This window comes from Tenacibaculum sp. DPLXC6, assembly GCF_056815515.1.
The window spans coordinates 3,148,775-3,206,445 of record NZ_CP141806.1 but is presented as its reverse complement, the minus strand read 5'-3'; the positions used below and the strand labels follow the sequence as shown (position 1 = coordinate 3,206,445).

At 31.2% G+C, this 57,671-nt stretch carries 61 protein-coding genes and 1 riboswitch (1 of these 62 cut by a window edge); of the genes, 28 read left to right on the top strand and 33 right to left on the bottom strand.

Annotated elements, in window-relative coordinates; all coding sequences use genetic code 11:
- From mutL to VCM48_RS14725, 7 genes are all read left to right on the top strand, one after another.
- A protein-coding gene (gene mutL / locus VCM48_RS14755) for a DNA mismatch repair endonuclease MutL (RefSeq protein WP_482271003.1) crosses the window boundary here: on the top strand, nucleotides 1-470 show its 3' end. 1,384 nt of this gene lie to the left of the window's left edge; only the last 470 of its 1,854 coding nucleotides appear in the window; its start codon lies beyond the left edge, outside the window; its stop codon occupies nucleotides 468-470.
- 8 nt (nucleotides 471-478) lie between these two features.
- Nucleotides 479-1,204 carry a rhomboid family intramembrane serine protease gene (locus VCM48_RS14750; RefSeq protein ID WP_124591219.1) on the top strand — a complete coding sequence of 242 codons (726 nt, stop codon included), beginning with the start codon at nucleotides 479-481 and terminating at the stop codon, nucleotides 1,202-1,204.
- A gap of 41 nt (nucleotides 1,205-1,245) precedes the next feature.
- Nucleotides 1,246-2,106, top strand: coding sequence for a rhomboid family intramembrane serine protease (locus tag VCM48_RS14745; RefSeq protein ID WP_482271002.1), 861 nt, complete (start codon nucleotides 1,246-1,248; stop codon nucleotides 2,104-2,106).
- On the top strand, nucleotides 2,107-3,120 hold the full coding sequence (locus tag VCM48_RS14740) for an endonuclease/exonuclease/phosphatase family protein (RefSeq protein WP_482271001.1): 1,014 nt from the start codon (nucleotides 2,107-2,109) through the stop codon (nucleotides 3,118-3,120). It abuts the gene before it with no gap.
- Nucleotides 3,121-3,175: 55 nt separating this feature from the next.
- Nucleotides 3,176-4,318, top strand: coding sequence for a geranylgeranyl reductase family protein (locus VCM48_RS14735; protein WP_482271000.1), 1,143 nt, complete (start codon nucleotides 3,176-3,178; stop codon nucleotides 4,316-4,318).
- A gap of 155 nt (nucleotides 4,319-4,473) precedes the next feature.
- Nucleotides 4,474-5,199 (top strand): aspartyl/asparaginyl beta-hydroxylase domain-containing protein, encoded by a 726-nt coding sequence (locus tag VCM48_RS14730; protein WP_482270999.1) that lies wholly within the window; start codon nucleotides 4,474-4,476, stop codon nucleotides 5,197-5,199.
- Nucleotides 5,200-5,205: 6 nt separating this feature from the next.
- Entirely contained in the window at nucleotides 5,206-6,204 is a 999-nt protein-coding gene (locus VCM48_RS14725; RefSeq protein WP_482270998.1) for an SAM-dependent methyltransferase, read from the top strand.
- Here the strand turns inward: VCM48_RS14725 and VCM48_RS14720 are convergent.
- From VCM48_RS14720 to VCM48_RS14700, 5 genes are all read right to left on the bottom strand, one after another.
- A complete protein-coding gene (locus VCM48_RS14720) occupies nucleotides 6,201-6,743 on the bottom strand; it encodes a hypothetical protein (RefSeq protein ID WP_482270997.1) in 543 nt (180 codons plus the stop codon). The two genes, VCM48_RS14725 and VCM48_RS14720, sit on opposite strands and share 4 nt — an antisense overlap.
- Nucleotides 6,744-6,908: 165 nt before the next feature.
- Entirely contained in the window at nucleotides 6,909-7,328 is a 420-nt protein-coding gene (locus VCM48_RS14715) for a hypothetical protein (RefSeq protein WP_482270996.1), read from the bottom strand.
- 36 nt (nucleotides 7,329-7,364) lie between these two features.
- Complete coding sequence (locus VCM48_RS14710) at nucleotides 7,365-7,706, bottom strand: zinc ribbon domain-containing protein (RefSeq protein WP_440121080.1); 342 nt, start codon at nucleotides 7,704-7,706, stop codon at nucleotides 7,365-7,367.
- A 109-nt stretch (nucleotides 7,707-7,815) separates the two neighbouring features.
- Nucleotides 7,816-8,457, bottom strand: a complete 642-nt coding sequence (locus tag VCM48_RS14705) for a response regulator (protein WP_482270995.1) — start codon at nucleotides 8,455-8,457, stop codon at nucleotides 7,816-7,818.
- Nucleotides 8,458-8,463: 6 nt separating this feature from the next.
- Nucleotides 8,464-10,254, bottom strand: coding sequence for an ATP-binding protein (locus VCM48_RS14700; protein ID WP_482270994.1), 1,791 nt, complete (start codon nucleotides 10,252-10,254; stop codon nucleotides 8,464-8,466).
- A 307-nt stretch (nucleotides 10,255-10,561) separates the two neighbouring features.
- On the opposite strand from VCM48_RS14700, the gene VCM48_RS14695 reads away from it, so the two are divergent.
- From VCM48_RS14695 to VCM48_RS14675, 5 genes are all read left to right on the top strand, one after another.
- Nucleotides 10,562-10,795: a thioredoxin domain-containing protein gene (locus VCM48_RS14695; protein WP_274641363.1), complete on the top strand. Its 234-nt coding sequence runs from the start codon at nucleotides 10,562-10,564 to the stop codon at nucleotides 10,793-10,795.
- A gap of 67 nt (nucleotides 10,796-10,862) precedes the next feature.
- Nucleotides 10,863-11,126 carry a DUF2024 family protein gene (locus VCM48_RS14690; RefSeq protein ID WP_482270993.1) on the top strand — a complete coding sequence of 88 codons (264 nt, stop codon included), beginning with the start codon at nucleotides 10,863-10,865 and terminating at the stop codon, nucleotides 11,124-11,126.
- Nucleotides 11,126-11,728 (top strand): MarR family winged helix-turn-helix transcriptional regulator, encoded by a 603-nt coding sequence (locus VCM48_RS14685; RefSeq protein WP_482270992.1) that lies wholly within the window; start codon nucleotides 11,126-11,128, stop codon nucleotides 11,726-11,728. Before VCM48_RS14690 ends, VCM48_RS14685 begins: the two co-directional genes overlap by 1 nt.
- A gap of 91 nt (nucleotides 11,729-11,819) precedes the next feature.
- A complete protein-coding gene (locus VCM48_RS14680; RefSeq protein ID WP_482270991.1) occupies nucleotides 11,820-12,545 on the top strand; it encodes an AAA family ATPase in 726 nt (241 codons plus the stop codon).
- Nucleotides 12,538-13,272: a YggS family pyridoxal phosphate-dependent enzyme gene (locus VCM48_RS14675; protein WP_482270990.1), complete on the top strand. Its 735-nt coding sequence runs from the start codon at nucleotides 12,538-12,540 to the stop codon at nucleotides 13,270-13,272. The genes VCM48_RS14680 and VCM48_RS14675 overlap by 8 nt, the downstream gene beginning before the upstream one ends.
- Here VCM48_RS14675 and VCM48_RS14670 read toward each other — a convergent pair.
- Genes VCM48_RS14670 through VCM48_RS14655 form a run of 4 tightly spaced genes read right to left on the bottom strand, consistent with a single transcriptional unit; the run spans nucleotide 13,269 to nucleotide 16,209 of the window.
- Nucleotides 13,269-14,903, bottom strand: coding sequence for an ABC transporter substrate-binding protein (locus VCM48_RS14670; RefSeq protein ID WP_482270989.1), 1,635 nt, complete (start codon nucleotides 14,901-14,903; stop codon nucleotides 13,269-13,271). The genes VCM48_RS14675 and VCM48_RS14670 overlap by 4 nt on opposite strands.
- Nucleotides 14,860-15,372, bottom strand: a complete 513-nt coding sequence (locus VCM48_RS14665; protein ID WP_099215368.1) for a DUF4442 domain-containing protein — start codon at nucleotides 15,370-15,372, stop codon at nucleotides 14,860-14,862. Before VCM48_RS14665 ends, VCM48_RS14670 begins: the two co-directional genes overlap by 44 nt.
- A 19-nt stretch (nucleotides 15,373-15,391) precedes the next feature.
- Nucleotides 15,392-15,712 (bottom strand): antibiotic biosynthesis monooxygenase family protein, encoded by a 321-nt coding sequence (locus tag VCM48_RS14660; RefSeq protein WP_482270988.1) that lies wholly within the window; start codon nucleotides 15,710-15,712, stop codon nucleotides 15,392-15,394.
- Complete coding sequence (locus tag VCM48_RS14655; protein ID WP_051435931.1) at nucleotides 15,709-16,209, bottom strand: GNAT family N-acetyltransferase; 501 nt, start codon at nucleotides 16,207-16,209, stop codon at nucleotides 15,709-15,711. Before VCM48_RS14655 ends, VCM48_RS14660 begins: the two co-directional genes overlap by 4 nt.
- A 127-nt stretch (nucleotides 16,210-16,336) precedes the next feature.
- Here VCM48_RS14655 and mtaB point away from each other — a divergent pair, with 127 nt between their 5' ends.
- The 4 genes from mtaB to VCM48_RS14635 are packed head-to-tail and all read left to right on the top strand — an operon-like array spanning nucleotide 16,337 to nucleotide 20,057.
- A complete protein-coding gene (gene mtaB, locus VCM48_RS14650; RefSeq protein WP_482270987.1) occupies nucleotides 16,337-17,671 on the top strand; it encodes a tRNA (N(6)-L-threonylcarbamoyladenosine(37)-C(2))-methylthiotransferase MtaB in 1,335 nt (444 codons plus the stop codon).
- 36 nt (nucleotides 17,672-17,707) lie between these two features.
- Nucleotides 17,708-18,454 (top strand): DUF6438 domain-containing protein, encoded by a 747-nt coding sequence (locus VCM48_RS14645; protein ID WP_482270986.1) that lies wholly within the window; start codon nucleotides 17,708-17,710, stop codon nucleotides 18,452-18,454.
- On the top strand, nucleotides 18,454-19,119 hold the full coding sequence (locus VCM48_RS14640) for a lipase family protein (RefSeq protein WP_482270985.1): 666 nt from the start codon (nucleotides 18,454-18,456) through the stop codon (nucleotides 19,117-19,119). Before VCM48_RS14645 ends, VCM48_RS14640 begins: the two co-directional genes overlap by 1 nt.
- A 35-nt stretch (nucleotides 19,120-19,154) precedes the next feature.
- On the top strand, nucleotides 19,155-20,057 hold the full coding sequence (locus tag VCM48_RS14635; protein ID WP_274641374.1) for a lytic transglycosylase domain-containing protein: 903 nt from the start codon (nucleotides 19,155-19,157) through the stop codon (nucleotides 20,055-20,057).
- A gap of 269 nt (nucleotides 20,058-20,326) precedes the next feature.
- Here the strand turns inward: VCM48_RS14635 and folE are convergent, their stop codons facing one another.
- The 7 genes from folE to nadC form a co-directional block, all read right to left on the bottom strand.
- On the bottom strand, nucleotides 20,327-20,995 hold the full coding sequence (folE, locus tag VCM48_RS14630; protein WP_394342531.1) for a GTP cyclohydrolase I FolE: 669 nt from the start codon (nucleotides 20,993-20,995) through the stop codon (nucleotides 20,327-20,329).
- Between the two features lie 71 nt (nucleotides 20,996-21,066).
- Entirely contained in the window at nucleotides 21,067-22,809 is a 1,743-nt protein-coding gene (gene hisS, locus VCM48_RS14625; protein ID WP_482270984.1) for a histidine--tRNA ligase, read from the bottom strand.
- Nucleotides 22,810-22,933: 124 nt separating this feature from the next.
- Nucleotides 22,934-23,869: a YihY/virulence factor BrkB family protein gene (locus VCM48_RS14620; RefSeq protein ID WP_440121061.1), complete on the bottom strand. Its 936-nt coding sequence runs from the start codon at nucleotides 23,867-23,869 to the stop codon at nucleotides 22,934-22,936.
- A 122-nt stretch (nucleotides 23,870-23,991) separates the two neighbouring features.
- A complete protein-coding gene (locus VCM48_RS14615; protein ID WP_482270983.1) occupies nucleotides 23,992-24,168 on the bottom strand; it encodes a four helix bundle protein in 177 nt (58 codons plus the stop codon).
- Nucleotides 24,149-24,718: a pentapeptide repeat-containing protein gene (locus VCM48_RS14610; protein WP_482270982.1), complete on the bottom strand. Its 570-nt coding sequence runs from the start codon at nucleotides 24,716-24,718 to the stop codon at nucleotides 24,149-24,151. Before VCM48_RS14610 ends, VCM48_RS14615 begins: the two co-directional genes overlap by 20 nt.
- Nucleotides 24,719-26,821: a M3 family metallopeptidase gene (locus VCM48_RS14605; protein ID WP_482270981.1), complete on the bottom strand. Its 2,103-nt coding sequence runs from the start codon at nucleotides 26,819-26,821 to the stop codon at nucleotides 24,719-24,721.
- Nucleotides 26,822-26,837: 16 nt separating this feature from the next.
- Nucleotides 26,838-27,698: a carboxylating nicotinate-nucleotide diphosphorylase gene (gene nadC / locus VCM48_RS14600; protein WP_121145756.1), complete on the bottom strand. Its 861-nt coding sequence runs from the start codon at nucleotides 27,696-27,698 to the stop codon at nucleotides 26,838-26,840.
- Nucleotides 27,699-28,061: 363 nt separating this feature from the next.
- Between nadC and VCM48_RS14595 the strand changes: the two genes are divergently transcribed.
- The 9 genes from VCM48_RS14595 to VCM48_RS14555 all read left to right on the top strand — a co-directional run bounded on the left by VCM48_RS14595 (nucleotide 28,062) and on the right by VCM48_RS14555 (nucleotide 37,990).
- The gene (locus VCM48_RS14595; protein ID WP_482270980.1) at nucleotides 28,062-28,649 is read left to right on the top strand and encodes a 2OG-Fe(II) oxygenase; all 588 of its coding nucleotides are present in this window, start codon (nucleotides 28,062-28,064) and stop codon (nucleotides 28,647-28,649) included.
- 655 nt (nucleotides 28,650-29,304) lie between these two features.
- Nucleotides 29,305-31,902, top strand: a complete 2,598-nt coding sequence (locus VCM48_RS14590; RefSeq protein ID WP_482270979.1) for an NACHT domain-containing protein — start codon at nucleotides 29,305-29,307, stop codon at nucleotides 31,900-31,902.
- Between the two features lie 738 nt (nucleotides 31,903-32,640).
- Entirely contained in the window at nucleotides 32,641-33,108 is a 468-nt protein-coding gene (locus VCM48_RS14585; RefSeq protein WP_482270978.1) for a DUF6985 domain-containing protein, read from the top strand.
- Nucleotides 33,109-33,154: 46 nt separating this feature from the next.
- Nucleotides 33,155-33,544 carry a hypothetical protein gene (locus tag VCM48_RS14580; protein WP_482270977.1) on the top strand — a complete coding sequence of 130 codons (390 nt, stop codon included), beginning with the start codon at nucleotides 33,155-33,157 and terminating at the stop codon, nucleotides 33,542-33,544.
- Nucleotides 33,545-33,787: 243 nt separating this feature from the next.
- A complete protein-coding gene (locus tag VCM48_RS14575) occupies nucleotides 33,788-34,192 on the top strand; it encodes a hypothetical protein (protein WP_482270976.1) in 405 nt (134 codons plus the stop codon).
- 164 nt (nucleotides 34,193-34,356) lie between these two features.
- Entirely contained in the window at nucleotides 34,357-34,896 is a 540-nt protein-coding gene (locus VCM48_RS14570; protein WP_482270975.1) for a DinB family protein, read from the top strand.
- A gap of 138 nt (nucleotides 34,897-35,034) precedes the next feature.
- Entirely contained in the window at nucleotides 35,035-35,508 is a 474-nt protein-coding gene (gene rlmH / locus VCM48_RS14565; RefSeq protein WP_482270974.1) for a 23S rRNA (pseudouridine(1915)-N(3))-methyltransferase RlmH, read from the top strand.
- Nucleotides 35,509-35,673: 165 nt separating this feature from the next.
- Nucleotides 35,674-36,534, top strand: coding sequence for a coiled-coil domain-containing protein (locus tag VCM48_RS14560; protein WP_440121049.1), 861 nt, complete (start codon nucleotides 35,674-35,676; stop codon nucleotides 36,532-36,534).
- A gap of 172 nt (nucleotides 36,535-36,706) precedes the next feature.
- Nucleotides 36,707-37,990 (top strand): glycosyl hydrolase family 18 protein, encoded by a 1,284-nt coding sequence (locus VCM48_RS14555; RefSeq protein ID WP_482270973.1) that lies wholly within the window; start codon nucleotides 36,707-36,709, stop codon nucleotides 37,988-37,990.
- A 59-nt stretch (nucleotides 37,991-38,049) separates the two neighbouring features.
- Here the strand turns inward: VCM48_RS14555 and lgt are convergent, their stop codons facing one another.
- The 6 genes from lgt to VCM48_RS14525 form a co-directional block, all read right to left on the bottom strand.
- A complete protein-coding gene (gene lgt / locus VCM48_RS14550) occupies nucleotides 38,050-38,910 on the bottom strand; it encodes a prolipoprotein diacylglyceryl transferase (protein WP_099215335.1) in 861 nt (286 codons plus the stop codon).
- 111 nt (nucleotides 38,911-39,021) lie between these two features.
- Complete coding sequence (gene yidD, locus VCM48_RS14545) at nucleotides 39,022-39,258, bottom strand: membrane protein insertion efficiency factor YidD (protein WP_073181389.1); 237 nt, start codon at nucleotides 39,256-39,258, stop codon at nucleotides 39,022-39,024.
- Nucleotides 39,259-40,740: a cysteine--tRNA ligase gene (gene cysS / locus VCM48_RS14540; RefSeq protein WP_274639416.1), complete on the bottom strand. Its 1,482-nt coding sequence runs from the start codon at nucleotides 40,738-40,740 to the stop codon at nucleotides 39,259-39,261. It lies immediately after the preceding gene.
- A 108-nt stretch (nucleotides 40,741-40,848) separates the two neighbouring features.
- Nucleotides 40,849-42,315 carry an MAP7 domain-containing protein gene (locus VCM48_RS14535; RefSeq protein WP_482270972.1) on the bottom strand — a complete coding sequence of 489 codons (1,467 nt, stop codon included), beginning with the start codon at nucleotides 42,313-42,315 and terminating at the stop codon, nucleotides 40,849-40,851.
- Nucleotides 42,296-42,862 carry a hypothetical protein gene (locus tag VCM48_RS14530; protein WP_482270971.1) on the bottom strand — a complete coding sequence of 189 codons (567 nt, stop codon included), beginning with the start codon at nucleotides 42,860-42,862 and terminating at the stop codon, nucleotides 42,296-42,298. The genes VCM48_RS14535 and VCM48_RS14530 overlap by 20 nt, the downstream gene beginning before the upstream one ends.
- Entirely contained in the window at nucleotides 42,855-43,403 is a 549-nt protein-coding gene (locus tag VCM48_RS14525) for an RNA polymerase sigma factor (protein WP_124591199.1), read from the bottom strand. Before VCM48_RS14525 ends, VCM48_RS14530 begins: the two co-directional genes overlap by 8 nt.
- A gap of 100 nt (nucleotides 43,404-43,503) precedes the next feature.
- On the opposite strand from VCM48_RS14525, the gene meaB reads away from it, so the two are divergent.
- Both meaB and VCM48_RS14515 read left to right on the top strand, forming a co-directional pair.
- Nucleotides 43,504-44,589, top strand: a complete 1,086-nt coding sequence (gene meaB, locus VCM48_RS14520) for a methylmalonyl Co-A mutase-associated GTPase MeaB (protein ID WP_482270970.1) — start codon at nucleotides 43,504-43,506, stop codon at nucleotides 44,587-44,589.
- On the top strand, nucleotides 44,576-44,920 hold the full coding sequence (locus VCM48_RS14515; protein ID WP_482270969.1) for a tRNA-binding protein: 345 nt from the start codon (nucleotides 44,576-44,578) through the stop codon (nucleotides 44,918-44,920). Before meaB ends, VCM48_RS14515 begins: the two co-directional genes overlap by 14 nt.
- 88 nt (nucleotides 44,921-45,008) lie before the next feature.
- Here VCM48_RS14515 and moeB read toward each other — a convergent pair whose 3' ends face one another.
- From moeB to VCM48_RS14465, 10 genes are all read right to left on the bottom strand, one after another.
- On the bottom strand, nucleotides 45,009-46,064 hold the full coding sequence (moeB, locus tag VCM48_RS14510; protein WP_482270968.1) for a molybdopterin-synthase adenylyltransferase MoeB: 1,056 nt from the start codon (nucleotides 46,062-46,064) through the stop codon (nucleotides 45,009-45,011).
- 72 nt (nucleotides 46,065-46,136) lie between these two features.
- Nucleotides 46,137-47,252 carry a 2-iminoacetate synthase ThiH gene (gene thiH, locus VCM48_RS14505; protein ID WP_482270967.1) on the bottom strand — a complete coding sequence of 372 codons (1,116 nt, stop codon included), beginning with the start codon at nucleotides 47,250-47,252 and terminating at the stop codon, nucleotides 46,137-46,139.
- Entirely contained in the window at nucleotides 47,252-48,022 is a 771-nt protein-coding gene (locus VCM48_RS14500; protein WP_482270966.1) for a thiazole synthase, read from the bottom strand. The genes thiH and VCM48_RS14500 overlap by 1 nt, the downstream gene beginning before the upstream one ends.
- 10 nt (nucleotides 48,023-48,032) lie before the next feature.
- Entirely contained in the window at nucleotides 48,033-48,680 is a 648-nt protein-coding gene (gene thiE, locus VCM48_RS14495; protein ID WP_482270965.1) for a thiamine phosphate synthase, read from the bottom strand.
- A complete protein-coding gene (locus VCM48_RS14490; RefSeq protein WP_482270964.1) occupies nucleotides 48,677-49,432 on the bottom strand; it encodes a hydroxymethylpyrimidine/phosphomethylpyrimidine kinase in 756 nt (251 codons plus the stop codon). Before VCM48_RS14490 ends, thiE begins: the two co-directional genes overlap by 4 nt.
- A gap of 19 nt (nucleotides 49,433-49,451) precedes the next feature.
- A complete protein-coding gene (locus VCM48_RS14485; protein ID WP_482270963.1) occupies nucleotides 49,452-50,066 on the bottom strand; it encodes a thiamine phosphate synthase in 615 nt (204 codons plus the stop codon).
- Between the two features lie 73 nt (nucleotides 50,067-50,139).
- Nucleotides 50,140-51,999: a phosphomethylpyrimidine synthase ThiC gene (gene thiC, locus VCM48_RS14480; protein WP_482270962.1), complete on the bottom strand. Its 1,860-nt coding sequence runs from the start codon at nucleotides 51,997-51,999 to the stop codon at nucleotides 50,140-50,142.
- Between the two features lie 46 nt (nucleotides 52,000-52,045).
- A complete protein-coding gene (thiS, locus tag VCM48_RS14475; RefSeq protein ID WP_440121025.1) occupies nucleotides 52,046-52,249 on the bottom strand; it encodes a sulfur carrier protein ThiS in 204 nt (67 codons plus the stop codon).
- A 71-nt stretch (nucleotides 52,250-52,320) separates the two neighbouring features.
- A riboswitch (TPP riboswitch) is annotated at nucleotides 52,321-52,415 on the bottom strand.
- A 96-nt stretch (nucleotides 52,416-52,511) separates the two neighbouring features.
- Complete coding sequence (locus VCM48_RS14470) at nucleotides 52,512-53,465, bottom strand: arginase (protein ID WP_274639402.1); 954 nt, start codon at nucleotides 53,463-53,465, stop codon at nucleotides 52,512-52,514.
- A gap of 63 nt (nucleotides 53,466-53,528) precedes the next feature.
- The gene (locus VCM48_RS14465) at nucleotides 53,529-54,815 is read right to left on the bottom strand and encodes a citrate synthase (RefSeq protein WP_121145828.1); all 1,287 of its coding nucleotides are present in this window, start codon (nucleotides 54,813-54,815) and stop codon (nucleotides 53,529-53,531) included.
- A 428-nt stretch (nucleotides 54,816-55,243) separates the two neighbouring features.
- Here VCM48_RS14465 and VCM48_RS14460 point away from each other — a divergent pair, with 428 nt between their 5' ends.
- On the top strand, nucleotides 55,244-56,098 hold the full coding sequence (locus tag VCM48_RS14460; RefSeq protein WP_482270961.1) for a hypothetical protein: 855 nt from the start codon (nucleotides 55,244-55,246) through the stop codon (nucleotides 56,096-56,098).
- Nucleotides 56,099-56,286: 188 nt separating this feature from the next.
- Here the strand turns inward: VCM48_RS14460 and eno are convergent, their stop codons facing one another.
- Complete coding sequence (eno, locus tag VCM48_RS14455) at nucleotides 56,287-57,576, bottom strand: phosphopyruvate hydratase (protein ID WP_482270960.1); 1,290 nt, start codon at nucleotides 57,574-57,576, stop codon at nucleotides 56,287-56,289.
- Between the last annotated feature and the right edge of the window lie 95 nt (nucleotides 57,577-57,671).

Below are 57,671 nucleotides of genomic sequence, written 5' to 3'. Positions count from 1 at the left end.
TATTGTATGAAGAATTTTTGGAAAATATTACTGTTAAAGAAGCAAGCAGTCAACAACTGTTGTTTCCTGTAAATATTTCTTTTTCTTCGTCTGATATAGAAATGATATATAGCATAAAATCTGATTTAGAGAGTGCTGGCTTTATGTTTGATGAGTTCACCAAAGAAAGTGTAGTAATTGCCGGAATTCCAACCTCAATAAGTGAAAGTCAAATCACACTTATTTTAGAGCAGTTATTAGATGATATTAAACTTGAAGTACCTGATACTAGCTTTAGTCACTTTGATGTAATGGCAAAATCATTTGCAAAATCACTCGCTATAAAAACAGGAACTTCTTTAAATCCAAAAGAGCAAGAAAACTTAGTAAACAACTTGTTCTCTTGTAAAGAACCTAATATTTCACCATTTGGCAAACCTACGTTTAAAACATTAGCTTTAAATGAAATAGATGCCATTTTTAATAAATAAAAAGTAATATGCCTAGATTAACACAAGCCATAAAGCATTTAATAATCATTAACGTGATTATGTATTTTGCTCCGCAGCTATTAAACATGGATTTAACTAATCTATTTGCTTTGCATTATCCTAAAAATGAACATTTTGGGGTTTGGCAATATATTACACACATGTTTATGCATGGTGGGCCTGCTCATTTACTTTTTAATATGTATGGTTTGTGGGCTTTTGGTACTCCACTTGAGCAAATGTGGGGACGAAATAAATTTTTATTCTTTTATTTTTCTGCGGGGATTGGTGCGGGTTTAATTTACACTTTCGCAAATTATTATCAATTTAATGGAATTTATGAACAACTAATTGGCATGGGAGTTTCTCCTGCTGAAATTCAAAATATTTTAAGTTCAGGACAGTATAACGATAGTTTAATTACTTTATCTAATAAAACTATGAGTGAGTTTTATAGTTTATACCACACTCCTGCCGTTGGTGCTTCTGGTGCTATTTATGGAATTTTAGTTGCCTTTGGATTAACTTATCCTGATGCTAAACTAGCATTGATTTTCTTCCCTGTTCCTATTGCTGCCAAATACTTTATTCCTTTAATTATTTTAAGTGATTTATTCTTTGGTATGACTAGTTATTCAATTGGTAATATTGCACATTTTGCACATATTGGTGGTGCTATAATTGGTTTTATTATTGCTTGGTACTGGAAAAAAAATCAATTTAAATTTCGTTAATTTAGTAACTAAAATTTTTATTCTTACTGAAGTCATACATCATGAATGTACTCGATAACTTAAAATATAGATTTAAACATGCAGGAATTGTTGAACAGTTAATTTATGTAAACTTAGCTGTTTTCTTACTTGTTTTTGTTACCAATACTTTTGGGTTTCTTTTTCAATCTAAAACTAACTTTTTAGTAGAATGGCTAGCTTTACCTGCCAACTTTGATGATTTTATACTAAAACCGTGGACTATTATTACGTATGGTTTTTTACACACTAGCTTCTTACATATTTTACTTAACTTAATTGCTTTATTTTATATCGGGCATTTATTTCAACAATATTTTACTCCTAAACAGTTACTTAGTTTTTATTTATTAGGAACTCTCTTTGGAGGTATTATTTTTATAGCTAGTTATAATTTTTTCCCTGCATTACAAGATGTTGCACATAATAGTGTTTTATTGGGTGCTTCGGCAGGTATCTCTGCCATCTTTATTGGTATTGCTACCTACATGCCTAATTACGAATTAAAGTTTCCTCTAATAGGTTTTGTAAAATTGTGGGTATTAGCTTGTATTTGGGTTGCTATTGATATTATTCAAATTCCTGCTGGTAATGCTGGCGGGCATTTAGCACATTTAGGTGGTGCTTTATTAGGTTTTTTCTATGTTCGTAGCGCTAGTAACAAGGATTTGGATATTTTTAAATCAATAAACAAACTTTTTTCTAAAAGAGAGAAAAAGCTAAAAACAGTTTATAAGTCTGGTAATAAAACCCAAAAATCAAACGTTGATAAAACAAGAAATCAAGAAGAAGTAGATGCTATTTTAGATAAAATTAGTAAATCTGGATACGATACTTTAAGTAAAAGTGAAAAAGAGTTTTTATTTAAACAAGGAAAAAATTAAATGAGAAAGTTTTCGATAGCTAATAAATTTTTATTCTTTATCAATTCAGTTTTTGCAGCTGTTTTATTGCTATCGTACGCACTTCCGTACGTATCTCCGCAAACAATTCCTTTCCTTTCTGTTTTTGGCTTGTTTGTCCCGTTTTTAGTTATCGTAAACATTGGTTTCTTTGTGTATTGGCTTATTAAAATGCATAAAAATGCATTTTTATCATTACTCGTTTTAGCTATAGGATGGTTTATCTCTACTCCCTTAGTTAAATTTTCAAACAAGGAAGTAATCTTAAATGATGATTTAAAAATAATGAGTTATAATGTTCATTTATTTAATCATTATAAACATGAAGAAGATATAACTACTGAGCAGAAAATTTACGAATTCATCAACAATAAAAATCCAGATGTTATTGCCATACAGGAGTTTTATAACTCAAAAATGTTAGACATTAAACTTCCTTACAAATACATAAAAACGAAAACGAAAACGAATAAATTTGGGCTGGCTATTTACTCTAAGCACCCAATTATAAATTCTGGTTCTCTTGATTTTAAACAAAGTGCTAACAATACCATTTTTGCTGATATTCTTGTTAAAAATGACACTGTTCGTGTATACAATGTACATTTAGAATCGTTAAAACTAAATCCGAAGAAAGAAAATTTTGGAGAAAAAAGTTCAGAACGTTTATTTAAGCGTTTAGAAAATGGTTTTGTTAAACAAGTAAGTCAGGTTGAATTAATCCAACAACATGAGTATTCTTGGAAAGGCAAAAAAATTGTTTGTGGCGACTTTAATAACACAGCTTATTCTTGGGCGTATAAACAATTGGCTACTGATAAAAAAGATGCTTTTATTGAATGTGGAATTGGTTTAGGTAAATCTTTCCGATACATCTACCCTATGCGTATCGACTTTGTTTTAACAGATAAAAAAGCTACCATTAACCAGTTTAAAACCTACGGAGACATAAAACTTTCTGATCACTACCCTGTTATGGCTCGCTTACATTGGTAATTTTATTTTTATTTCGGTATAAAAGTGTATTTTTAACCGATTTAAAAACTAACCTATGAAACAACATTACGATGTTGCTGTTATTGGCAGCGGACCATCAGGAGCTTCAACAGCTTTTTATTTAGCACAAAAAGGTATTTCAACTGTTATTATTGAAAAAGAAACTTTACCTCGCTATAAAACATGCGGAGGTGGTTTTGTTTTTAGAGGACGTAAAAACTTACCTTTTGATATTAAGGAGGTAGTTGAAAAAGAGTTCCATACTGTTGATATTTATTTGGGAGAAAAACTTCATTTTAAAACGCATAGAGAAAAACCAACTATTTCTATGATTATGCGTGATTCTTTTGACAATCTAATTACCCAAAAAGCAAAAGAATTTGGAGCTACGTTATTAGAAAATCATAAATTAAAAGGATTATCTTTTTCTGATGATATTATTACTCTAGAAACTTCTCAGGGGAATTTTACTGCTAATTTTGTAATTGCTGCAGACGGAGCTTTGAGTCCAACCGCAAAAATGGCTGGATGGAAAGAAGATACTCGTAAATTAATTCCTGCTTTAGAATATGAAGTAGAGGTTTCTGATGAAGACTTTGAACGTTTATCTAAAGAAGTTCGTTTTGATATTGATGCAATTCCTTATGGTTATGCATGGAATTTTCCTAAGAAGAAGCATTTATCTATTGGAGTTGCTTCCGCTAGAAGAACTAAAATTAACTTAAAAGAACACTATCAACAATATTTAAAAACTTTAAATATTACTAATATTGTTAGCGAATCTCAGCATGGATTTCAAATTCCTGTTTCTCCTCGTACAGACGGATTTGTTAAAAACAATGTGTTTTTAATTGGTGATGCTGCTGGCTTTGCTGATCCTATTACTGCAGAAGGAATTTCTAATGCTATTTACAGTGGTAAATTAGCTGCTGAAGCTATAATTGAGAGTAAAAAAGAGCCTGAATTAGCTACTAAATTATACCTAGAAAAAATATCAGAAAGCTTACTTCCTGAAATAAAAACTGGTTTATGGCTTTCTAAGTGGTTTTACGAACAAAAAAATATTCGAAATATTGTATTGAAAAAATACGGTCAACAGTTTAGCGAAGCTATGGCCGATGTTTTTCACGGGGATAGAAGTTATCCTAAAGACATTAAAAAAACAATTACAAATCGAATAAAAGATTTAGTTTCTTAAAAATAAAGAGCAGCCCCAAAAAGGTTGCTTTTTTTATTTTTAATATTCTTTCATTTATACTTAAAAAGTTAGCACTTATTCTCAAAAGATATTTTGTCTGCTTTTTTTCTTTTAACTTGCTGTAAAACTATTGCATCTTTAAATTTTACATTCTAGTGAAAGAAATTAAAACTACCACATCTTTAAAACTTCCTTTTCAGTTTGATACAGATAAGCTTTTACATGATTATTCTTTAGTTGTAAATCAACATTGGATTCCTCATTTTAACAAGTCTGGATATGAAGGTGAGTGGAAAGCAATTCCTTTATATACTAGCAATGGTGACACTTCTAACATTTTTGCTTTTCAAAATGATAATGGTACTATTCAGGAAACTCCCATAATGAATAATTGTAATTATTTTAGAGAGGTCATTAACTCTTTTCAATGCCCTATTTTATCTGCTCGCTTGCTTCGTTTGAATGTTGGCGCAGAAATAAAACCTCATCGTGATTACAAACTGGGTTATGAAGATGGCAACTTTCGCTTACATATTCCGATTATTACAAATAACAAGGTTGAATTTATTTTAAATGATAAACAACTGAATATGTTGCCTGGAGAATGTTGGTATACGAATGTAAATTATGTACATTCTGTTGCCAACAAAGGAAATAAGGATCGCATACACTTAGTTATTGATGCAGAAAGAAACGAATGGTCAGATTCTTTATTCTTTTCACTTGCTCCAAAAGATAGCTTTCAACCTATACAAGAAGAAACTGATTCTCCTGAAACTATTCGTCTTATCTTAAACGAGCTAAAACGTAACAATGAGCCTGCCTCTAAAAAACTTATTCATGAAATGGAACAAAAGTTATTAAAACTTACATCTAAATAATAACTTATGATAAATTTTAAAAAAGAGTTACTGCATATTACTTCTCAATTCTTTGAAAAAACATCTGATTATTCTTCAGCTTTAAAAGAGTATAAACAATTACTTTTTAGAATTTCAAATGAAACTATAAATAATGAAGAGCATCGAAATAATGTTCAACTTGAAAATGGTGTAGCAATAGGTACTTTATGGGCCGCTAATTGTCTTGATGATTTGGTAAGAACCTATAAGTTTATTAGAGGGATTGAGGTTGCTATTCAAGAGAAAATCCATCAAAAAGACTCACTACATATTCTATATGCTGGTACTGGTCCTTTTGCTTCGCTTATACTTCCTTTTATATTGAAGTATGCTGATTTGAATATAACATACACACTTTTAGAGGTTAATCCTCTAAGTTTTGAAACTTTAAAAAGTACAATTAAAAAGTTAGGTTTAGAAACCAATAATATCAACTTTATAAATCAAGACGCTACAAAATATCAATTCCCAAAAAACTTTTCTCCAGATATTATTGTTAGTGAAACTATGCAACGTGCATTGGATAGTGAGCAACAAGTTTCTGTTTTTTATAACTTAATGAAACAATCTAATTCAGATACTGTCTTTATTCCTGAGAAAATTACGTTAACTATTGGTACAGGCTCTTCTGAAAATATTAAACCCGATATTCAACAAAAATATTATCGCGAACATGACGAGGTTTTTGAAGTTAGTAAAGAAGCCATGAAATCGAATGATTGGTTGTTTGAAAAGACTTCAAACAAATTAGGTTTTACTGAAAAGCATACAGTTTTAAAAGAGAAAGAACTTTCTACAGCTAGTGAAATTGTGGTGATGACAGAAATTACAATTTATAAAAATGAGAAACTTATTATAAATGAAAGCGGCTTAACTGTTCCTAAATACATTAAAGATGTTTCCAACGACAAAAAAAAATCCTTAACTATTAAGTCTAAATATGTAATTGGTGTTGAACCTAAGCTTGATTTAAAAGTTGTTTAAACAAACTTTAAATTTACTCCTTTTTTCTCAGCATATTTCTTTGCTGCCTCATCTAGTTCTAAGTTTTTTTCTTTAAACTCTTCTAGGCTTTTAGCTTTAAACTCTTTGATTAACTGATTAATTTCTTGTTGAGTTTTTCCCTCATCATACATATATGCTATTTCTGCATAGTCCTTTTTATAAAAGTCGATACAAAACTCAAATAATTCAACAGAAGCATTTATTAACTCTTTTGAATCTTCATTTACTTCTAATTTCTGAATATCTTTTAAACTTCTTTCAAGATTTGGTATGGTGACTCTATGAAGGTATTGAGAATATGTTGCAGCATATTCTTCTCCGTCATTATCATAGTACTTTAGATATTCATTTTTTTGTAATTCTTTAAGTTGCTCAAAATACCCTATACCATAATTAGCCATCAATAAATTGGCTTTAAGTACTGTTTTTTCAACAACTTTTTGCGGAGTTTCTTTCTGACAACTTGCAAACATTATAAATACTACAATTACCCCTAAAATATTATTTACCCTTTTCATTTCTAATATCTTTTATCAGGTTATAAAATAAATTCTTAACGTTTATGTAAAAAACATTGCAAACAAGGCTTTTTTTTGATTTTTTGATAGAAACCCCACACCCCTACCTTATTTAAGCCTTAGTTTACAATGTTATATTTTTTTCTCTTTCTTTATTTAGTTAGCTTATATAAAGATGAATGAAGCTACAATCATCCACACTCCTACAACTATTCCTAATAATCCTAACTTTCCTTGTTTCGGCGCAATCTTCCCTCTCAATATTTCTGCTTTTTCTCTAGCTTCAGGATTTTTTGATAATAATAACTTGTTTATCATTCCGTATCCTAACATAAAACCTAACCCTGCTTCAACAATACTACCTGCTAAGAAAGTTCCCCACCATATTGGTGCCGTAGTTAACCAACCTATATTTAAAACAGCTGAAATGATTCCCCAAATTCCCCAAATACAGAAGATAAGACCAATCCATCCTTGATAAGGCTCTATTTTTTCTAATAATTCTTTGGCGTTTGGTTTTTTTGATAAGATTAAAGATGGCACTGCCACAATACTTAAAAATACTAATGAGATTCCGTAAATCATGTTTAATTAAAATTTAAATGGTTTATATTGATTTTATTATTTATGAATTAAAAGTGCTGAAGAAAACATAAACAGCATTAAAAAAGTTGCGATGATAAGTCCTGAAAACATCCACCAAGGAGTTTTACTTGTTTGCTTATGCTCTTTTGCTTTTCGTTGTAAATCTGGTGGCATTTGACTTTTGCTCATTTCTAATTTACAATGCCCGCAAATACTGTATGTTTTTTTGAATAATGGAAAAACAGGAATCCAAAATATATGTGCATACAATCTATTTACTTGTATAAACAATCGCTCTGGCGTATTACAATAATTGCAACTATGATTGTTTACTGGTTGTATGTTTATTTTGGCTTCTCGCCATCCAAAAATTACCATAACTTTATTACTTATTAATTACGGTACAAAGATGCGAGAGTATCTATTGTTTAAATAGACTGAAACTAGTGAAAGTTATTACCCTGTTTTCAGGGGCTACGCTAAATTATTACTCTACAAGCCCTAGTTTTATTGCGTATTTTGTTAATCCAGCTAGGTTTTTTACGTTGAGTTTTGATATTAAATTCTTCCTGTAACTTTCAATAGTATGCTTACTTAAAAAAAGTTTATCTGCTATTTCTTGTGTAGTATATTCTTCAGCAATTAATTTAAGTACGTCTTTTTCTCTTGCCGTTAACATTACAGACATTTCTTTTCTTTTATTAAAAACATTTTCCATGTATGCTTCCCGTACAGATTGTGAAAAGTATTTTTCACCATTAAGAATAGTTTGCACAGCTTGTAATAATTCTGATTGTGTTGCATTTTTAGACAGGTATCCATCAACATTATTCTTTATTAATGCATCTATCATCCCTGTATCTGTATGCATACTAACAATTAATGTTTTGATGTCTGAACGTTCTTTTTTTATATAATCGTTCAATGTAATACCATCTATATCTGGCATAGAAATATCACTTATAACAATATCTATATGTTGATCTGGATTTGTTTTTATGTACTTTATTACATTTTCACCACTATTTGCCGTTAATAAGATATTATAAACATCTTCATTCTTAAAAATGTTTAACAATCCGTCTAAGAACATTTTATGGTCATCAACTAAAATAATATTATAAGTCATCATGTATTAATTTAAAGGTACATCAATATCTATCACTGTTCCTCTGCTAGGAAAAGAGTTTATTAAAACATTTCCCTTAATTGTTTTTAATCTATCTTTTAAATTTTGAAACCCAAGTCCGTACCTTACTTTTTCTTGATCAAATCCAACACCATCATCTTCAAAAAGTAGTTGTATTGTATTATTGAATACGGAAAGTTGAATGTCTATTTGTGTTGCCTTGGCATGTTTTAATGCATTGGTCAATAATTCTTGAATTATTTTATAGAGTTCTACTTTCAAGTTCTCATCTATTTGATCCACCTCATCTGCCGGATGAATTTGTAGCGTTATTTGTTCTTTAGATAGCGCTTTAACATTGTTTATATACTCTGTTATAATTGTTGTAAAAGCAGAATCTTTAAACTTTTTAGGCATTAAATTATGAGACAATTCTCTTACCTGATTATACGTTTCATCTACTTGTTTAATGAGACTTTCTTCTTCTAATTTACTCTTATTAGATAATTGCAATTTTATAGTTGCTAAGTTTCCTCCAATACTATCATGTAACTCTCTAGCAATACGTTTTCTTTCATTATTCTGTCCTTCGAGTGAAGCTTTTACCAATTTTAACTCTTGGTCTTTAAGTAAAGTAGTTATTTTTTGTTGATTTACTTCTTCTAAAGTCTTATTAAGTTTACTTTGTGTTTGAAGCTTTTGATAGTAAACATATAATAGAGCAAGTACAGGTATTAATACAATAAGAAAGACTATTAAAATATACGCTTTCATTGTTTTTTGTCGTTCTATTTCTTGTTTTTGCTCCAGTGTTTTATACTGTACTTCTAGCTCATTGACTTGCTGTTTATTTTGACTTACTAAAATTTCATTGTTTACACGATTTAATTGTGTCATTAAAGCATGCGCATTTTTATAATCTCCTGTTTCTGCATAAGCATTTTGAAGACCTAAAATAGCTCTTCTTTCTATTTCTAAATTCCTCCACTGAATAGAGTTTATATATACTGTAGATAATATAGTTTTGGCATTTTCATAGTCTTTCTCTTTTAAATAAAAATTACCTACTACATTCCCTGCTTTAGCATATAAGGTATAGAAGCCTCTGGATAACGATTCGTTAAAAACATTATAACAAAGATCTAATGCCTCATCTATTTTACCTTCTTTTTGTAATATTCTACCAAGCCATAAATCAGTTTTCAATGCTTCTTTTACAAAACCTTCTGCTACATAAAATAATCTTGCTTTCTCATAGTTTTCCTTTGCTTTTTCAAACTCTTTTCTTGTGTAATAAATAAAACCTAGCTCAAAAATAGCATCGTGCTTTAGCTTTTCGTTTGGAGCATTTTCAATACATTCTTCTAAAATTGCTTTTCCTTCCTCTTCTTTTCCTCTAACATATTTTACTATTCCTAGTCCTATTCTATTTTTGATAAACAACTCATCATTCGACTCACTATTTGAATGTTCTATTCCTTTAAAAAACCACTTCAAAGCCTCGTCAAAAAGTCCTTTTTCTAACTTTCCTTCAGCAACTATACTTGAAACCTTTGATAAATGATTTTCTTTGTCTATTAATTTATTCTTAGTGGTTTCTGTATACAGTCTATTTCCATAGTATATTATAGAGTCTAAGTTTCCTTTTTCTCTATGAAATTCTATAAGATCAAATGTAGCATCATATTTAGCTTTAAAATTTTCTGCAGTATTAATTTTTAAAAAAAGAGAATCATTAGGTATTGTAGGGTTTACTCCAAAAGCTTTAAACCCTTGCACTCCTTCCGACTGTGACATTGCTTTAAAAGTAAAAAACAAAAAGACTGCGATTGTAACTTGTTTTACAAATAACAATCTCATACCTCTTTTTAAGTAACCTATTCTCATCTCAATTATTAAACCTTTTCTCTAAACAATTAGAACCGCTAAAATTACATAACATTTTTATTTCTTAATTAACTATTAATGATTTTATTCTTTCTACTCCTTTCTAAAGAAATAAAACTCTTTTATCAGTATTTATTTTTAAAAATTTATTCCTGATAATTTTTATTAGTTAGGAAACCTAACTATATTTGTAGTGAAATTTAAAATCAATATAATTATGAGTAAATCTATTTTTTATCACGCAGGTTGCCCTGTTTGTGTTAGTGCAGAACAAGACATTATAAATCTAATTGGTTTAGACAATGTTGAAGTAGTTCACTTCGGTAATGACAAAAATCGAATTTTAGAAGCAGAAAATGCTGGTGTAAAATCTGTCCCTGCTTTGGTTACTCCTACTGGTAATGTACTCCATATTAATTTTGGAGCATCAATGGAAGAAGTAAAAGGATAATTTTTTTGTCCTACAAAGTTAGGATTCCTAATTTTGTAGGACTTTTTAATGTTATAAATTATATAAAATGGAAGTAGCTGTTTGGGATACTTATGTAACTAAGAAAGATAGTACAATAATGCATTTTGATATTATTGCCCCTTCTAACAATAAAGACACTAACATAATTTTTAATTATGGAAAAGAATATTTAAGAACTAAAGGTCTAGAAAACCTAGAAATATCTTCAAAAGAATGTGTATTTTGCCATATTGAAATACTCAAACCTGAATGGGAAGATGCTATACATAAAAAAGGGTATTTTATATACGAAATGGAAAACTGTAATTAATGAAATCTCCTTTTGACTTAAATCAGCAAAACGCTAAAATTGAAAGTAAAATAGTTGTGGCTTTGGAGCGAATTTCTGAAGCTTTCAGAGTACTTCTTTGGAGCGAAAGTAAAGAGAACTCTTTAAGTCCTATTCAAATTCAAATTCTAATTTTTTTACTGTTTCATTCAGAAGAAAAATGTAAAGTGAGTTATTTAGCTGAAGAGTTCAATATGACTAAAGCTACCATTAGTGATAGTATTAGGGTTTTATTAAAAAAAGAACTGGTTCAAAAGTTTAATAATCCTAGCGATACTAGAAGTTATATTATTGGTTTAACCAATCAAGGAAAACAAATAGCAGAGAAATCAGCTAATTTTACACTTAATATAGAGAAACCTTTAAGTTCATTACCTGAAGATCAAAAGAAAGATATACTAACAGGACTCTTAAAAGTAATATACCAACTAAATCAGGCAGGAGTTATAACTATTCAGAGAATGTGCTTTACTTGTTCTTATTATCAAAATGAAAACAATGAGCATTTTTGTAAACTTTTACAATCTAAATTAGCTTCGAAAGAGTTAAGAATTGATTGTCCAGAACATGAGTTTAAAGGTTAGTGTTTTAAAGCATCAATCCTACTTCTTAACTGTATGTTAAAAGGTTTACTTTATTACCTATAACCTTTTATTTTTGACAAAAAATTATAAAATGGCTATACATAACTTGATTCTTCAAACGAAAGAAACAACTATAGAACTAGATGAAGTTCATCTTAGTAATAAAAATAAAAATACGCTACAGCAACTACTAAAAGAATTTAAACATATAGCTGTTTTGAATCAATACAAACTCCCTGTTGACAATAAAATCTTATTATTCGGACATACTGGTTGTGGTAAAACTACCACCGCTAAAGCTATTGCTAAAAAGCTTGATAAAAAAATTATCATACTTAATTTGGGTAGCATTGTTTCTTCAAAACTAGGAGAAACCGCTAAAAATATTTCCGAAGTTTTTAAAAAAGCTACAAGAGAAAGTGCTGTGTTATTTTTAGATGAATTTGATTACATCGGTAAAGCTCGTGATTACGACAGTAAAGACTCTAGCGAGATGAAACGATTGGTTAATACTGTAATTCAATTAATAGATCAATTACCTAACGATGTTTTATTAATTGCTGCTACCAATTACTCTAGTGTTATAGATACTGCACTTTTAAGACGTTTTCAGTTAAAACTTAAATTCGAAGCGCCTAGTGAATCAGACTTAGACAGCTATTACGAAACGTTACTGCAACAATTCCCAGAAGAGTTTAGAAAAGTAAATCGTGTGTACGATATATCGTATGCGGAAGCAAAAGACATTACTCTTCGAGCTGTAAAAAATAAAATTATTGAAAAACAAGAATTAAACAATCAATTCGTAAATGGATAATATTCAAAACAACCTCAACATTATTCATCAAAGAATACAATTTGCTTGTAAAAAAGCGAATAGAAACCCAAAAGATGTTCGTTTATTATTAGCTACAAAAACGGTAAATACAGACAAAATAAATTTTGCTTTAGAGCAAGGTGAATCTCTTGTTGGTGAAAACAAAGTACAAGAGCTAAAACAAAAATGTAATGCAATAAAACACTTACAACCTGAAGTACATTTTATTGGTCATTTACAAAGTAACAAGATTAAAGAAGTTATAAAATGGGCTAGTTGTATTGAATCTATCGATCGTTTATCAGTTGCTCAAAAATTACATCAACGGTTAACTTTTGAAGAAAAAGAAATTGATGTATACATACAAGTAAACACCTCTTTTGAAGAAAGTAAATTCGGAGCCAATCCAGAAGAAACTATTGAGCTTGTAAAAGAAATATCTAAGTTTAAAAACATTCATATAAAGGGATTAATGACCATTGGTTTACTAAGCTCAGAATCCGATGAAGTTCGAAAATGTTTTCGCCTTTTAAAACAGCTTCAAGAAAAAATCAAGGCACTACAAATTCCTAATGTAGCTATGAAAGAACTCTCCATGGGAATGAGTGGTGATTTAGAAATCGCTATTGAAGAAGGTGCTACTATTGTACGAGTTGGAACAGCTATTTTTGGAGAACGTATCTACCCTGATAGCTATTATTGGAACGAAGCAAAAAGTAGCTCTTAATTTTTCTGTACTCTTTTTAAATTCAATAAATCAATAGGGTTAATTCCTAAACCTGTAACATTCTTTTGTGTAAAGCGGATTACCTCATCATAATATAATGGTACAATTGGAGCCTCAGCAATAATAATACTATCCATTTTTTGGTATAGGGTATAACGCTTTTTTACATTTACTTCTTTAATGGATTGTTCATACAACCTATCAAAAAAATCATTTTTAAAGTGTGTATAATTAGGGCCGTTTGGTGTAAAATTTTTGCTATAAAAAAGCGATAAATAATTTTCAGCATCAGGATAATCTGCAATCCAACTTGCTCTAAAAATAGGTAACTTACCATTTGCTTTTCCTTGGCGTAACGTTGAAGGTGGAATTACATCTACTTTAGTTACTATTCCTATTTTTTGTAATTCACGTTGAATAAACTCACACAAATCTAAATAGTTGCTGTTCGTTGTAATTGCTATTTGCGGATTCTCATCTCCTGTCTCTTCTTTGTATTCTGCTACCAACTTCTTTGCTTCTTCAGGATTGTATGAATATCCTTGTTGATTATTGAATGAAGGCAATCCTTTCGGGATAAATCCACTTGTAGCAGGACTCCCGATTCCGTTTCTCAAAAACTTAATCATCTTCTCCCTATCAAAACCAAAATTTATAGCTTGTCGTATCAATTTCGATTTTGTTGGGTGCTCATCTTCTCCATCTAAATAAATCCCTAAATATTCTGTATTTAAATACGCCCCTGTTTTCATATCTATTTTAGAAACATACTTCTCTTTTAAGGTTCCATCAGTATTTAGAATGTCATCTTTATACGAAGCATCTAAACTTTTCATAAAATCGATATTTCCTTGAATAAACTGTAAAAACTCACTTTGTTTATCTGGTAAAAAAGTTACAGCTACTGCTTCTAAATACGGAAGTTGATTTCCTTTTTCATCTTCTTCAAAAAATAGTGGATTTTTTCTCAATACCAACTTGGTATTTTCTACCCAAAGTTTAAAATGAAAAGGACCAGTTCCTATCGGGTTTGCTCTAAACTCATTTCCAAAATAATCAACTGCTTCTTTTGGAACTACAGAGCAATACTTCATAGCTAACAATCCTAAAAAAGGTGGAAAAGGTTGCTTTAAATTGATTGTAAAAACAGAATCACTCTCTGCTTTGAAATTAGCAACATTTTGTAATACCCAGCCTCCTGGAGACGCCACATTCTTATCAAGTAATCGATTAAAAGAATATTCAAAATCTTTGGCTATTACATTTCTTGTAGAGTCTTTCCCAAACAGTTCGTGTTTATGAAATAATACATCATTTCTTAAATGAAACTGATAGGTTTTTCCATCTTCAGAAATTGTCCAATTCTTAGCTATTGAAGGTTGTACTTGTAAACTATCATCCAACTCTACCAATCCATTATACAATTGATTTACAGCCCAAATATTTCGTTGGTCTTTTGCAAAAGCAGGATCTAATGAAGTAATATTTGAATGCTCGTTATAGCGAAAAACTTGTTTATCAGTAAAATTACTTTTTTCTTTTTTACAAGAAGTTATAACTAATAAAGCTATAAGAACTAATAAAAAATTATGTATTCTTTCTTCTATTTTTATAGTACGTTTTATCTGCAATGTATATGGTTTTATCAATTTTTGTAAAAACTGTAGATTTATCTTTACTTACTATTTCTAGCTCTTTAATTAAATCTATTTTTTTCTCTACTTCTATTCTCTTCTTTATTTCTTCAATTTCATCAGTAGAAAAAATAAAATCTATAAAACCATCTTCATAAACAGGTTTTATAAACTTAATAGATGAACTTTTATCCCAAACAACATAATCATTTCCTAAAATATTAATTAATTGAATCATATAAATTGGATCTGTTGCCGAAAATAAACTTCCACCAAATATAGATCCTACATAATTCTTGTTTTTATAACTAACAGGAATTTTCACTTTCACATTCAATAAGTCATCAGATACATATATTATTTTTCCTGTAGACCTTTTGTACATTGGAGATAAGTTAAACCCATACTTAAATATGGTACTTTTCTTAAAAAACTTACTTAAAAATTTATTTAGTGCTGCGTACATAAATTTACTACCTTATCTATTAAACTTTTTCAAACCCATACTCTCGTTCTACTTTGCTTATTCGAAGTTGATATTTTTTATACCATCTCTCTCTTCCTATATTTCTAGCTTCAGTATGCTCTATGTTATTTTTCCATTTTAAGATAGCATCCAAACTTTCCCAATAAGAAACCGTAATCCCTACATCACTTCTCGCTGACTCTACTCCTAAGTACCCTTCTTGTTCTTTAGCTAAATTGTCCATTTTTTCAGCCATTTCATAATATCCTTCTGTATCATCTGAAAGAGTTGTGCTAAAAATTACTGCGTAATACGGAGGTTTTAAATTATCTATTATCATAAAATTAGTTCATATTTTGTTTCTGGTAAGCCAATATCGTCACTTATAAATTTCTCTATCGCAACAAAGTTAAATCGTTCTAATATTTTAGCGGAAGCTATATTTTCATCCACCACACACCCAATAAGTTTTTTCATTCCTACCGATTTACAGTACTGTATTAATCCTTCACAAAGCTCTGTTGCAAAGCCATTACCCCAGTATCGTTCTATAAACCGATATCCTATTTCATCATTTCCCTCTTCATCTTTTACCAAAGCAACCGTACCTACAAATTCATTGTCTGATTTACGTTCTATGGCATATATCCAAAAATCATTTTTTTTATTAGTGTATCGTGCTATCAGCTGTTTTAAATCCTCTTTACTTTCTTCTAAATTTTTAGGTTCCCCAGTTGCATATTGCAATACTCTAGGGTTACTTTCTAACTCATAAAAAGGTTCTATATCAACAACTTGAAGCTTTCGAATAAGTAATCTTTTCGTTTCAAAAATCATGAATATTATCGTACTTTTGCAAACCCAAAACTGCTTTAAGCAGTAGTAGATTAAATAAACTATACGAACTTCTAAAAAATTAAAGACTTGTACAAGGCTTTTGTTTTTTATTTAGGACAGAGAAAAGATGAATGTAGATAAGAAAGTAGCTTTTTACACATTAGGTTGTAAATTAAATTTTTCAGAAACCTCAACCATTGCCAGAAACTTTGTTAATGAAGGGTTTGAGCGTGTTGAGTTTGAAGAAAAAGCAGATATATATGTAATTAACACCTGCTCGGTAACAGACAATGCTGATAAACGTTTTAAAAGTATTGTAAAGTCTGCCTTAAAGAAAAATGAAGAGGCTTTTGTTATTGGTGTAGGATGTTATGCGCAATTAAAACCTGAAGAATTAGCTGCTGTTGATGGGGTAGATTTGGTATTGGGTGCTACTGAAAAATTTAATGTAACTAGCTATATTAACGACTTAACCAAAAATGATATTGGTGAAGTACATTCTTGTGAAATTGAAGATGCCGATTTTTATGTAGGTTCGTATTCTATTGGAGATCGTACTCGTGCTTTCTTAAAAGTGCAAGATGGTTGCGACTACAAATGTACTTACTGTACCATTCCGCTAGCTCGTGGAATTTCTCGAAGTGATACGTTAGAAAATGTATTGAAAAATGCCAAAGAAATTTCTGAAAAAGGGATTAAAGAAATTGTTTTAACAGGAGTAAATATTGGTGACTACGGAAAAGGTGAATTCGGTAACAAAAAGCACGAACATACCTTTTTAGAGTTGGTACAAGCTCTTGATAAAGTAGAAGGAATTAACCGTTTACGAATCTCTTCAATTGAGCCTAATTTATTAAAAGATGAAACGATTGATTTTGTTTCAAACTCAAACACATTTGTTCCTCATTTTCACATTCCACTACAATCTGGTAGTGATGAACTGTTAAAGAAAATGAAGCGTCGCTATTTACGTAAAGTATATACTGATAGAGTTGCAAAAATTAAGGAAGTAATGCCTAACGCTTGTATTGGTGTAGATGTTATTGTTGGCTTCCCTGGTGAAACAGATGAATTGTTTTTAGAAACCTATAACTATTTAAGTGAATTAGACATTTCATACTTACACGTTTTCACTTATTCTGAAAGACCAAATACTGAAGCTATTGAAATGGATGGTGTGGTTCCAAAGAAAACACGTGCAAAGCGAAGTAAAATGCTACGCGGGTTATCTGTTAAAAAACGTAGAGCTTTTTATGAAAGTCAGTTAGGTAACACCTTAACAGTTTTATTTGAAAGTGAAAATAAAGAAGGATATATCCACGGTTTTACAGAAAACTATGTAAAAGTTAAGGCTCCTTGGAATCCTGAATTGGTAAATACATTACACACAGTTACGTTAACAAAAATTGATGAAGATGGTTTAGTTCGTTTTGATTTTGTGGATGCTGGAGTTATTGCTTAACTTGTCAACTAGTTCACACAATCAAAAAACTCATTTATGAAGTACCTATTATACTCTTTTTTAGCCTTAGGAATCTCTTGTGGTATTCCTAAAAAAAGTTCTGAAACCAAATTAACAGAACCAATAGAAAAAGAAACAATTACTAAAGAAGAAGTTACAAAACCTATAGATTCTCAAAACGAACTGATTGTCGTTCTTAAAAACGCTAAAAGTATTGATAATGTAAAATCACTTATAAAAAACAGCGGTTTAACTTGGAGTAAAATGGCTTATGAAACAGATGCTTCAAAAATAGGTATTGTTGAAGTTCCTGAAGGAAAGCATGAATTTTGGATTGGTAAACTACAGGAAAGCGGAGAGTTTAGATTAGTTGATGCCAACTCAGAAGAAAAATTAACTAACATCATTTCCGAAGAAAAAAATAACCTTTTAAGAATTATCAAAACGAAATGCTTTGGTGATTGCCCTGTATATACAGTTTCTATTGATAAAGAAGGAAATGTAGTTTATAATGGGATAGAATATGTACTTGTAGAGGGTATTCAAAAATTTGCTCTTTCAGAAAAACAACTACAAGAGTTAAACGAAAAGCTTACTAAAAAAGATTTTAAAAGCTTTAAGGACGCTTATAATAATCCTAAAATTCCAGATTTATCTAGTACTTATATAGTTCATGATGGAAAACAAATCTTAATTCGTTTATGGAAAGATATTCCTGATGAGCTTATTGATGTACACGAATATATTGATGGTATATTATTAGACAAAAAGTTTATTGAATAATGCCTAAAAATCACCTGTATTTTGTCCCTGGTTTAGCTGCCAATACCAAAATATTTGAGCATATTTCTTTACCTGAAGAACATTTTGAACTGCACTTTTTAGATTGGATGCCACCAACCTCTATTAACGAAAGCATTGAAGAATATGCTCAACGAATGTGTGCTAAAATTCAACACAAAAACCCTGTGTTAATTGGAGTTTCTTTTGGAGGTATTATGGTACAGGAAATGAGTAAAATTATTGATTGTAAAAAAATAATTATAATATCAAGTGTTAAAAGCAATAAAGAGTTTCCTAAGCGTTTTAAACTAGTACAAGTAACAAAAGCCTATAAGCTTTTCCCTTCAAAAGTTATTTCAAATATTGAAAGTTATGAACGTTACTTTTTTAATGATTATTTAAAAAAACGTGCTGAGTTATATAAAATATACCTATCAGTTAGAAACAAAGAATATTTGCAATGGGCTATATATAACGTATTACACTGGAAACAAAAAGAATCTATTCCCGGTATAATTCATATTCACGGAAAAAAAGATGAAGTTTTTCCTATAAAATATATTAAAAATTCAATTGAAATTGAAAATGGAACACATGTAATGATTTTAAACAAAGCAAAAACAATTTCTGAAATACTAAAAAAGGAATGTTTTTTGATGGATTAACATCATTACACAACTTGACAAAAACTAAAAGAGAAATGAACAAATCAATCCGCTTCTTATCTATCTTAACTATAGTATTTGTTGGAATTTTATTTACCAATACTATAAGCAAATCAAACGAACCAACCATTAAAAATGTAGCGGAAAGTTACGAGGTTAAAGCTCTAAAATTACCTAACGATCTAAATTTAGCAGGAGAGCGAGTTCCTATTGAAAAACCTGACATTAGAGAACGAATGGATCGCGAGTTATTAGTAAACACCTATTGGCAGTCTAATGGATTGTTACTTATAAAACGCGCAAATAAATACTTTCCTATTTTAGAGCCTTTGTTAGAAAAATATGGTTTACCTGACGATTTCAAATTCTTAGCCTTAGCTGAAAGTGGTTTTATTGATGAAACATCACATGTAGGAGCTGCTGGTATGTGGCACTTTATGAAGCAAACAGGTAGAGAATATGGTTTAGAAATTAATAGTAATGTTGATGAACGTTATCATATAGAAAAATCTACTAAAGTAGCTGCTGAGTATTTAAAAAAATCGAAAGAACGTTTTGGTTCTTGGACGCTTGCAGCTGCGGCTTATAATGCAGGAAACTATGGTGTTTCTAAAAGATTAGATGCTCAAGGTGTAACTAGCTATTACGATGCATTGTTACCTGATGAAACCGAGCGCTACGTTTTTAGAATTTTAGCTTTAAAAGAAATTATATCTAATCCAAAAGAGTATGGTTTTGTTTTCGATAAAGAAGATTTATATACCCTTCCTGAAACCTATACTGTTAAAGTAGATACTGCTATTAGTAATATCGCCTTATTTGCCAAAAAATTCGGAATTACCTACAAAGAGCTTAAACTACATAACTCTTGGTTACGAGAAAACAAATTAAACAACCGTAGTAGAAAACTATACGAAATTAAAATTCCAGTTAAATAGTGAAAAAAGCACTTCCTTATATATATCTATTTATAGGTATATTTATTTTAATTAATACGTTTTCTGCCTTTTCTCAAAAAAGAGAAGTGTATCGACTCCTATTCAACTTCACAACCGAAAACCAATATGTTTTCTTACTCTTTAGAGTTTTGTTTGCTTCTTGGTTTATAGTTGATGGTGTTAAAAAATTAAAACAAAATAAAACTCAATCATAATAAAAAAAGCTCATTCTTTCGAATGAGCTTTTTTATTTATTTAAACTTTATTTTCTATTGAAAATCAGTATTTAATTTTATGTAGTCTAAGAATTCACGTTTGGTTTCTTTATTTTTAAATGCTCCACCAAACTCAGCAGTAACTGTACTACTTTCAATATCTTTAATACCTCTTGAGTTAACACATAAGTGTTTTGCATCTATAACACATGCAACATCTTGAGTTCCTAAAGCTTCTTGCATTGCTTGTACTACTTGCATTGTTAAACGCTCTTGTACTTGTGGGCGTTTAGCATAATACTCAACAATACGATTCATCTTAGACAAACCTATTACTTTACCATTAGAAATATACGCAACGTGAGCTCTACCAATAATTGGTAATAAGTGATGCTCACATGTTGAATATACAATAATGTTTTTTTCAACTAACATTTCACCATACTTATAAGTATTGTCAAATGTTGACGCTTCTGGTTTATTTTGTGGGTTTAACCCCATAAACAACTCATTTACGAAAGCTTTTGCAACCCTTTTAGGAGTACCTTGCATGCTATCGTCAGTTAAATCCATTCCTAACGTTTCAAGAATTTCTTTAACGTTCTCTTGAATTTTTTCAATTTTTTCCTTGTCAGAAATATCGAAAGCATCCGCACGTAAAGGCGTTTTAGCCGACGTACCAATGTGGTTCTCTCCTATTTCATCTATGCTATCGTCATTCATTTTGTTGTTGTTCACTTCAAACATTTCTATCTAAAATTAGTAGGGCGCAAATTTACAACATTGTTGGTAATTTACTGCACTTTATTTATCAATTCGTCTAAAGAACAAGTAGTTTGCTCTCCCGTCGACATATTTTTAACAACAAGCGTACCATTTTCAACAGTTGTCACTACAAACTCAATTTCTCTATTTGTAGCATATTTCCACTGCTTTTTTTGCTGGTTGTTACTGCTTGCCACATCTGGATACATTTCTGACTTTATATTGTTTTGTCTTAATGTTTTTATGGCTTTTACTTTATCTAAACTCTCGCTTTCTTCAAAATTTAAAAACAATACTTTAGGCTTTGGCAATTCTACTGCTTCAAACAATCCTAACTCTTCCATTACCAAGTAAATTCTATCCAATCCAAAAGATATTCCTACTCCAGAAACATCTTTTAAACCAAAAATACCTGTCAAGTCGTCATAACGACCTCCACCACCAATAGACCCCATTTTTACACCTTCTGGAGCTGCTACTTCATAAATAGCTCCTGTGTAATAGTTCAATCCTCTAGCTAAGGTTACATCTAATTCTAAGCTTGCTGAATCTAGCCCTAAACTTTCTACGTTATTAACTACGGTTCTCAAATCAGCCACTCCTTGTAATCCTTCTTCCGAACCTTGTAACATGGCCTCTAAAGAAGCTAACTTATCTTGATTACTTCCAGAAAAATTAAATAACGGATCAACTTTTTCAATAGCTTCAGCAGAAATTCCTTTCTCCAACATCTCCTTAACCACACCGTCTTTTCCTATTTTATCTAACTTATCTAAAGCCACTGTAAAATCAATCAGTTTGTCTGATGCACCGATTACCTCAGCAATTCCTGATAAGATTTTTCGGTTGTTGATTTTGATAGTCGTACCTTTTAATCCTAACTTACTAAAAACAGTATCATATAATTGTACAAACTCAACTTCTTGCCATAATGAAGTACTTCCTACCACATCGGCATCACATTGATAAAACTCACGGAAACGTCCTTTTTGTGGTCTATCTGCTCTCCAAACTGGTTGAATTTGATAACGTTTAAATGGAAATGTAATTTCGTTTTGGTGTTGTACTACGTAACGTGCAAACGGAACTGTTAAATCGTAACGCAATGCTTTTTCAGAAATTTGAGAAGCAAAATAATTACTAAAATTAACTAGTTTATTTGCTATTATGGAAGTATGAAGTTTATTTATGTCTGAAATTATAAAAATATCTTTAAAATCAATCGCACAATTAATCTTCCCAGAAATTGTTATTAACGTATCAAATATATCATTAATTTTTTCTTCCTTTATTGAATTATAAAAATTATGAGTCTGTTGTGTGTAATAGTTATCTTTGTAGCTTATTTCAAAAATTTTGGCTTCTAATGCTATGGTTATTTTTGGTTTTATTATCTCAGATTTATCTCTTATAAGCTTAAAAGACTCAAAAATATCCTTACAACCTTTCAATATTCCTTCATCTCTAATCTCTCTTTCATAAAGTTTTTTGAAAAAAGAAATGTCTAATAGATTTTCTAAATAACCTTTTTTAATTATATCTTCTTGGGTTTTATTTAAAAAATCTCCGCTATCTAAAATTTTAAAAATCAATCTATCCCCTTCTTCACCATATTTCCCCATCAATGTAGAAGAGTTTTCAAAACTTGGTGTTTCAATAGGTTGAAATCCGAAATTTTCAAACGAATGTTTAATTGTATTGAAAATATAGTTTCTTTTTGCTACTTCTGTTGATGAAAAATCTCTTGTTCCTTTTGGGATTCCTGGTTTCATTTTTTTTATTAATTATGAATTATGAATTTTTAATTATGAATTTATTGATAATTCGTAATTATTAATTCGTAATTTGTTTTGCGTTTTAGCCTGCAAATATCCGAAAAAAATATGAAGAATAATGTTATTTAGCTCTCGCTTTATTTTTACGTTTTAAACGATAAATTGTAGCGTTTAACTCAAAACCTAAGAGTAAAATAATAGCATTTAACCATACGAACAACATTAAAATTAACAGGGTACCAATTGAGCCGTATAGCTGATTGTATTGAGCAAACTTAACTACATAAATTCCAAATAAGTAAAAGGTAAACATAGATACTACTGTAGTTAAAATAGCACCTGGAGAAAAGAACTTTACCTCTTTACCTTGTTTAGTTCCGTACCTAAAGAGTAAAGATACAATGGTAAAAATCATTACTAAAAACAAGAAACCTCTTCCGTAGTAAAACAAGTCTAAATCTCCTGTGTTTAACCATCCAATTTTGTGAATTCTTGTTAAGGCTATTTGATAAAAGATAATGAGTGTTACCGTTACGATTAAGAAAAATGACATTAGCAATGATACTGCTAACGAAATAAAATAGGCTCTTAAAACATTTCTTACTTCGGTTACATGATAAGAATATTCAAACCCACCAAATATTGCATTTACACCATTGGTCATTAAAAAAATAGAGGCTAAGAAACCGAATGACAATAATCCACCGTATTGATTGTTAATAATATCTTTTATAACAAAATCTACCGCTTCAAAGGTTTTTGGTGGTAATGCTTCTTGCATTAATGAAAGTAACCCATCTTGAAATCCATCAATCGGGATGTAAGGAATCAATGTTAAAATGAATAATAAGAATGGAAAGATTGCCATAAAGAAACTAAAAGCAATACCTCCTGCCCTTGTAGTTAATGCTCCTTTTACAATACCAATAACATACATTTCAAGTACATCGTACAAAGACATTCCTTCTAACCCTGGAATTTTAATTTTCTTTCCAAAGGCCACGAGCCAGTTAATTACTGGAATTTTCTCAAGGTTTTCTTCTATCTGTTTAGTCATTTTCTTTTTAGTTGCAAAGTGTTTCTAGTTTCAGAGATTCTAAGTTACAAAGTGTTTTTAGTTGCAAAGTGTTATTGGTTTCTGAGATTCAAAGATGCATAGTTTTTTTAGTGGCATAGTTTTTATCGTTTTTCTTTTAGCTTTCTTATTAAACTTGACAGCATTCTTTCTATCTCTCTTGATTCTTCATAAAGTCTGTCAAAAGATTCTTTTGAAATATACTCTAAGTTTGAAGAAATTTCAAGTTGCGTTTGTAATTCAAACAACGAGGCTACCACATTACTCCACCACAATACCATATTTATACAATAGTCCTGCAATATTCTCATTGGAAAATTTCGCTTTTTTAACCCTATTATTTTCAGGATCAATTGCAAAATTAGTGGCAGTTGTAAAATCTGTTTTTTCTAAATTCGTCCGATCAAAAATTGCTCCTTTTAAATCACAATCTTTAAAGAGACCTCTACTTAAGTCAGCTTCAACAAAATCTACTTCTTGCAAATTACAACTTATAAATTTTGTAGTGGGAATTTTTAATTGGTAAAAAGAAGATAAGTTTAGCTGGCAGTTATGAAAGCTCATTTCTAGCAAAAAGTTGTTGCATTCATTAAACTTTACCCCAACCATTTTACAATTTTCAAAAGTGCAATCTTTAAAAAAAGTGTGGTTTACCACTGTATTACTAAAATTACAGTTGATAAACTCACACTCTAAAAATTCAATATTTGAAGCATGTACGTTCTCGAAATTGCAATTCTCGAACGTACAGCTGTCATATTCTCCTTTGCTGATTTTTGTTACTGTAAAATCAACCTTTGTAAATGTTTCGTTGTCAAAGAAATCATTCATTTATTGTAATCCTCTTGCTTTTAGCATTGGTTCTGCCTGTGGATCTCTTCCTGCAAAAACACGATACATTTCTGCATAATCCATCGTGTTTCCTTTCGATAAGATTTGCTCTCTAAACTTCTGACCGTTTTCTCTAGTTAACAATCCGTTGTTTTTAAACCAATCGTACGCATCGTGACTTAACATTTCTGTCCATAAATACGAGTAATATCCTGCACCATATCCTCCACTAAAAATATGTGCAAAATACGTTGAACGATATCTTGGTGGTACCTCATCAATCTTTAACTTCATTTTAGCCAAAGCTTCTTCTTCAAATTTAGCTACATCTTCAATTGTAGTATCTGCTGAAATAGTGTGCCATTGCATATCTAAATTAGAAGATGCTAAGTTTTCTATAATTGAATATCCTTGATTGAACGTTCCTGCATCTTTAATTTTTTGTAATAATGCATCAGGAATTACTTCTCCTGTTTTATAATGCAATGCATAGTTGTTTAATACCTCTGGATGTGTTGCCCAGTTTTCGTTAAACTGCGATGGAAACTCTACAAAATCTCTTGCTGTACTTGTTCCTGAAATTGATGCATATTTTTGATTTCCGAATAAACCATGTAACGCATGTCCAAACTCATGGAAGGTAGTTTCTACATTATCAAAACTAATTAATGCTGGTTCTCCTTCTGCTGGTTTTGGATAGTTACAAACGTTGTAGATTACTGGCTTTTGACCTCTTAATTTAGATTGCTTTACAAAAGCACTCATCCACGCTCCTCCTCTTTTACTATCTCTTGCAAAGAAATCTCCGTAGAACAACCCTAACTTACTACCATCTTCTTCAAAGATTTCATACACTACCACATCTGGGTGATATGTTGGAATATCTGTGCGCTTTTTAAAGGTAATTCCGTATAATTTTGTTGCCGCATAAAACACACCTTTTTCTAACACATTGGTTAGCTCAAAGTATGGTTTTACCTCATCTTCATTTAAGTTGTACTTAGACTTACGTACTTTTTCAGCAAAATGATTCCAATCGTATGGTGCTAAAGTAAAGTCGTTTCCTTCTTTGTTAATTTCTGCTTGAATTTCTTTTGTTTCAGCAGCTACTTTTTCTAATGAACCAGGAATTAATCCGTTGAACATTTCAAAAACTTTATCTGGTGTAGAAGCCATTGTTCCTTGTAAGCTCCAACTAGCAAAGTTGTCAAAACCTAAAATTTGTGCTTTCTTAGCACGTAACGAAGCCATTTTCTTTACTAAATCGCTTGTATCGTACTCACCTGCATCTGTTCTGTGAATAGATTTTTCGAACAATTGTTTACGAACTTCTCTATTTTCTAAAGTTTGTAATAAAGGTTGTTGCGTAGTATTGATTAATTGGATTTCGTACTTTCCGTCTTTCTCTAATCCTTTAATTGTTTCTTCAGAAAGTCCTTTTAACTGTTCTTTATCCGTAACCGTTAAACCTCCTTTTTTGCTAGCATCTAATAACTTTTTTCCGAAGTCGTTAGATAAGCTTGCTAATTCTGCATTAATTTCTTTTAACTCGTTTTTCTTTTCTTCAGATAAGTCAGCTCCTGCTTTAACGAACTTTTTATATTGTTCTTTTACCAAGTGTTTAGACTCCGCATCTAACTCAAGATGTTCTAAATTGAAATATAGAAATTTAATTCTTTCAAATAGTTGCGTATTTAGCAAAATTTCATCGTTGTGTTTAGAAAACTTTGGAGCTAATTCTTTTTGATTGTCTTTAATTGTATCGTTCGTATGTGCACCTGCTAAAGCATAAAAAACTGCCTCAACATTATCTAACGTTTTGCTACTTTCTTCAAAAGCTATAATTGTATTTTCAAATGTTGGAGCTTCTGAATTTGCTATAATTTTAGCAATTTCTTCATTTTGAACTTCCATACCTTTTAAAATTGCAGGCATAAAGTGTTCGTTTTTTATTTTGGTAAAATCTGGTGCACCATAAGGTAAACTGCTTTTTACTAATAATGGGTTTTCTACCATGTTTGAAGTGGTTTCTTTTTTAGTTTGCTCTGTTTTACACGACATAGCTACTACTAGCGTTGCTATGAGTAATAGTTGTTTTTTCATGATGTAGTAAGTTATATTAATCGACTGCTTTTAAGCTTAAATCCATATTATATACTGAATGTGTTAAGGCTCCAGACGAAATAAAATCAACACCACACTCTGCATACTCTCTAATAGTCTTTTCGTTAATTCCTCCAGAAGATTCTGTTAAACATGTATCTCCTATCATTGCTACCGCCTTTCGGGTATCTTCATAGTTAAAATTATCTATCAAAATTCTATACACCCCTTCGTTTTGTAAAATTTCTTCAATTTCTTCTAAACTGCGTGCTTCTACAATAATTTTAATATCTAGTCCTTTTTCCGCTAGGTATTTCTTAGTCTTAGTTATTGCTTGTGTTATTCCTCCTGCAAAATCAATATGATTGTCTTTAATCATTACCATATCGTATAAGGCAAATCGATGGTTTTCTCCACCTCCTATTTTTACTGCCCATTTTTCTAAAGCACGGATTCCTGGTGTTGTTTTACGAGTGTCTAACACCTTAGTTTTAGTTCCTTCTAACAGGTCTGCAAAAAACTTGGTTTTGGTTGCTATAGCACTCATACGTTGCATGGCATTTAGCACCAAACGTTCTGCCATTAATATGGATTGTGATTTTCCTGATACGTAAAAAACAATATCTCCATACTTTACTTTTTCTCCATCATTTATTAAGGTTTCTACTTCTAATTCTGGGTCAACATAATTAAACACCATTTTAGCAAATTCTACCCCAGCAATTACTCCTTCGTCTTTTACCAAAAGCTTTGCTTTACCTTTTGCATCGGCAGGAATACATGATAATGAGGTATGATCTCCGTCTCCTATATCTTCTCTAATAGCATTGGCTATAATTAAATCTAACTCTTTATTAAATTGTTCTTTTGAAATCATAGTTTTGAATTATTGACGTAAAAATACAACTATTTTTAGTTCTCCGTTTTTAGTTATTAGTTTATTGTTTGATAATTTTTATCACTCCTTTGCTAACAAAGTTCTACAACTTCTACAGTTTTATTCTAATACTTAATAGCTTTATAATTATTAAAATGATTCTTGTTTTTTGGACTAATAGGGTTGCCTTTATTTTAAAAAAACTGAGAGCTATTACTTACTACTTGACACTCTTGGTTAAAATACTTGCTTTTACGGTATTCTTTATATGGTTATTGGTTGTTTTTTTATACTTTGCTGTTAAAAATCTAATTTTTATAAAGAAAAGCTTACTTTTTCTTCGCTTTTAACTACTTAAATACTATGGCAATAAACTATCCTTTTGGTCTTCCGTTGAAACATAATTTTGCTGAATTTGTGCATTATAATGGGTTATTTCTTCCGCATGAAACGGAACGAATTCTTAATTTATGGGATGATAATGAAAAAATTAAAGCTACGCTGAGCGGAGCAGACACTTATGATGATGAGCTTCGAAAAAGTGATGTGATGTTTATTGATAATACTCCTGAAAACGAATGGATTTACAACCGATTGGCTGGTTTGGCTATTAAATGTAATAACGAACGGTATTGGTTTGATTTATTGGGGTTTCATAACAATTTGCAATTGGCTAGCTATACTGAGGGTGATTTTTTTGATTGGCATTTGGATTTTGGTGCGGGTGAAATTTCTGATAGAAAGTTGAGTATTTCTATGCAGTTATCTGACCCAGATGAGTATGAGGGTGGTGATTTACAGTTTATGTTCAATCAGAAAATTGTAACTGCTCCTAGAGAGAAAGGTACCATTATTGTTTTTCCTTCTTTTATGATGCATCGTGTTACTCCTATTACTAAAGGGGTTCGTAAGTCTATTGTTGGTTGGGTTGCGGGTCCTCCGTACAGGTAGTAGTTAATCGCTAGTTTTTAGTTATTAGTGCTTAGTTGTTAGTTCTTGGGAGTTAGCGATTTATTTCTATAAAGTTCTTATGTTGTTACGGCAATTACTTTTGATAAAAAGGTCTGTGCCGTAGTGTTAACGGAGCATGCCGTGATATCAGCGACCCGTGCCGTGATATCAGCGACCCGTGCCGTAGTGTCTTCGGAGCATGCCGTGATATCTGCGACCCGTGCCGTGGTGTCTGCGGAGCATGCCGTGATATTAGCGACCCGTGCCGTGGTGTCAACGGAGCACGCCGTGATATTAGCGACCCATGCCGCGGTGTCTGCGGAGCATGCCGTGATATCAGCGACCCGTGCCGTGGTGTCTGCGGAGCATGCCGTGATATTAGCGACCCGTGCCGTGGTGTCTTCGGAGCATGCCGTGGTGTCTTCGGAGCATGCCGTGATATCAGCGACCTAAATAGCTATATCAAAAGTCGTTAATGGTACCTAAAACTACTTTTATTACTTAAATAGTTGAACTTATGGGATTCCGTAAGAATGTGTATATACTTTGTATTAGGTTCGCAGGGATGTAAACACATAATACAATTGTAATCTTACTGAAGGCTTGTATAATATAGAAATACAAAGAGCTTCTACTATAAATCAAACATTTATTAATGAAGAAAATAACAGAGCAGAGAATTGCAGAAATTAAAAACAACGCCTCTAAACCAACTATTTACAATGGAAACTTCCCATTAAATGATATTACAGATAGAGAATTTGAAACACTTTGTTATTTATTATTCAAAGAAAGAATAAAATTTAATGATAAGGAATTTGACGGTAAATTTGACAATATTGATTTAATGTCAGGAGTTGGTGAAAAGGGGTTTGATTCAACTCTTTATCATGATGGTAAAATTAATGGACTTATTCAATGTAAAAAATACAAAAGCAGGTTAACAAAACCTCAAGCGATAAACGAAATATTAAAGTTTTCTCTTAATGTATTAGTAAAACCAGAACTTGTTGATAGCAAGAAAAATTTCACTTATTATTTTGTGGTTAGTACTGGGTTTGCAAATACGGCTAGTAATTTTTTATCAAATTTCAATGAGAAAATATTGAAAGAAGATTTAATCAATTTAAGTCAATCCATAATAAAACAATATGCTAGTTTAAAGACTGTTAATTTACATGAACAAATAGATGATTTAAAAGATATATTGAGCAATATCAAAGTCATTAAAGTTATTCCTGAAGACATCGACATATACCTCAAGGAGTATATCAATATAGCCAAAACATTCTTTAAAATATATACTGCGACAGACAATACTCTAATTGAAAAAATTGTTTCAACCTATTTAGAACCTCTAATTCAAAAAGTTAAAAAAGAAGATCTACCTATTGAAGATTACCAATTTAGGTTCAAAACATATTTAGCACAAGCATTAAATAAATATTCCTCTGCACAAACATTAGTATTCGGGAATCAACAAAAGAAGATTGAAGATTATTATTACCCTTTAACATTATCTTGTAAAAAAGACATTGAGAAACCTGCAAAAATAAATACACATCGATATGCTGATGACTTTATCCCAAAATACAAAAAAGTTCTAGTTTGCGACCATGGTGGTATGGGAAAGTCAACAATTCTTAAATGGCTTTTTAGATCTTGTGTTATTCAGAACTCAGGAATTCCAATTTTTATTGAGTTAAGAAGTCTTAATAAAGATAATTCCATTATCGATGAAATAACTAGTCAGCTTGAACCCATTGATAAGGAGCTAGAAAAGTCTCTAACTCGCAATTTAATTTCAAAAGGAGGGTTTGTTTTCTTTCTAGATGGTTATGATGAAATTTCAAAAGGGAATAAATCATTTGTCACTAAAGATTTATCTCAATTTATTTCCAAAGCTGATAAGAATCTATTCATTATATCTTCTCGACCAGAAGATACACTAAAGACCTTTGGTGATTTTCAGGAATTTAGTATTGATAGATTGACTAAGGCAGAAGCTTATGAACTCATAAAAAAAATAGGTAATAATAATGTAAAATCACTGTCTTTAGTCGACCAACTAAAAGGTGATGATAGAAAAGAACTTTCTGAGTTCCTAGAAAGTCCATTACTAATTTCATTATTATACAAAAAATTTGAACACAGAGAGAATATTCCTATTCATAAGCAAGAGTTTTATTGGGAAGTCTTTGAAGCCCTATTTCAAGCACATGATATAATAAAAGGCGAAAGATTCCAAAGGGATAAAGAAACTGGGCTAAGTATGCATGATTTTCATAAAATACTCCGTGGATTAGCATATTTTACAGCTTTAATTAATCAAGTAGAATTTAATCAAATAGAACTAGAACGATTTATCAAAAGGTCTAATGATTTCTTTCCTGGCATAAAATTCGACACAAATAAATTCATATATGATATAATAACTCATGTACCAATTTTTCAGAAAGAAGGTTTAAAGTATAAATGGTCACATAAAACCTTACAGGAATATTTTGCTGCAGAATTTATTTGTCGGGACACGAAAGAAAAGCAAGGAGAAATCCTAACTAGACTTTATGAAGAACAAAATTCAATCTCTTATTATGGTATCATCGATTTATGCTACGATATAGATTTTAAGTCTTTCAGAAAGCATATTTTATATCCTATCTGTAAATCTTATAACACATTTTATAATGAACAAGTTAAAAAATATGAATCTGATGAAATATTTGAAGTCATTTTGAGAATTTCTAACTATATTTTTGATAAAAGATTGGCTTTTTTTAAACCTGATAAAAAAGCTTTATTATACTTTTTTAATAACATTCAAGATCTAAAACCATCTCTTGAAAAGTACTGCAAGCACCCTGTTAACTCAATGGAAGTAGTCGTTGGATTGAATGATATTAAAGATAAATCTTTAGAAACTGTATTACTAAAAATCGACAAAGGTTTTCCCACAAAAAGGTTATTAAGAAATAAGAAAAGTAATCTTCTGAAAAAATGTAAATATAAGCCAGATGAATCGGTAATAATTGAAGTAAATTTTGATACTAAAATTGAAGAAGCTGAATTTTATTTTTTTCCAAATAATGTCAAAGATTTTTTGGAAAAACATCAAAATCAAATTGATGGAATCGTTAAAAGTTTGAAAGATGACATATATAATATTAAAATATGTAAAAAACTTATCAATTCTGTAGAGGCTGAAAACAAAAAAGAAAAAGAAACAGACTTCTTCTTTCAAGGCTTGGAATAAAAAAAATTGTGTTATTAACCACGTCTTTTTATACTTTTTACGGAAGCACTATAGATTTTCTATTCGGTTTTTATTTGCTAAATTTAGTGTTTAAACATGCACCTAATCTTATACAAAAACATTGTAAACAAGTAGAAAAACTTACTCAAAATTGATAAAAAAGGTAGTATTTGAAATTTTAGCATTTATAGTCGGAATTGGGATAGCATACCATTCTGAGTCTTTTTTTCGTGACTTAATTCAGAATATTTTTATATGGTCAACTTCTGATACCATACAATTCATTGGAAAAAACTTTTTTGTTTTCTCTAACAAACTTTATTTCCTAACATTTGGAATTGGACTTCTGATTCTGACTCTAGAAAACCTGAATCAAAAAACCATTCATATCCTAAAAAACGTAATTATTTACCTAATCCTTTTTGGGATTTCATTAATTGCTATTTCAGCAATAGATGCTAACATTAAAGTTATTGAATGTACAACTTGTGAAAACGGTATTAGGAAATTACATTGGAATGAAATAAAATATGGAAAGATTCTAGGAACAAGTGCAATCATCTCTCTAATCCCTAGCATGATTAGAATATTAATAAAAAAGAAAATTATAGTCTACAAGACCGAATAAAGTTCATTGCTTGTCCTCTCCTACTTCTGAAAATCCTCGTGGGTTTTCTATTCGGTTTTTATTTGATAAATTGGGTGTTTAAGCATGTTAGCAATAATTATAAAAACAAAATGAAAATAGAATACTCAAAAGAAGAGGATGAATATTACTCATTGGTTACTTTAAAATCTCTCAATCAATTTGAAAAAAAACATCAACCTAAAGACTCCATATCTATTGATTTTTTTGGATTTGGTGAAAAACCAAGTAAAGAACAATTAATTGCTTATAAATTTCTCTTAAAAAACGAAGAAAGGATAATTAATTCTTTAATCAAAGGAGCTGTAAACTCATACAATTCCATTTACTTAAAGAGATTCGAAAAGTTTATAGAATTCTTACCTAAAATAAAAGACACAAGTGATTTTAAAAAAGCTATATCAATAGAAAATATAATAATTTCAGATAACCACGAAAATGGTTCTTCCTTTGTTATGTATAAAGGAGAATGTAATTGGGATGAGGAACACGGAGTTTGTATTGTTATGTTAAAAGACAAATTTATAACAATGGAATCTTGGGATTATTATCACGGATAAACTATTGCTAACAAAGTGTATAATTAATACTTACAAAACGCTGAAAATGAAAAAAACACTAATTTTAATACTAACTTTTTTACCTCTAACTATACTCGGACAACACTTAAAATGCTGTGAATCGAAAAAAGAAGTGGAATCTTATTTGAGCGGAAAATGGAAAATGGAAAATTCTGACTCAAAAACCATTTATCATTACTGGTTTGAAAAAGGACAGGGAAACCTAACCGAAATAGAACGAACCGAAAATGAAAACGAATATTTAATAATTGATGATCATCCTTTTGTTGATATCATCAAATATGACCAAGGGTTTAAATTAAAATTTACAAGCTTATACAGTATCTGGACTTCTGAATTAAAATATTTAAACTCAAATAGAATGATACTCGTTACTAATGGCAAAGAGGTTGAATATATTAAAGAGCCTAAATAAAAATACTGTACACAACAATGGCTATGAGTAACTTAATAACTTATTTTTTTGCACGTAACCTATACTTACTTAACAAACAAATCTCTCAAGCTTGTGAGTACCAACTTTAAGAGTTTATAAAACATTCGTAATTTAGCCGTATAAAAATTGCTAAGCTTTATTATATCATATGCTTTCGTTGAGAGAGAAAAAAAAAAAAGTAAACAATTGAGGTAAAATGAGTTGTAATCAACATAACTGAAATTGAAAACAGACATTCTTGAAAAATATAGCACTAGGATTTATCTAATAATTTTGATTTTTTCAATTCTATTTTATTTTGTACTGTTGGGAACTTCAGGGCATCAATTTAATATTGATTCAAATGACAAAATTGGACTGATTTTAATACTCTGCGGAATTATAATTGTACCGAATTATAAAAATATGTGGACTTATAGAATAAAAAAAACAATTCAAATGTTGTCATTAATAATATCTGGTGGAACTTTAATTCTCGGAATTGTGATTTTAATAAATCTTTTCGGATTTAAATTTGGTAATGACATTAGTCCAATTGTAATTGGACTTTTTTACTTAATACTACTGATTTTTATAGTCAGTAATGGAGTAATAATAAACGGAATTGTTTCAGAATTGCGGAAATAAACACTACTTACAGTACAGTATATAAAAAATTGCTGGTTTGTTAGCTTCTGATTTTCCTGCTGAAAATCCTTGCGGATTCTCTGTTCAGTTTTTATTTGCTAAATTGGATGCTTAAAACAACTAACTACTCATAGTCACGTTGACAACAACATAAAAAAAGCTATATGATTAAACACATTGAATTTCCATTAGAAAATGAATATCCTAGTTATGCCGAAATGTACATGAAACTAGTTAAAAAAGATGGAAGTCTTATTGAACAATTGAAGTCGAGTTTACATAAAACAAAGTCTTTAATAAGTAACTTATCGAATGATGAATTAGACTATAGATATGAAAAGAATAAATGGTCAATTAAAGAGGTTTTAGTTCACATAATTGATGACGAAAGAATATATGGATATAGGGCTCTTTCATTTGCTAGAAATGATAAAACAAATCTCCCAGGGTTTGAACAGGAAGATTATAATTATTATTCTGACACATCGGAAAGAACAATTGAGAATATATTAGAGGAATACGAAGCTTTAAGATTATCAACAATAGCTTTGTTTAATGGATTATCTGACAAATCATTAAAACGTATCGGGGTTGCAAACGGAAATAGAGCAAGTGCAAGAGCTCTGGGATATCATATTCTCGGACACGAATTACATCATATTAAAATAATAGAAAACTTATACTTGAAAGAATTAAAGAAATAAAAGCTCAACAATATGTAACCTCAATTACTTTAAATTTGACTACTCTTCTGTTTCTCTCAATATTATCTATAGAAAAACTTGTTTCTTACACTTAAACCTACCCTTTAAGAGTTTATAAAACATTCGTAATTTTGCCGTATGAAAATAAAACTACTCGCTATAGGTAAAACTGACAATAAGCAGTTACAACAATTAATTGACGAATATCAAAACCGATTAAAACACTACGTAAAGTTTGAGCTGGAAATTATTCCAGATATAAAAAACGTTAAAAACCTAAGCGAGGCGCAACAAAAAGAAAAAGAAGGAGAGTTAATTTTAGCTAAACTACAACCTACAGATCAGTTAGTTTTATTAGACGATAAAGGAAAACAACATACTTCAGTAGAATTTTCAAAATATTTACAAAAGAAGATGAATTCTGGTATTAAACAACTAGTGTTGGTTATTGGAGGTCCGTATGGTTTTTCTGATGCTATATACAATAAAGCACAAGGAAAGTTATCGTTATCTAAAATGACATTTTCTCACCAAATGATTCGCTTATTTATTGTTGAGCAAGTGTATCGTGGTTTTACTATTCTTAGAAACGAACCTTATCATCACGAGTAAAAACTCTAAAATTTTTATTTACATCAAATTTTATGTTACTCAAAGCATTATGTTTTTAATTTCCTGAAAAGCATAGTAAAAAACATGTTAAAAAGTTATTTTTTTTTTGCAATTAGCCATACTTTTGCGCCCCAAAAAAACATATACTTAATAACATAGATTAAAATGAAAACATTAAGACTCTTAGTTACTTTAACTTTTTTCATAACGTTTGCTTCCCTACAGCAGGTAAATGCTCAAAATGATATTAAAGCTTTAAAAATTCAGGTAAAGAATAAGAAAGATCAAATTAGTGCTAATGAAGAGATTTTAATTAGTGGAGTTGATGCTTTAAAACGTGTAAAAGGAAACTTAGAACGTTTTAAAAAAAGTAAAAAAGCTACAAAACAAGAAGTAGAGAGAAAAGAAAAAATTGTTGCTAACATGCAACAAAGACTTAGCAAGCTTAACAATCAAATTGATTTGCATAAAAAAGATTTAGCTTCTTTAGAAAGAAAATTAGCTAGAAAGGAAAAGAAAGAACAACCTAAAGAAGAAACTAAAACTGAATCTACTGCTGCAAGCACTGGTCTTGTTGTGTATGAAGATAATATAAGTGATGAGCAGAAAGAGGTTCTTTTACAAAAGCAAAAGCTTGAAGAGGCTCGTAAAAAATTAGACGAAGAAAGAAAAGCTAGAGAGCTTGCTTATTTAAAAGAGCAAGAGGCTTTACGTTTAGAAGAAGAGAAACTTAAACAATTAAGTAACCAAATTAAAGCTAAAGAAAAGAATATTAGTAAAGAGAAAAACACTTTAATTAGTGACCTTGAAGATGATATTAGCATTAATGAAGAGATTTTAATTAGTGGTAAAGAAGGTTTAGCTAGAATGAAGTCTAAATTAGAAGAGGCTAAAAAAGATGCTTCTAATTCAAAAGAAAGTATTGAAAGAAAACAAGCTATTGTTAATAAAATTGAAAATCGCTTGTTAAAAATTGAAAACGAAATTGATGCTAAAAAACAAGAGTTAGCTAAAATAAAAGGATAAGAAATCCTACCTTAATACAATAAAAAAAACTCCAAGCTTTTCGCTTGGAGTTTTTTATTTTTCTATACATCCACTTTTAAACAAAAACTTGCTTAGAAAACTTATTGTATTTTAGTAACTCTTATAGTTTGTAATAAGCTATGAATTTGACTAACCTATCTTTTTGTTAAAAATGAAGCACCCCCAAAATAAACAAACACGGTTATTAATTAGCCTCTTGTTTTTAATCGTATTAATTACTTCTTGTTCAAAGAAGAAAAAGAAAGTTACCCTTAACAACAATAATCAACCATCATTAAAACATGAAAAAATAGGTAGAATTTCTGACAGCAGTAAATTCGTAAGCCAACGTAATTTACATGAGCAAAAGTATGGTAACCTCAACTTTTCTACCGAGCGTCAATGGGATAGTTTAAACAATATTTCTTACAAACCTATAACTCATAAAAAAGGAACCGTACATCCAAAATATCGCACATTTGGATGGCATGTATACTCAAACGGTTCTGCTTATAAAAGTTATAACTTTTCCATGCTTTGGGGAATTTCATATTTTTCATATTCTGTTGAACCCAAAACAGGTAATTATAAAAGTATACATCAATGGAAAACTACTCCGTTAATTGACAGCGCAAAAACAAAAGGTTGTAAAGTCTTTTTATCTGTTACTAACTTTGGAAGCAAAAACAATGCTATATTTTTAAAAAATTCAAAAGCTCAAACAAGATTAATAGAGAACCTAGCTGAGTTACTTGCGTTAAGAAATGCTAATGGAATTAATATAGATTTTGAAGGTGTTGCTAAAGAAGATAGAAGTCAGTTTACACAATTTATCATTAACGTTTCTAAAAAACTAAAAGAGAAAAATCCTAATTATATGGTTTCTTTATGTCTGTATGCTATTGACTGGAACAATGTTTTTGATATTCCTGCTATCAATCCGCATATTGATTTTTACACGCTAATGGGATACGATTACTACGGTAGTTTTAGTAAAACTACTGGACCTGTAACTCCTTTTAAATACAGTGAAAAATTCGGAAATGGTTTAAAAGCTTCCGTTAATTATTATAAAAATAAAGGTGTTCCGCTACATAAATTAATTGCCGGACTCCCTTATTACGGTGCTGAATGGTATACAAAAAAATCTGAAATGGGTGCTAAAGTAACTAAGTTCAAATCGCATCCTCGTTACCATACCATACGAGATATTTACATTGATTCTTTACAAATCCCCGTTAAATTTGATCCTAAAAGTGCTTCTAGCTATATAATTATTAAAGATAGTAACCAAGAGTATAGACAGTTGTTTTTTGAAGACGTACAATCTCTTGCTTTGAAATACGACTGGATAAAACACAATAAAATAGGCGGTGTAGGTATTTGGGCGTTGGGTTATGACAATGGCTATTCTCAGCTGTGGGATTTGCTAGCTGAAAAGTTTTCTAAAGAGTAAAACTGTTACTTTTTAATAATAAAAAACTCCAAGTGTACACTTGGAGTTTTTTATTGTTTTTATGCAGTTGCCTTGGGTTTTCTAAACATTAACCAAAAACCGATTAATACTAACGGAATACTTAATACTTGACCTGTATTTAAGGTATTAAACACCCAATCTTCTCTTCCTTCTACTTGTGCTTCTTTTAAGAATTCTATTACAAAACGTAACGACCATAATACTACCATAAACAGTCCGAATAAAAATCCTGTTTGGTTTTTCTTGTCTGTTTTCCAATAGAAATACCATAGAGCAAAGAACAATACTAAGTAACTAAATGCTTCGTATAATTGGGTTGGGTGACGTGGTACCGTCTCTCCTGCTCTTTTAAAGATTACACCAAAGCTGCTTCCTGTTGGTTTTCCGTAAATTTCAGAATTAAAGAAGTTTCCGAAACGGATGAAAAACCCTGCTAAAGCTACCATAATTCCTAATCTATCTAAGATAAACAACCATGGTTTTTGTAAGTGCTTCTTAGCATAAAAGTACATTGCAATCGGAATTGCTATTGCTGCTCCGTGACTTGCAAACCCAGTAAATCCTGTGAATTTCCATCCATCTAACAATCCGAATAAAGCTGAAGCTCCTTCTTGTTTTTTAAATGGTAATATGATTTCCAATAAATGGTTTTGATAATAATCCCAACTATAAAAGAAAACGTCTCCTAAACGCATTCCTACCAACATAGAAACAAATACGTACATAAATAACGGATCTAGTTTCTCAACTGAAATATTGTCGTTGATATAAATCTTTTTCATTAATTGAAGTCCTAAAATAAACGCTGCTACAAACATTAAACTGTACCAACGAATACCAAAACCTCCTAAATTTATTATTTCTGGGTTCCAATCCCACACTATGGATAAAAAATTCATCTACTTTAATTTAGTTTTTGTGTCATTGCAAACCTTTCGGCTGTCGCTAAAGACAAGTTAAAATGAAATAATCTTAAGATTACTTCTTAATAAACTTCTCTATGACAATTATTATTTTTCTTTTTTCTCTGGAACAGGATCGTAACCACTTCCTCCCCATGGGTGACAACTAAATATTCTTTTTAATGCCAACCAACCACCGTAAAACAATCCATGCTTTTGCAATGCTTCAATTGTATAGCTTGAACACGTTGGTGAATATCTACATGTTGCTGGTGTAAACGGAGATATTGCTGTTTGATAAAATCGAACTAACAATATAAATGGATATGTTAATATTTTTTTCAATTAGTTAACTGTAAATGTTGTTCCTTCCCTACCGTCTTTTAATTGAATACCTAACTCCAATAATCTATCACGAATTTCATCAGATAATGCCCAGTCTTTATTTTCACGTGCTTCTTTACGCATGCTAATTAACATTTCAACTACACCACTTAATTTATCTGAATTGTTTCCTTCTGAAGTTTCATTCATTAATCCTAATACATCAAAAACAAACGCATTGATTGTATTCTTAAATACTTCTAGATCTTCGGTAGTTAAACTCGCTTTTCCTTCTTTTATTTGATTGATAACTTTTACAGCTTCAAATAAATGTGATATTAAAATTGGTGTATTAAAATCATCATTCATGGCGTCGTAGCAATCTTGTCTCCATTTTTCAACATCAAATGAAGAAGAACTATCTGCTTCTATTTTATCTAAGAAATCTACAGCTTCTATCAACTTTGCATGTCCTTTTTCAGCAGCCTCTAAAGCTTCTCCAGAAAAATCTAAAATGCTTCGATAATTGGCTTGCATATTGAAAAAACGAACCACACTTGCAGAGAACGCTTTCCCTAAAATGTTATTTTCTCCTGTTAAAATTTCATTTGGTAAAATAAAGTTACCTGTTGATTTTGCCATTTTTTGACTGTTCAACAATAACATATTGGTGTGCATCCAGTAATTTACTGGCTTTACACCACTACAAGTTTGTGATTGTGCAATTTCACACTCGTGATGCGGGAATTTTAAGTCCATTCCTCCACCATGAATATCGAATTGCTCGCCCAAATACTTTGTACTCATTACTGAACACTCTAAATGCCAACCTGGGAAACCATCACTCCAAGGTGAAGGCCAACGCATGATATGACGTTCATCGGCTTTTTTCCAAAGTGCAAAGTCTTGTGGATTTCTTTTGTCTGACTGTCCATCCAAAGCTCTTGTATTATGAATAGCGTCTTCAAATTTTCTACCAGAAAGAATACCATAGTTACCCGTTTCGTTATATTTTAATACATCAAAATATACAGAACCGTTTACTTCATAAGCAAAACCTTTATCCATGATTTCTTTAATCATTTCAATCTGCTCTACAATATGACCGGTTGCTGTAGGTTCTATACTTGGTGGTAAAAAATTATAGTTATTTAATACATTATGGAAATCAACTGTATAACGTTGCACTACTTCCATAGGTTCAATTTCCTCTAGTCGTGCTTTTTTTGCAATTCTATCTTCTCCTTCATCTGCATCGTTTTCTAAGTGACCAGCATCTGTAATATTACGTACATAGCGTACTTTATACCCTAGGTGTAATAAATAACGATACACCACATCAAAAAACATAAAAGTTCGTACGTTTCCTAAATGGGCGTTGCTATATACTGTAGGACCACATACGTACATACCTACGCGTCCTTCAATTACTGGTTTAAAAAGCTCTTTTGATTTGGTTAAAGAGTTATATATTTTAAGTTGATTTTCTTTGTATAATTCCATAGTAAAAGTGACTATTTGCAATCGCTAATATAGGCACTTTATAAGGAATATAGAAAAAGAATTTGGTAGCAATTTTGTAGAAATAAAAAGTAATTTTGTTTGTATTTCTTATTGATTTTTAACTTTTAATTGACTGTATTTACCGTCTATTTCAATTTTCTTATCGTTTGAAATTAAAATAAACTCACCATTATATTCTACAGTTCCATCTTTTAATTTTTTAGCCTTGTCTCCTTGAATATTAAATTTCTTATTTATTCCTTTTAAATCAACTCCAGCGTCAGAATAACTTAAAAATACTTTTAAATTATCGTGGCTAGGGTGTACTTTGGCAATGGTTAAATTTCCAAACTTATTATTTACTTCAACATTACTATAAACATTGCTCACTACAAGCCCTGATGAATTAGAGTTTACTGTTGTATTGGTAACCGATGCTAATTGAGCATCGGTTACATTATTTAAGAACAACGTACAAGCGTTTAATGAATTTATGTTTACTGGTGAAAATGAAATATTCAACTTTCCTCCGTCAAGTGCATCAGCTTTAAAGGTTCCATAACTTACCTTTCCTGAAGCTTTAGTTTTTGGTAGTTTTACTTTACAGTGACGAGTGTTTAAGTCAAAGGTTGCTGATTTTGGAACCTTTATAATAATCTTCTTTGTGATTTTTACTTTTTTCCCATTAATCATAAGGTTATCATTGTCTGAAGAGTAAGAATAATTCATACGAACTTTTCTCATCTCTTTTCTTGCCTTGTGCATTTCTTCTCTAGCTTTGGCAAGTTCTTTTCTTATTTCTTCTCTATTAATTTTTCTAATTTCTGCTCTTGCTTTAGCCATTTCTCTTCTTAGTTCCTTTTCATTGATTCGCTCTTTTTTAACTCTTTCTAATTCTTTTTTAATATCTCTTTTTCTTTCTTCTTGATGTTTTTTAAACTCTTTATACTTATCTGTTTTCTTAAACTCTTCCCATTCTTTTTTTGACTTTATGGTAATGTCATTCACACCATCTTTCCATTGAAAAAAGTAGTTTCCTCCATCTTTTGCATACTTATCAAAGTCAAATTCGATATCCTCCAAACCTGTTACTATTTCTTCAAAGTTAACTTCAGGGATTTTTATTTCTGGAAGTTCAGGTATTTCAGGAATCTCTGGAATTCTTACTTCTGGAACTACGACAACTTCATCATCACCATCAAATTGAAATACTCTTGGATAATTATTGTCTGATGAATTAAAGAACACAATATTGTCTCCTCCTATTCTAAAGCTATTTTTGTTGGCATTAATTTGTACCTTACTTTTATTCCCTAAAGCTTCAAATTTCCAGTTGTCTAAATATTTTTGAGCTTCTTTTTTATCTAGCCCTTCAACTTCTACAACTGCTTCTACTGAAACTTCGTTTTTATTCCATGTAGTCACATCTACATCTGCATTAGATGCATTAATATTAACTACTACGTCTTTATTTGTTTTAAAATTTTCACTAAACTTTTTGTTGTATTTCTGTGCAGATACAACGCCAGTTACTAACAGTAAAAAAACACTGATTTTAAATTGTTTGAATGTCATTTTGAGTTGGATTTTTAAATTCTTGTAATTGTTTTTGCATACGTTTTAACAGCTGTAAACGTAATTGCAGGTTTCCAATCAATGCATTGATAGTATCGTCGTTAATTCCTTTTGTATTGAGCTCTTCGGTTAACGATTTATATTCTTTGGTTAATTCTCCTATTTTGTTCAAGTAACCATCAAAAAGTTCTTTATTATCGTCGGTTAATTCTAACTGACTTAATTCGTAATTAATGGTATTTACATAATAATCTTCTACTGTTTTTAATTCAGGTGAAATTGCTCCTAAACTAATTTGATTTTGAGTTTCTTTTGGAAGCTCAGTTATTATTGGATCTACAGTATTTGTTGGATAAAACTGAATTCCCAAACTCACCAACAACACAATAGATGCTGCTATATACAACCATTGATATGATTTTCTTGTTGATGGCTTTTCGTGCAATTCATCCATCAACTTTTGTTGAAAACGCTGTCTGTGATTTGTTGATAACCTCTCCGTGTTTTCAACATTGTTTTTTAGTATTTCTCTAATATCTTTAGACATGATGTACTGCTTTTAATTGTTCTTGAACTTGTCTTTTTCCTCTTAATAAATGTGTTCTTGAACTCACTTCAGAAATTCCTAATATTTGCGAAATCTCTCCATGATCATATCCCTCTAACAAAAACAGGGTTAACACAACTCTATATTTTTCTTTTAATTGCTGAATGCAGTTTACAATATCTTGATACGATATAGTAGATGCTACATTCCAATTATCATCGTCTGCTACTGTGGTAATTTCTTCGTTAATAGAAACCAGTTCTAATTTCTTCTTCTTTAAATAATCAATACTTTGGTTGATAACGATTCTTTTTAACCAAGCACCAAAGGCTACTCCATCTTTATATGAATCAATATTTTTAAATGCTTTTATAAATGCCTCTTGCATAACATCTTCCGCTATAAATGAATCTTTCACGTAACGTAATGCCACTGTATACATAGCATCACAATACAAATCATATAATTGCATTTGTGCTTTTGCATCATTGTTTTTACAGGCATCTATTACCGGTTGATGTATCTGTTTGGTTGATTTCATTATTGATTTCTTACCCTAAATACGACACTTTTTCCTTCGTGTTGCATTTTCCTGCATTTTTATTTCTAAATTTACGTTATTATTTTGTTTTACCTACATAATGACCAATAAAGACACATCTGCACTCTCTGAAAAAGACGGGGTTTCCCAGCCTGAAACCACCAGTAAATCATCTGCAGAAAAAATAAAACGTAATAGAAGAAAAACTACCTCAACCGAAGATTTTGTTACTCAAATAATAGCTGGAAATATTCCTTTTTTAAGTAGAGCTATTACGTTAGTAGAAAGTACCAATCCAAAACATCAACAACAAGCTAATGAAATTTTAGAAGCTTGTTTACCTCATGCCAATAAATCGGTTAGAATTGGAATTACAGGTGTTCCTGGTGTAGGAAAAAGTACTTTTATTGAATCTTTTGGTAAGCATTTAACTTTGTTAGGTAAAAAAGTTGCTGTTTTAGCTGTAGACCCGAGTAGTTCTGTTAATAAAGGAAGTATTTTAGGAGATAAAACACGTATGGAAGAGTTAGTAACCGATGAGAACGCTTTTATTCGTCCTTCTCCTTCTGGAACTTCATTAGGTGGTGTTGCTCAAAAAACACGTGAAAGTATTATTTTATGTGAAGCCGCTGGCTTTGATACAATTATTATTGAAACGGTGGGTGTGGGACAATCGGAAACTGCTGTACATTCTATGACCGATTTCTTTTTATTATTGAAATTGGCTGGAGCTGGTGACGAATTACAAGGTATTAAACGTGGAATTATTGAAATGGCTGATGCTATTGTGATTAATAAGGCTGATAGTGGTAATGAGAAAAATGCTAAACTAGCAAAAGTAGAGTTCAATAGAGCCTTACACTTATACCCTGCTAAAGAAAGCGGCTGGCAACCTAAAGTTTTATTAGCAAGTGCGCTACATCATCAAGGAATTGATGCTATTTACGCTATGATTGAAGAGTACATGAACTTAGTAAAAAAATCTGGTTACTTTCAGCAGAAAAGAAATGAACAAAATAACTATTGGTTGTTAGAAACCATCAATCAACAATTAAAAAATAACTTTTACAATAATCCAAAAATTAAAGAACGCTTACAGCAGGAAGTTACTAAACTAGAAAACGGGAAAACTACTCCATTTACTGCTGCGAAACGATTATTAAATAAAAACTATGGAAGACAATAACAATTTAACTTGGAACGATTTTACGAAAGTAGAAATGCGTATTGGCACTATTATTTCTGCTGAAATATTTAAAGAAGTGAAAAATCCTGCCTATAAAATGCAAGTAGATTTTGGCGACTACGGAATAAAAAAAACCTCAGCTCAAATTACTAAACTTTATAAACCTGAAGATTTAATAGGAAAACAAGTAGTTGCTGTGGTAAACTTTCCGAAAAAACAAATTGCTAATATGATGAGTGAATGTCTTGTATTAGGTGGCTTAGGAGATGATAAAGAGGTAACTTTATTAACTGCTGAACGTAGTGTTAAAAATGGGACGAAGATTGCGTAGCATCCTTTCTTAATTTTTTAATCAAGTACTCTTCATAGTATAGAAATAGGAAAGTATTTGTTTTCGTACTTTTAGATTTAATAAACTATTAACCTAGTCCCTTTTTTAAGTTTAAAAACGTGATTGTATTATAATGTTCTTCAAGAAATTCAATCGCTCGTCGGCTTCGTACTCCTGATTTGCAATAAACCACTACAGGTTTGTCTGTTGCTATTTCTTGGTACCGTTGAGTAAGCTCACCTAACGGAATATGTTGTCCGCCTATATGATGTTGCTCTCGTTCCCAATCTTCGCGAACATCTAATAGATTATATGCTGACTGATTGTTTTGTAGTTCCTCCAAAGTTATTTCGTGGGTAGCCAATTTAATTCCGCAAAAGAATTCATAATCTTTGTCTAACTCATTAACCTCAGCTTTATCAGTCTTTTCAAATTTTAAAAGCATTTGACGCATGCTTAAGGTATTATACATCAATAGTTTGTTCGCTAACACTTCTCCTATTTCACAAATGATTTTAATGGTTTCATTAGCTTGTAAAGCTCCTATAATTCCGGGTAACACCCCTATTACTCCAATTTCTGAACAATTAGGTGATTCTTCTGGTTTGGGTGGAGTTGGATATAAACATCGATACGTAGCACTTCCTTGATAATTGAACACACTTACTTGTCCTTCAAATTTAAAAATAGCTCCATATACTAATGGTTTTTGAGTAAGTACTGCGGCATCGTTGGTTAAATAACGAGTAGCAAAATTATCGCTCCCATCTACAATTACATCATATTTTTCAAATAAAGAAATAGCATTCTGATTGGTTAATTTCTCTTGATAGACATGAAACTGAACAAACGGATTTAATTTTGATAACCTATTTGCCACTGTTTGCGCTTTTGACTTTCCTATATCATCTATCGTATATAAAACCTGACGCTGTAAATTACTTTGATCTACTACATCATCATCTATAATTCCAATCGTTCCGATACCAGCTGCTGTTAAATATTGTAGTACAGGACAACCCAGTCCACCTGCTCCTATTACTAATACCTTGGCTTGTTTTAGTTTTAGTTGCCCTTCTTCTCCTATTTTATCGAGAATTAAATGACGATTGTATTGTTTTTGTTCTTCGTTACTTAAGTTCATAATTTCATGAAGTTCTGAAACAAGTTCAGAATGACATTAATTCTAATTTCTTGATTCTAGCAGCGTATTAGTCTAACCTACAAACTGCTCCCAATCTTTCCAAACTACTTCTAACCCTTGACCTTTTAGCATCTCTACAATTTCTTCGGTACTTCGTTCGTCTGAAATTTCAAATTGTTCTAACGATTGAGGTTCAACGCTATATCCCCCAGGGTTTGTTTTAGATTCTGCACTCATTGAGGTAGCCCCTAAATTAACAATATTATTTCGAAAAACTTCGCTTTCTCGGGTAGACATAGACAACTCAACATCTTCATCCAACATTCTAAATGCACAGATTAATTGTACCAAATCAGCGTCAGTCATTTCTACCTTAGGTTCCAATCCTCCTGAATGTGGTCTTAACCTTGGAAATGAGATAGAATACTTCGTTTTCCAATAGTTTTTTTGTAAATATTTCAAATGCAATGCGGTAAAAAAGCTATCAGCACGCCAATCTTCTAATCCAAACAAAGCTCCTAAACCTATTTTATGAATTCCTGCTTTTCCTAATCTGTCAGGCGTTTCCAAACGATACTCAAAATTTGATTTTTTCCCCTTCGGATGATGCTTTTTATATTCCTGTTGATGATAGGTTTCCTGATATACCAACACTGCATACAATCCACTTTCAATCAGTAATTCATATTCATCCTGATCCAAAGGTTGAACTTCAATAGTAATATTTGAAAATTGAGAACGAATCAACTGAATTGCATTTTTAATATAATCCACTCCCACTGTTCTATTAGCTTCTCCAGTTACTAATAAAATATGATCGTAACCTTTCTCCTTTAAAAAGGCAACTTCTTTCAATATTTCAGTATCAGTTAAGGTTCTCCTCGGAATCTTGTTTGTAAAACTGAATCCACAATACGTACAAATGTTCTGACATTCATTACTCAAATACATCGGAGCATACATTTGAATGGTATTTCCAAATCGTTTTTTAGTCAGTATACGACTCTTCTGTGCCATCTGCTCTAAAAAAGGTTTTGCAGCGGGCGAAATAAGCGCTTTGAAATCTTCCAAATCAAGTTTGTCCTTTGCTAAAGCACTTTCGACATCAATGCCTGTTTTATTAAAGATGCTTTGTAATGTATCATCCCAACTGTATTGACTGAAAGTGTTTTTGAATGTTTTACTCATTAGTTCAAAAATGATGTTAACGGACTACTTGCTTCTGCTTGTCTTCTTACAGGTGCTAACTTTGCTTCGTAAGCCATTCTTCCTGCTTCTACAGCCATTTTAAATGCTTGCGCCATGGCTACTGGATTTTGTGATACAGCAATAGCAGTATTTACCAAAACAGCATCGGCTCCTAATTCCATAGCATAAGCCGCATGAGAAGGTGCTCCTATACCTGCATCTACCACTACAGGAACATTAGATTGTTCAATAATGATTTCTAAAAATTCTAAGGTCTTTAATCCTTTATTACTTCCTATAGGTGCCCCCAACGGCATAACACACTGTGTCCCCACTTCTTCCAATCGTTTACATAAAACAGGATCCGCATGTATATAAGGCATTACAACAAAACCTTTTTTCACCAATTCTTCCGCAGCTTTTAAGGTTTCAATAGGATCTGGTAATAAATACCTCGGATCTGGATGTATTTCTAACTTCACCCAATTTGTTTCCAAAGCTTCTCTAGACAATTCAGCTGCAAATACAGCTTCTTTTGCTGTACGTACCCCCGAAGTATTTGGTAATAAATTAATTCTTGAGTGATTCAAATGTGATAAAATATCATCTTCTTCATTTTGAACATCTACTCTTTTTAAAGCAACGGTTATCAATTCACTTTCAGAAGCTAATAAAGCTTCTTTCATCAATTGTGAAGAACTAAATTTTCCTGTTCCTGTAAATAAACGTGAGGTAAATGTTTTATCTGCTATTGTTAAGTTGGTATTCATTATTGCTAATTTATTGCGCTCCTATTTTGTACACTTGTTCGTTGGTGCTAGGTGCCTTTAATATTTTATGAAATGTAGAAATCGAGTTGAAGTTTTGAGTAATCGCTCCTGACACAGCAACACCATACACTCCTGTATTTATAATTTCAGGTACATTTTCTATAGTAATTCCCCCAATAGCTATGATGGGAGTAGTTGTATTTAACGCTTCTAATAATGTTTGGTATCCGACAGCTCCTAAAACTGGACTCAAATTCTTTTTAGTTTCAGTAAACTTATAAGGCCCTAAACCAATATAATCTACTCCTTTTTCTAGTAGAATTTTACAATCTTCTAAAGTATTAGCAGTCCCACCAATGGAATACCATTTCCCTAAATACTCACGAGCTTTTAACGGACACGTATCCGTTTTTCCTAAATGAACTCCGTCTGCATTGACTTCTTTAGCTACCTTGTAATAATCGTTTATAATTAAACGAGTTTGAAAATGACTCGTAATTTCTCTTGCTTTTTGTGCTGTTTCTAGAATTATTTTCGGATCTAGATTCTTTAATCTAAGTTGCACCCATTCTGCTCCAGAAGCACAAGCTCTTTGAATATTTTCTAAATGCTCTTCTGGAGTTTTTCCTTGAGTTATATAATGTAATTTACTTATCATTTATAGTTGTGCTCTCCTAAGAGCGTTTTATTAGAGTTTAAAAATTGTTCTGTATACCATTTCGCATGTATACATGCATCTTCCAAAGAAAATTCTTTCACTATATTTGAAGCTAAGGCTGAAGACAACACACAACCGCTTCCATGCTTTTCAAAAACAGATGTAGCTTTCGGTGGAATATTCAACTGTACTATCTTACTGTGATACACTTCATCCCATCCTTTTTTGTCTTCTCTATGCCCTCCTTTTAAATAAATATTGGTCTTCTCTGAAATAAACTCAATCGTTTCTTCAATCGATTTATTAGGAAATAAACTCTTGATTTCATCATAATTTGGAGTGATAAAATCGCAATGATATAATACTTCTTCAAACACCTTTACCTCTTCTTTAGAATGAAAATTAAATCCGGCACTTGCTTTTAAAATAGGGTCTATAACTATTTTTATGGATGGATTGTATTTTTTAAGAATCTGAACGACTTCTAATAATACTTCCCAAGACTGTATGATTCCTATTTTTACTACTGATATTTCAAAGCGTCCAAATAGGGTTGTTATTTGATTAATAATTACTTCCTTTTCAATCCAAACACATTCTTTAAAATCAATATCATTTTGAACTGTAACTGCTGTACATACCGAAAGTCCATATAAACCATGCGCTTCAAATGTTTTTATATCCGAAGTCAATCCTGCTCCTCCCGACGGGTCATGACCTGCAATGGTTAGTATGTATGGTTGTTGTTTCATTTTTTAGCTATACTTTCTTTTAATGAAAAGATTGCTCCGTAGTACATTCCTCGAAATGATGTTTTATATTTTTAAAACTTTCAACAGGATTCTCTGCATTCCATACTCCTCCTAAAACACCTATCCCTTGAAAACCTAATTCAATTGTTTTTTGAATAGTATCAGTATTAATTCCTCCCATTCCTATAATCATTTTATCTATATGATTTACATCAAAACCTCTTCCTTCATAATCTTTCTTTGAAATAGATGAAAAAACAGGACTCAATAAATGATAATCGAACTCAATATCACAATTTGCTAATGCTGAAGGTTCATGAAAAGAACTACTCATTGTTTTTCCTATCATGTTTAATCCTATGAAATATTCACTTCCTTTCTCTAAAGCATCAACTCTTTTTTGTTCTTGAAAATGAATTCCCTTTAGATTAAACTCGTTTATAAGTTCATGAAAATAATGAGTGACTATTCTATCATAATACTTTTTATCTATTTGATTCAAATAAGCTACATGCTCTTCATAGTTTTTGTCAGGTTTTCTGAGATGATAATATTCCAGTCCTTCTTCAAATAATTGCTGAAGGATTTCAATTTCATTCGGAATGTCTTTTTCTGGAGCTATTAGAACAATCATATAATCAGTTTTAAATTATGAATTACGAATTTAGAAATTGTCAATTCGTAATTCATAATTTTAAGTTCAGGATTTATAGATATACTTCTGAACCTTTGTCCTTAAATTCTTTTGATTTTTCTTCCATTCCTTTTGCAAACACTTCATCTCCTTCTACTTCATTCTCAGCTGCAAAATCACGTACTTCTTGTGATATTTTCATAGAACAGAATTTTGGTCCACACATCGAACAAAAGTGTGCTATTTTAGCCCCTTCTGCAGGTAAGGTTTCATCATGATATTCTCTAGCCAACTCTGGATCCAACCCTAAGTTAAACTGATCTTCCCAACGGAACTCAAAACGAGCTTTACTTAACGCATCATCTCTATGTTGCGCTCCTGGGTGTCCTTTTGCTAAATCGGCTGCATGGGCTGCTAATTTATAAGTAACTACTCCAGTACGTACATCTTCTTTATTTGGTAACCCTAAATGCTCTTTCGGTGTCACATAACATAACATTGCACAACCAAACCAACCTATCATTGCCGCTCCAATTCCTGAAGTAATATGATCGTATCCTGGGGCAATATCGGTTGTTAAAGGTCCTAAAGTATAAAACGGAGCTTCATCACAAGCTTCTAATTGTTTAAGCATGTTGGCTTTAATCATGTGCATTGGCACGTGACCTGGACCTTCAATGAAACATTGTACTTCATGCTTACGTGCTATCTGCGTTAACTCTCCTAACGTTTCTAATTCTGCAAACTGTGCTTCGTCATTCGCATCAGCAATTGAACCTGGACGTAAACCATCTCCTAATGAAAAAGCTACATCATAAGCTTTCATAATTTCACAGATTTCTTCAAAATGTGTGTATAAAAAGCTCTCTTTATGATGTGCCAAACACCATTTTGCCATGATAGATCCTCCTCTAGACACAATTCCTGTAATACGTTTTGCCGTCATAGGTACATAGCGTAAACGAACTCCTGCATGAATGGTAAAATAATCCACTCCCTGCTCTGCTTGTTCAATTAAAGTGTCTCTAAATATTTCCCAAGTTAAATCTTCAGCAACACCATTTACCTTTTCTAAGGCTTGATAAATTGGCACAGTTCCTACTGGTACAGGTGAATTACGGATAATCCATTCACGAGTTTCATGAATATTTTTTCCTGTAGATAAATCCATGATATTATCTGCTCCCCAACGACATGCCCAAACCGCTTTTTCTACTTCTTCTTCTATTGATGAGGTTGTGGCTGAATTACCAATATTAGCGTTAATCTTCACCAAGAAATTACGTCCTAAAATCATAGGTTCTGCTTCTGGATGATTTATATTTGAAGGAATAACAGCACGTCCTCTAGCAACTTCTTCTCTTACAAATTCAGGAGTAATCTTTGCAGGAATACTAGCTCCGAAATCTTGTCCTGGATGTTGCTCTGATAAACGTGTCATTTCATCTATTCGCTGGTTTTCACGAATCGCAATATATTCCATCTCTGGAGTGATAATTCCTTTTTTAGCATAATGTAACTGTGTTACATTTTCTCCCTTTTTAGCTCTCTTAGGTTTGTGTTTTAAATTGAATCGTAAATGATCTAAGTTTTTATCATTTAATCGTTCGTTGCAATACTCCGAAGTAAATTCATTAAGTTCTTCTACATCACCTCTATCTAAAATCCACTGTTCACGAATACGTTCTAATCCATTATGAATGTTAATTTCTTTTGTTGGATCAGTGTATGCCCCTGAAGTATCATAAACTGTTACGGGTTCGTTTGGTGTTCTTTTTTTAGTCATCGAATCCACAGTGTCGCTCAATTCAATTTCACGCATCGCTACTTTTATCTGTGGATGGATTTTTCCTTGAACATATATTTTTTTTGAATTCGGAAACGGTTGCCTTGTTACACCATCTTGTTTTGGTGCTGTATCTTTTTTCTTCATTTTAGGGTTGTTTGTTTATTCTTATGAATTTTGTTTGCTGAAAATATTAACCTCCTTGTGTAGATTTAATGATTAAAATATTATCATTATTTTGGAGTATACGTGAAGTCCACTCTTCCTTCTTCACTACGTTACTATTAACTGCAATAGCAATACCATTAGTTTTAACTTTTAGCTCATTAACTAAGTCTTGTAACGAAAGTGTCCTAGAAAATTCTTTTTGAGTGTCGTTTACTTTTAAGGTTATCATATAAAACTTATTTTAAAGTAAACTGTAGAAGAAGTTCAGAATCGTTTCTTTAAAATAAAAACGACACTGAATAAAATGTTACAACTTTTCCCTACGCTGGTGTTAACCATATCAGGTTCTAAGGATGTTTCTCAAACTAGCGAACTAGCTACTCCTAAAGTTTACTGAAGCAAATATAAGTGTTTATTTTTCTAAACTACCTTTATAAAAATAAAAAAGCGAGTATGTACATACTCGCTTTTTTATTTTGTTTTATATTTTTTTATAAGGTCTTTACTTTTTTAGTTACTTCTTCAAGTACTTCAAAAGCAGTTTCAGCCATTTTATTTCCTTTGAAATCTAATAACGGATTTACTTCAACAAACTCTACACAAGCTACTTTTTTACTTGCTAATAATCCATTGATAATATTAATGATTTCATACTGATCAAATCCTTTAGGTACAGGTGTTCCTGTTCCATAAGAAATCATATCACAATCCATTGAATCTACATCAAACGACACATAAATAACATCACAATTAGAAAGTTTATCTAAAGCTTCGTTTACACAAACATCTAATCCTCGATAACGGACTTCAGCAACCATATAGTTTTTAATACCATATTTTTCCATTTGTTTGTCTTCCGGCTCTTCTGTATCACGAACCCCAAAGAAAACAATGTCTTCTGGTAAAACTTTTTGTCCTGGAGTACCTATGTTTTTCATACGTTCCCATAACTCTGACGTTTCTCTGTCTACATCATTAATTTGGCAATCTAAATTATCATCTGAAATTGCTGCAGACAAAGGCATACCGTGAATATTTCCAGATGGCGATGTATAAGGTGAATGTAAGTCTCCATGAGCATCAATCCAAACTACTCCAACTCTTTTAGTTGGGTTTGCTGCTTTTACTCCACTTATAGTTCCTAACGCTGAAGAATGATCTCCTGACAAAACTATTGGAAACTTCCCTTCTTGTAAATTAACTTTTACGTGATTGCTTAAACGTTTACATTGATTAAAAACGCTATCAATTCGTTTTGCAAATGAGTTATTTACCTTATTATAAATCGATTCATTTTCTGTAATTACATCTTCAAAATCAAAAGAATCGAAATAATTACTTTTTTTGTTTATTGCTGCAATTTCAATTGCATCAACCCCCATATCAGATCCACGAGTTCCTGCTCCAATATCTGATCTGTTTTTGATAATTTTAATTTCTTTCATCATCAGTTATTTTACATAAAAAAAATGTCATTTAATTATTTTAAATGACACTTTTTAAATAGTTTATCTCTTGTCTAATTCTACGAACTCCCTTAAGTTCTCTCCAACGTAAACTTGACGTGGACGACCTATTGGTTCTTTGTTTAAACGCATTTCTCTCCATTGTGCTATCCATCCTGGTAAACGTCCTAAAGCAAACATAACTGTAAACATTTCTACAGGAATTCCCATAGCTCTATAAATAATTCCTGAATAGAAATCTACGTTTGGATATAATTTTCTTTCAACAAAATATGGATCATTTAATGCTTCTTGCTCTAATCCTTTTGCGATATCTAAGATTGGATCTTCAACTCCTAAGTCGTTTAATACTTCGTCAGCTGCCTTTTTAATAATTCTTGCTCTTGGGTCGAAGTTTTTATATACACGGTGTCCGAATCCCATTAAACGGAAAGGATCGTTTTTATCTTTAGCTTTAGCCATGTACTTTTTAGTATCTCCTCCATCTTCTTTAATAGCTTCTAACATTTCAAGTACTGCTTGGTTTGCACCTCCATGTAAAGGTCCCCATAAAGCAGAGATACCTGCAGATAATGATGCAAATAATCCTGCATGAGAAGATCCAACAATACGTACTGTAGATGTAGAACAGTTTTGTTCGTGATCTGCATGTAAGATTAATAACTTATCTAAAGCATCTTTTACTATTGGGTTTAACTCATACTCATCGTTTGGTTTTTGAAACATCATCGTTAAGATATTTTCAACATAACCTAATTTACGAGATCCATAGTTTAATGGCAGTCCTTGCTTCTTACGTAAAGTCCAAGCTACTAATACTGGGAATTTACCCATAATTTTAACGATAGCTTTATACATATCTTCTTCTGAATCAACGTTAACAGAAGATGGATTGAAAGCTGTTAATGCAGACGTTAATGATGATAACACTCCCATTGGATGTGCATTCTTTGGAAATGCATCAATTATTTTTTTGATGTCATCATCAACAATAGCTTCATCTAAGATATCACCATAAAACTTTTCTAATTGTTCCTTAGTTGGTAATTCTCCAAAGATTAAAGCATAAGCAACTTCTAAAAAGTCTGCTTTTTCTGCTAATTCTTCAATTGAATATCCACGGTATCTTAGAATACCTTCTTCACCATTTAAAAATGTTATAGCACTTTGGCATGAACCTGTATTCTTGTATCCTGGATCTATGGTTATAACTCCATCCGTGACTCCTCTTAAGGCTTTAATATCAATTGCAGTTTCATTTTCTGTTCCTTTTACTAAAGGAAACTCATACGTATTTTCGCCAATTTGTAATTTTGCTATATCTGACATTTTTTAACTATAATTTTTTATGATTGAAGTGAGTTGCGAAGATACCATTTTTTGGATTATTTTGAAAGAGCGAATAGATAGATTTTTAATATAAAAAAATCAATTTATTTTATTCAAAATAAACTAAAACTCACTTATATATAATATAAGGTTTCTATATCTAAAATCTCTTTACTAATTTCTCATACTTTTTCTTCAGTTTTTTAAAACTGACTGAATTACAACACTTTAACCTCTCTTTCAAGAAAACTTCTTTTTAGTTTTTTAGATACATGTTTTTGTTTTAAAAGAAAGATTAATTAAAATACTTACTCTGCTAAAAAATAACATTATAAAATAAAATGTTAATTTTTTATTATTATTTCATTAATACTCAATAAGTATATACTTTTCAAAAAAATAAATTCAATTCATAAAACCCTTTCACAATGAAAAAATTTCAATTTATTATTGCATTATTATGCATATCCTTTCTTACTGTACAATGTACCCAAGAAGAAAATAACCTTACAAATGACAATGCTCCTACAGGTATTAGTTCACCAAGTATGCTAAATGTTAACGACGCTGATCACTACACAGTTGATGGTTTTGGTCCAAATTCTTATTGGGCTGAATATATAGTTAATCAATCTACTACTAATTTTTTAAAGACTGAACATAACGAAGCTGCAAGCTTTTTTGGAATGGGTAATGTACCTTTATACTTAGCGGGTGGTGACGGAACTTTCAATGCTCTTTCTTTTTCAAACGGTTATATTGTTTGGGGAGAGGAATTGTTAGCAAGCGCTTTAAGTTATGGTAATGCTGCCATTGCATACGTTGCTGCACATGAAATGGGACATCAGGTACAATTTAGAGATAATACTATACCTAGTGGTAATCATGTAAGTGCTACTGAATTAGAAGCTGATGGATTTGGAGGATATTTTATCCGAAGAACTTATACTAGTAACTGGAATACTGCTGCTAGTGCTTATAATTTTTCGCAAACTTTAGCTGGACCTAATGGAAGCTCTCACGGTACTGCTTCTCAAAGAAGGTCTGCTTTTAGATTAGGATATTTATTAGGAGACAACGGAACTTTTAGCAACAGAAATTTTGACAGAAACTTCTTTTACTACTATGACTATTATGTTGTGGGTGGTAGACTAAAATTAGAGTTAAAAAAGCCAGCATCTATAGAACAAAGTCAACATGAGAATATTGTTGCTCACCTAGAAGAATTACATAAAATTTACACAGGTGAAATTTCAGAAGATGAATTCTTAAACTTAAACTAAAAAACAACTAACTAAATAATTACGAATTGAATTTAAAAGGCTGTCTTAAAATGTAAAGACAGCCTTTGTTTTAATAACTATTATAAGCCTAATTAGGCTTCAGTCTGGTTTTTAAATCTTTTTTACCATTTTATAACTAAAAAAGCCCGTACTTTATGTACGAGCTTTAAAAACTATATTAAAAAGTATTATTTTACTTTAAAAGCTTTTTCTTGTGGATAATAAGCTACATCCGCTAATTCTTCTTCAATACGTAATAATTGATTGTATTTTGCCATACGATCTGAACGTGAAGCTGAGCCTGTTTTAATTTGCCCACAGTTTAATGCTACTGCTAAATCTGCAATGGTATTATCTTCTGTTTCTCCTGAGCGGTGACTCATTACAGAAGTATATCCTGCATTGTGTGCCATGTTTACTGCTGCAATTGTTTCTGTTAAGGTACCAATTTGATTTACTTTAATTAAAATTGAATTTGCAATACCATTTTCAATTCCTTTTGATAAACGCTCAACATTAGTAACAAATAAATCGTCTCCTACTAACTGAACTTTATCTCCTACTTTCTCCGTTAACATTTTCCATCCATCCCAATCATTTTCATCCATTCCGTCTTCAATAGAAATAATAGGATATTTTTCACATAACTCTGCTAAATAAGTTGCTTGCTCTTCAGAAGTTCTAACTGCTCCTTTGTTTCCTTCAAACTTAGTGTAGTCATATTTTCCATCTACAAAAAATTCAGCTGAAGCACAATCTAGTGCAATCATTACTTCCTCTCCAAATTTATATCCTGCATTTTTAGTTGCTAAAGCAATAGTTTCAATGGCATCTTCAGTTCCTTCTAAAGTTGGAGCAAAACCTCCTTCATCACCTACTGCTGTAGACAAGTTACGTTCATGCAATACTTTCTTTAAGTTGTGAAAAATTTCAGAACCTACTTGCATTGCTTCTGTAAAGTTTTGGGCTTTTACTGGCATAACCATAAATTCTTGGAATGCAATTGGTGCATCTGAATGCGAACCTCCATTAATGATGTTCATCATAGGAACTGGTAATGTATTTGCTGAAACTCCACCAACGTATCTATATAAAGGTAATCCTAATTCATTTGCTGCTGCTTTTGCTGCTGCTAATGAAACACCTAAAATAGCATTTGCTCCTAAAACTGATTTATTTGGAGTCCCATCTAAATCAATCATTAATTGATCGATCATGTTTTGTTCAAATACTGATACTCCTAATAACTCTTGTGCTATAACAGTGTTTACGTTTTCAACTGCCTTTAGTACACCTTTTCCCATATAGCTATCACCTCCATCACGTAATTCAACGGCTTCATGTTCTCCTGTAGAAGCTCCTGATGGTACTGCAGCTCTACCTACAATTCCGTTTTCAGTAGTTACATCTACTTCAACTGTTGGATTTCCTCTTGAATCAAAAATTTGACGTGCATGGATGTTTATTATGATACTCATAGTGTTTATTTTTTACTCTTGAACTAGGCTAAGAGTGGTGTGAAATTTATTTTTAATTATAGATTCCCGTGAATATTAGTTCACGGGAATCTCTA

Bases quoted from the DNA above. Each gene is read 5' to 3' on its own strand.
- VCM48_RS14685 (WP_482270992.1), top strand. From the start codon at position 11,126: ATGAAATCTCCTTTTGACTTAAATCAGCAAAACGCTAAAATTGAAAGT.
- VCM48_RS14610 (WP_482270982.1), bottom strand. From the start codon at position 24,718: ATGAATGATTTCTTTGACAACGAAACATTTACAAAGGTTGATTTTACA.
- VCM48_RS14490 (WP_482270964.1), bottom strand. From the start codon at position 49,432: ATGAAACAACAACCATACATACTAACCATTGCAGGTCATGACCCGTCG.
- VCM48_RS14605 (WP_482270981.1), bottom strand. From the start codon at position 26,821: ATGAAAAAACAACTATTACTCATAGCAACGCTAGTAGTAGCTATGTCG.
- VCM48_RS14680 (WP_482270991.1), top strand. From the start codon at position 11,820: ATGGCTATACATAACTTGATTCTTCAAACGAAAGAAACAACTATAGAA.
- meaB (WP_482270970.1), top strand. From the start codon at position 43,504: ATGACCAATAAAGACACATCTGCACTCTCTGAAAAAGACGGGGTTTCC.
- VCM48_RS14580 (WP_482270977.1), top strand. From the start codon at position 33,155: ATGAAAAAAACACTAATTTTAATACTAACTTTTTTACCTCTAACTATA.
- VCM48_RS14515 (WP_482270969.1), top strand. From the start codon at position 44,576: ATGGAAGACAATAACAATTTAACTTGGAACGATTTTACGAAAGTAGAA.
- VCM48_RS14655 (WP_051435931.1), bottom strand. From the start codon at position 16,209: ATGATTTTTGAAACGAAAAGATTACTTATTCGAAAGCTTCAAGTTGTT.
- lgt (WP_099215335.1), bottom strand. From the start codon at position 38,910: ATGAATTTTTTATCCATAGTGTGGGATTGGAACCCAGAAATAATAAAT.
- VCM48_RS14700 (WP_482270994.1), bottom strand. From the start codon at position 10,254: ATGTCACAGTCGGAAGGAGTGCAAGGGTTTAAAGCTTTTGGAGTAAAC.
- VCM48_RS14530 (WP_482270971.1), bottom strand. From the start codon at position 42,862: ATGTCTAAAGATATTAGAGAAATACTAAAAAACAATGTTGAAAACACG.
- VCM48_RS14615 (WP_482270983.1), bottom strand. From the start codon at position 24,168: ATGGTATTGTGGTGGAGTAATGTGGTAGCCTCGTTGTTTGAATTACAA.
- eno (WP_482270960.1), bottom strand. From the start codon at position 57,576: ATGAGTATCATAATAAACATCCATGCACGTCAAATTTTTGATTCAAGA.
- VCM48_RS14745 (WP_482271002.1), top strand. From the start codon at position 1,246: ATGAATGTACTCGATAACTTAAAATATAGATTTAAACATGCAGGAATT.
- nadC (WP_121145756.1), bottom strand. From the start codon at position 27,698: ATGATTTCAAAAGAACAATTTAATAAAGAGTTAGATTTAATTATAGCC.
- folE (WP_394342531.1), bottom strand. From the start codon at position 20,995: ATGAATGACGATAGCATAGATGAAATAGGAGAGAACCACATTGGTACG.
- VCM48_RS14525 (WP_124591199.1), bottom strand. From the start codon at position 43,403: ATGAAATCAACCAAACAGATACATCAACCGGTAATAGATGCCTGTAAA.
- VCM48_RS14635 (WP_274641374.1), top strand. From the start codon at position 19,155: ATGAACAAATCAATCCGCTTCTTATCTATCTTAACTATAGTATTTGTT.
- thiC (WP_482270962.1), bottom strand. From the start codon at position 51,999: ATGAAGAAAAAAGATACAGCACCAAAACAAGATGGTGTAACAAGGCAA.
- VCM48_RS14675 (WP_482270990.1), top strand. From the start codon at position 12,538: ATGGATAATATTCAAAACAACCTCAACATTATTCATCAAAGAATACAA.
- VCM48_RS14585 (WP_482270978.1), top strand. From the start codon at position 32,641: ATGAAAATAGAATACTCAAAAGAAGAGGATGAATATTACTCATTGGTT.
- VCM48_RS14590 (WP_482270979.1), top strand. From the start codon at position 29,305: ATGAAGAAAATAACAGAGCAGAGAATTGCAGAAATTAAAAACAACGCC.
- VCM48_RS14560 (WP_440121049.1), top strand. From the start codon at position 35,674: ATGAAAACATTAAGACTCTTAGTTACTTTAACTTTTTTCATAACGTTT.
- VCM48_RS14485 (WP_482270963.1), bottom strand. From the start codon at position 50,066: ATGATTGTTCTAATAGCTCCAGAAAAAGACATTCCGAATGAAATTGAA.
- VCM48_RS14470 (WP_274639402.1), bottom strand. From the start codon at position 53,465: ATGAAAGAAATTAAAATTATCAAAAACAGATCAGATATTGGAGCAGGA.
- thiH (WP_482270967.1), bottom strand. From the start codon at position 47,252: ATGAGTAAAACATTCAAAAACACTTTCAGTCAATACAGTTGGGATGAT.
- cysS (WP_274639416.1), bottom strand. From the start codon at position 40,740: ATGGAATTATACAAAGAAAATCAACTTAAAATATATAACTCTTTAACC.
- VCM48_RS14690 (WP_482270993.1), top strand. From the start codon at position 10,863: ATGGAAGTAGCTGTTTGGGATACTTATGTAACTAAGAAAGATAGTACA.
- VCM48_RS14720 (WP_482270997.1), bottom strand. From the start codon at position 6,743: ATGAAAAGGGTAAATAATATTTTAGGGGTAATTGTAGTATTTATAATG.
- thiS (WP_440121025.1), bottom strand. From the start codon at position 52,249: ATGATAACCTTAAAAGTAAACGACACTCAAAAAGAATTTTCTAGGACA.
- VCM48_RS14465 (WP_121145828.1), bottom strand. From the start codon at position 54,815: ATGTCAGATATAGCAAAATTACAAATTGGCGAAAATACGTATGAGTTT.
- VCM48_RS14660 (WP_482270988.1), bottom strand. From the start codon at position 15,712: ATGATAATAGATAATTTAAAACCTCCGTATTACGCAGTAATTTTTAGC.
- VCM48_RS14705 (WP_482270995.1), bottom strand. From the start codon at position 8,457: ATGACTTATAATATTATTTTAGTTGATGACCATAAAATGTTCTTAGAC.
- thiE (WP_482270965.1), bottom strand. From the start codon at position 48,680: ATGATAAGTAAATTACATTATATAACTCAAGGAAAAACTCCAGAAGAG.
- VCM48_RS14570 (WP_482270975.1), top strand. From the start codon at position 34,357: ATGATTAAACACATTGAATTTCCATTAGAAAATGAATATCCTAGTTAT.
- VCM48_RS14750 (WP_124591219.1), top strand. From the start codon at position 479: ATGCCTAGATTAACACAAGCCATAAAGCATTTAATAATCATTAACGTG.
- VCM48_RS14710 (WP_440121080.1), bottom strand. From the start codon at position 7,706: ATGGTAATTTTTGGATGGCGAGAAGCCAAAATAAACATACAACCAGTA.
- hisS (WP_482270984.1), bottom strand. From the start codon at position 22,809: ATGAAACCAGGAATCCCAAAAGGAACAAGAGATTTTTCATCAACAGAA.
- moeB (WP_482270968.1), bottom strand. From the start codon at position 46,064: ATGAACTTAAGTAACGAAGAACAAAAACAATACAATCGTCATTTAATT.
- VCM48_RS14535 (WP_482270972.1), bottom strand. From the start codon at position 42,315: ATGACATTCAAACAATTTAAAATCAGTGTTTTTTTACTGTTAGTAACT.
- VCM48_RS14460 (WP_482270961.1), top strand. From the start codon at position 55,244: ATGAAAAAATTTCAATTTATTATTGCATTATTATGCATATCCTTTCTT.
- VCM48_RS14665 (WP_099215368.1), bottom strand. From the start codon at position 15,372: ATGTACGCAGCACTAAATAAATTTTTAAGTAAGTTTTTTAAGAAAAGT.
- rlmH (WP_482270974.1), top strand. From the start codon at position 35,035: ATGAAAATAAAACTACTCGCTATAGGTAAAACTGACAATAAGCAGTTA.
- VCM48_RS14740 (WP_482271001.1), top strand. From the start codon at position 2,107: ATGAGAAAGTTTTCGATAGCTAATAAATTTTTATTCTTTATCAATTCA.
- VCM48_RS14555 (WP_482270973.1), top strand. From the start codon at position 36,707: ATGAAGCACCCCCAAAATAAACAAACACGGTTATTAATTAGCCTCTTG.
- VCM48_RS14695 (WP_274641363.1), top strand. From the start codon at position 10,562: ATGAGTAAATCTATTTTTTATCACGCAGGTTGCCCTGTTTGTGTTAGT.
- VCM48_RS14640 (WP_482270985.1), top strand. From the start codon at position 18,454: ATGCCTAAAAATCACCTGTATTTTGTCCCTGGTTTAGCTGCCAATACC.
- mtaB (WP_482270987.1), top strand. From the start codon at position 16,337: ATGAATGTAGATAAGAAAGTAGCTTTTTACACATTAGGTTGTAAATTA.
- VCM48_RS14735 (WP_482271000.1), top strand. From the start codon at position 3,176: ATGAAACAACATTACGATGTTGCTGTTATTGGCAGCGGACCATCAGGA.
- VCM48_RS14620 (WP_440121061.1), bottom strand. From the start codon at position 23,869: ATGACTAAACAGATAGAAGAAAACCTTGAGAAAATTCCAGTAATTAAC.
- VCM48_RS14500 (WP_482270966.1), bottom strand. From the start codon at position 48,022: ATGAATACCAACTTAACAATAGCAGATAAAACATTTACCTCACGTTTA.
- VCM48_RS14595 (WP_482270980.1), top strand. From the start codon at position 28,062: ATGGCAATAAACTATCCTTTTGGTCTTCCGTTGAAACATAATTTTGCT.
- VCM48_RS14645 (WP_482270986.1), top strand. From the start codon at position 17,708: ATGAAGTACCTATTATACTCTTTTTTAGCCTTAGGAATCTCTTGTGGT.
- VCM48_RS14725 (WP_482270998.1), top strand. From the start codon at position 5,206: ATGATAAATTTTAAAAAAGAGTTACTGCATATTACTTCTCAATTCTTT.
- VCM48_RS14715 (WP_482270996.1), bottom strand. From the start codon at position 7,328: ATGATTTACGGAATCTCATTAGTATTTTTAAGTATTGTGGCAGTGCCA.